The organism is Sphingomonas hengshuiensis (genome assembly GCF_000935025.1).
GTDB classification, from domain to species: domain Bacteria; phylum Pseudomonadota; class Alphaproteobacteria; order Sphingomonadales; family Sphingomonadaceae; genus Sphingomonas; species Sphingomonas hengshuiensis.
On sequence record NZ_CP010836.1, the window covers coordinates 4416610 to 4470782 of the forward strand.

Sequence of the window (54173 nt, forward strand, 5' to 3'; positions counted from 1 at the left end):
GCGCTTGGCATCGGGGACGTCGAGCCCGTCGAGGAAATGCGAATTCACCAGCGTACCCGGCCCGGTATAGGCCGCGTCGTCATGGAAATCGGGATCGGTCTTGTCGCCCTCGGAAACCACGCGGCGGATCGGCAGGCCGTATTTGGTCGCGAAGTCATAATCGCGCTGGTCGTGCGCGGGCACGCCGAACACCGCGCCGGTGCCATAGTCCATCAGCACGAAATTGGCGATATACACCGGCAATTGTCGTTCTGAATCAAATGAATGCGCGGCAGTGATGCCGGTATCCCAGCCCAATTTCTCCTGCGTCTCCAGCTCGGCGGCGGTCGTTCCGCCCAGCTTGCACTGGGCGATGAACGCGGCAACCTCGGGGCTGGTCTCGGCCAGCGCCTGCGCGATCGGATGGTCTGCCGCGACCGCGACGAAGCTGGCGCCGAACATCGTATCGGGCCGCGTGGTGAACACTTCCACGCTGCCGCCATCGGACAGCGAAAAGCGGAACTGCAGCCCCTCGGACTTGCCGATCCAGTTCTCCTGCATCAGCTTGACCTTGTCGGGCCAATGCTCAAGCGCGCGGACGCCCTCCAGCAATTCGTCGGCGAACTGGGTGATCTTGAGGAACCACTGGCTCAGCTTGCGCCGCTCGATCAGCGCGCCCGAACGCCATCCCCGCCCGTCGATCACCTGCTCGTTGGCGAGCACGGTCATGTCGACCGGGTCCCAATTGACCGCCGATTCCTTGCGATAGACCAGCCCGCTCGCGAAGAAATCGAGGAAGATCGCCTGTTCGTGGCCGTAATAATCGGGCTCGCAGGTCGCGACTTCGCGCGTCCAGTCGAGCGCGAAGCCCAGCCGCTTGAGCTGCGCCTTCATCGTCGCGATGTTGGCGCGGGTCCAGGTGCCGGGATGGACCTTCTTTTCCATCGCGGCATTTTCGGCGGGCATGCCGAATGCGTCCCATCCCATCGGATGGAGCACTTCCATGCCCTTCATCCGGCGGAATCGCGCGAGGACGTCGCCCATCGTGTAATTGCGGACATGCCCCATATGGATGCGCCCCGAGGGATAGGGGAACATCTCGAGCACATAGCTTTTGGGCTTGGGCGAATCGTCGCGCGCGGCGAAGGTGCGGCGGTCGTCCCACACCTTCTGCCACGCGGCGTCCGCCTTCAAGGGATTGAAGCGCGACGCCATCACTGCATTCCAGTCTTAGTTGACGAGCGCGGCGCGGCGGAGATCGCGGGCGCGGGTGAGGATGATGTCCTCGAGCTTCTGGACGGTCGCCGCCTGGACCGGCGCCGCGACCCACTGGCCGCCGCGGTTGATCTCGCGCAGCGCCGCGACGCGCAGCGCATCGGCGCGCAGGTCCTGGTCGAGCACGGTGACGGTGACCTTCATCCGCTCGGTCGGGGTGTTGGGGTTCACATACCAGTCGGTGACGATGACGCCGCCGTTCGAATCGGTCTGGAGCAGCGGCATGAAGCTGACCGTGTCGAGGCTGGCGCGCCACAGATAGGAATTGACACCGATCGTCGTGACCTTCGACGCCGCCAGATCGGCCTCGGGCCGCTTATGGCCGCCGCACGCGGTGATCGAAAGAGCAAGCGACCCCAGGATCGCGGTGCGCAACAGGCGGTTCATCGACACATTCCTAAAGGCAATAGCAGAGCGAACGCATCTATAGAGTCTGATGTGGCGCAAGCAAGGCGCCTGCGCGGCACCGATTCGTTGGCCGGCGCCGGGGGCGGCGGCGCGATTCGGCGCGCGACCGGCATTGACGCGTTGCGGCTGCGGATGGGCACCGATACGAAGCCATTCGCAGCGAATCTGTGGGTATGGTGCAACAGTCCGGCTAAATTTGTGCCGCAGGTGGAACCACGCTTCGAAATCATGGTAGAGCACTGGCAGCAGAGAGGAATGCTAATGCGGTTGTCGCGCTGGATGACGGGATTTGGACTGGGGGTGCTCTGCGCCGCCGGGACCATGCTCGCGCCGGCGCTCCAGGCGCAAGAAGGGGGCCGACTCGAACGCATCGCCGGCAAGCGTAACGCTGCCGAAAACGCGCTCGGAGCCTTCACCCCCGCCGCCGCCGACCCCAAGCTTGCCGCGATTCTCGCGCGCAGCGGGATGCCCGAGAGCGGTTTTCGCTTCACCCCGTCGGAAGCCAGCCGTGGCGCGAATCACGGTGTGACCGTCGCGGTCCGCGCGCGCTCGACGCGAACGGTTACGGGGACGGAGCGCGTCGATCTGACCGCACCGCGCGCCGTCAGCCTCGCGCCGATTGCCTATAATCTGGGCGTGGCAGTGGGCTGGAAGCGGTTTGCCGTGTCGGGCGACGTCACGCGCGTCGAACTGATCACCCAGCCCGGCAGCCGCGAGCGCGCCGATCTGGGGCTGAGCTATACGGGCAAGCGCGTGACCGGACGCGTCCAGGCGGCCACCGATCGTCCGCTTATCGACACCCCGATCCCGATCGGCGACGCGCCGAGCTATTCGGTCGATCTGGGTGGCTCCTATTCGCTGACGCGCAACCTCGATGTGACCGCGGGTATGCGCTACAAGAGCGAGCGGGATCGGCTGCCGCGCCTCGCCGACGAGCGTCGTGACAGCCAGGCAGTCTATGTGGGCACTGCCTTCCGCTTCTGATCCGTGCGGATTACGTCCAGGCGTCGATTGCAGCCCAGCCATATAGCTTAAGTCCGCGAATCTCCTGCGCGCGCCGGGCGTTCATCCCGCCCAGCGCGATCAACGGCACGCCCAGCCCGCGGATCATCAACCCCAGCCGCACCGGACCCAGAGCGGGCGCGCCCGGATGCGATCGCGTCGCGAACACCGGCGATACGAACAGCGCATCGGCGCCGTCGCGGATCGCCGCGACTGCCTCCCGCCGCGAATGCGCGGCGCGAGTGTAGAGCCCGTGGCCGGGCCGCACGCCATGCGCCCCAGCCTCGCCGCGCCCCAGCCGATCGCCGCCCGCCCGGATCAGCACCAGCCCGCGCCTATGGGCGATGTTCGCCACGTTCGCGAACAGCGCGCGCCGCTCGGCAAGCGGGAGGCCGTAATGGCGGAAGATCACCCCGCTGCCGCGCGGCAGCCGGGCAAGGGCGGTCCACAGTCCGTCGCCCATGCGCTCGTCGGTCATCAGCCAGAGCCGGGGGAGGATGGGGTGGCGGGGGCGCATCCGCCCGACTATAGCGCCGGCCATGCCCATAGACGATGCCCCCCGGCGCCTGGCCGAAGTGAACGCGGCGATCGCCCGCGCGGCCCGGCTCGCCAGCCGTTCGCCCGAATCGGTGACGCTGATCGCCGTGTCCAAGACGCACGACGCCGACGCGATCCGCCCGCTGATCGCCGCCGGCCAGCGCGTGTTCGGCGAGAATCGCGTCCAGGAAGCCGCGGCGAAATGGCCCGCGCTGCGCGACGAGACTCCGGGAATTTCGCTCCACCTGATCGGCCAGCTCCAATCGAACAAGGCCGATGAGGCCGTCGCGCTGTTCGACGCGATCCACGCGGTCGACCGCCTGTCGCTGGTGTCGGCGCTTGCCCGCGCGATGGACAAGGCCGGGCGGCGCCCCGATTGTTTCGTCCAGGTCAATATCGGCGACGAGCCGCAAAAGGGCGGATGCCCGGTAGCCGACCTGCCCGCGCTGCTGGCCGAGGCACGCGCCGCCGAGCTGCCGCTTGCCGGGTTGATGTGCGTGCCGCCGCAGGGCGTAGAGCCCGCGCCCTATTTCGCGCTGCTGGCAAAGCTCGCGCGCGACCACGGCCTCGCGGGGCTCAGCATGGGGATGTCGAGCGACTTCGAAACCGCCGTCACGATCGGCGCGACGCAGGTCCGCGTCGGCTCCGCTTTGTTCGGAGCGCGCGCATGAGGTTCGATGCGATCCTGTTCGATTTCGACGGCGTGCTGCTCGAGAGCGAATATGCGGGCAACAAGCAGATCGCCGAGTATCTGACCGCGATCGGCCATCCGACCAGTCCCGAGGATTCGATGGCCAATTTCATGGGGCTGGCGGGGCATGATTTTCTCGCCGCGATCGAGCGCTGGATCGGGCGCGCGGTGCCCGACGATTTCCACGCCGCGCGCGCGGTCGAGGATGCGCGCGCGTTGGAGGAGGGGCTGCCCGCAGTGGCGGGCGCGATCCGCTTCATCGAAAGCCTGCCGCCCACGCTGCCCCGCGCGATCGCCTCGTCGAGCCGCACGCATTGGATCGAGACGCACCTCACCCATCTCGGCGTGCGCGATGCATTCGGCGACAAGATCTTCAGCGGGCGCGAGCATGTGACGCGAGGGAAACCGGCGCCCGACCTCTATCTCCACGCCGCCGCCGCGCTGGGCGTGGCGATCGATCGATGCGTGATCCTCGAGGATTCGCCTGTCGGCGTTACCGGTGCGGTGGCCTCCGGCGCGACGGTGATCGGGCTGTGCGCGGGCGCACACTGCGCGGTCGACCATGGCGCGCGGCTGCGCGCGCTGGGGGTGCAGCACCTCGCACAGGATTTCGACGAAGTGGCGCGGCTGATCGCCTGACTCGCTATTGCGCCTCGCGCGCAAGGATGAAGGCGCGCAGCGCTGCGGCGTCGTGGAGCGGGTGGTGCGGCACTGCGCTCAACGCCGCACCGTCAAAGCCGATCGCGTCGCACAGTTCGAATCGGATGCGGTCGATCGGATAGCGCCGCCCGGGCCCGGCGACCAGCAAAGTGGCGGCGTGCGCAATATCCTCGGGCCAGTCGGCGAAGAGCAGCGGGGCGGGATCGTTGCGCAGATAGCGCGCGAACGCATGCCCCATCTCCGCGCGGCTGACCGGCGCGATGCCCAAAACCGGCAGCACATGCTCCGCAACCCAGGGCGTCGGCTCGGTACATTCGAGTGCGGCGTAGAAGGGCGGCAGCGACTCGTCCTCGGGCACCAGCGCCAACGCGATCAGCGGCCCGCAAAACCCGTTGAACTCGGTATCTAGGAAATAGCGCATCGCCCTAAAACTCGTGCCCGGTCCGGTCGCGCTTGGTCGCCAGATACTGGGCATTGTGCGGATTGGCGGGGAGGATGTGCGGCACGCGCTCGACCACGTCGACTCCCGCCGCGCGCAGCGTCGCGACCTTGTCCGGGTTATTGGTCAGCAACCGGATCTGGCGTTGCCCGAGAAGCGCCAGCATCCGCGCTGCCACGCGGAAATTGCGCGCATCGACGGCAAAGCCCAGCCGGGTATTCGCATCCACCGTATCGAACCCCTGGTCCTGCAGCGCATAGGCGCGCAGCTTGTTGATCAGCCCGATCCCGCGTCCTTCCTGCCGCAAATACAGCAATATGCCCCAACCCTCGGCCTCAATCGCGGCGACGGCGGCCTTCAGTTGTGGCCCGCAATCGCATTTGAGGCTGCCGAGCATGTCTCCGGTCAGGCATTCGCTGTGGAGCCGCACCAGCGGCGCCGCGCCGTTCGGCTGGCCGATCAGTAGCGCGATATGCTCGCCCGGCATCTCATCGGTGCGGAACGCGACGATCTCGCTGTCTTCGGCGCCTGCAACCGGCAGCCGCGCGCGCCCGACGATGCGCAGCCGATCGGCATCCTCGTGCGACTCGATGTCGGCAGGCGTGATCGCCCCGGCATCCTCGCCCGCCAGCGCGAAGAACGCCGGGAGCAGCCCCGCGATCCGCGCGAGCCGAAGCGCGGCGGCGGCGGCGTCGCTTGCCTCGACCGGCACCGCGCGGAACGGCCCCTTGAGCGGAGTCGCAAGGTCGAATTGCGGGTCCGACAGCGCCGTCGCGGTATCGAAATCGAGCCAGGGCACGCGCTCGATCAGCACCGGGGCGTCGGGCGCCGCCGCGTCGCGCTGGTTGGCGAGCTTCAGCGTCGCCGCGCGCCCGGCGGAGAGCAATACCGGTGCGCGCGCCTCGGGGTCGAACCCCGCCAGCCGCTCGGCGTCGGCGGTCTCGATCGCGAGCAGCCGCAGCGTGCCCGCGCCCCCGCGAATCGCAATCGGCCAGCCACGCCGCAGCGCGTCCACTGCCAGCGCCACCGAATGGGCATTGCCGCTCAAAAGGCGAACTCGGTGACGATGGGGACATGGTCCGACGGCTTGAGCCAGCTTCGGCATGGCTCGCACACCTTATGCGCGGTCGCCTGTTCGGCGACGGCGCGGCTGGCCCACATATGGTCGAGCCGCCGCCCGCGATCGCTCGCCTCCCAGTCCTTGGCGCGGTAGCTCCACCAGGTGAAGCAGCGCTCGGGCGCGGGGATGAAATGGCGCCCCAGGTCGACCCAGTCATGCGCCGCCTGCAGCCGGGCCAGCGCCTCGACTTCGATCGGCGTGTGGCTGACCACGTCGAGCAATTGCTTGTGGCTCCACACATCCGATTCGAGCGGGGCGATGTTGAAATCGCCGGTCAGGATCGTCGGCACCGCGAGTCCCGCGGCCCAATCGGTCATCCGTCCGATAAAATCGAGCTTCTGCCCGAATTTGGGATTCACCTCGCGATCGGGAACGTCGCCCCCGGCGGGGACATAGACATTTTCGAGCCGAACGCCGTTGGGCAGCCGCACGCCGACATGCCGCGCCTCCTGGTTCGCCTGCCAGTCGAAACGGTCATCCTCGACCACGGGCACGCGGCTGATGATCGCCACGCCGTGGTGCATGCGCTGCCCGTGCTTGATGACATGGGTATAGCCCAGCGACCGGAACGGCGATTCGGGGAAGTCGCCGTCGATCACCTTGGTTTCCTGGAGGCATAATATGTCGGGCGCCTCCTCGCGGAGAAACTGCTCGACGATCCCGATCCGGAAACGGACCGAATTGATGTTCCAGGAAGCGATCTTCATCGCGTGCGATGTAGCGTTTTTGTCGGCGCGCGCCACCACGCCGCCGCAAAAAGGAAAGGCCCCCGCTCCGGGGGCAATGGAGCGAGGGCCGACCTAGCGTTCGTCACGCAGGCGGGAAGAGGCATGGCCCGGGCAACAGGGGGAAAAAATCCCGGAAGCCAACCCCATCCGCCTGCTCGATCTAGCCCCGCCAACCTGTCGCCAGCATGAACAATGCGCAATAATCGTTCAGCGGCCGCGCGGCCCCTGCGGGCGCGGATCGTTCCAGCGGAACGCATTGTCCGCGACGGCGGCATTGAAGCGCTGGTTGCTCAGCCGGATCGTCGTCCGGTTGTTCTGCGAATCGAGCGCGACCCAGCCCTGGAGCATCAGCCCGCCCGGCGCAGTGCCGTTCTTCTGGAACACCATCGTGATCCGGCCATATTCGGGATGGCCGGGATCATGGACTTCGATCGACACCACGCCGGGATCGCCGGTCGGCTGGAGCTTGGCATATTTGGTGATGTCGCGCTTGGGGTTGAGCAGCACTGCCAGCGGCGAGTTGCCGATCGGCCAGCGGTCGACCTGGCGGACCTGGTAGTCGATAAAATACAGGCTGTTGCCGTCGGCGACGATCAGCTGCGGCACGCCCTTCTCATACTGGAAGCGGATCTTGCCGGGGCGTTTCAGCGTCATCGTACCGGTGACGACACGCCCGTTGCGGTCGGTCTGGCTGAACCCGGCGGTCATCGTGCTCACGCTCTGGAGGTGCTGCTGCACCTGGGCAAGGTCGCCAGCAGGCGCGGCAGCGACCAGCGCAGGCGTGGCAAGCGCGAGAGTCAAAGCGAGGGGACGTGCAAACACGTGGGGATTCTCCAATGATGGACGGCGCAGCTAACAGCCGCGGCTTGAATATCGCGTGAACCCGTCCGGCGCCGAAACGATCCCCCTTCTAGAGCCTGTTTGGAAATGCGCCTCAGCGAATCTCCAACGCTCTATCAGCCTTCGCGCAGGTCCGCCCATTCCGAGTGCTGCGCGATGTAGCGCGCGACGAAGCTGCATAGCGGGCGGACCTTGCGGCCGCTGGCGCGAACCTGGGCCAGTGCGCCTTCGACCAGGCGGCTGCCGACGCCGGTGCCGCGAAGCGCGGGCGGGACGATCGTGTGCGTGAAGACGACGACGTCGCCGTCGATCTCGTAATCGGCATGGGCGACATGGCCCTGCTCGACCAGTTCGAAGCGCTGTTCGCCCGCATTGTCCGTCACGTCCGCCATCGTCGATCCTCCTGCCTTGGCAACCGTCGCCAGCGCTATAAGGTTGCGCAGACAACGGGAAGAGGATGCGCACATGCTGATACCCTTCGGACTGGCGGGGCTGGTGGCAGGCGGGCTGGCGACATGGTCGGCGGTGCTCGCGCGCAAGGCCGAGACGCTGGCGCCCGCCGACGGCGTCATCGCCGAGGTGCCCGGGGGGCGGCTCCATTATGTCGACATGGGCCCGCGCGGGCTGGACGGGCCGCCGATCGTGATGCTCCACGGGCTGATGGGGCAGATGCGCAATTTCTCGCATTCGCTGACGGACGGGATTGCGGGCGACCACCGCGTGATCCTGATTGACCGGCCCGGATGGGGGCATTCGAGTGTCGACGGGCGCCAGCCGGGGATCGTCGCGCAGGCCGAGATGATCGCCGCGCTGCTCGATCAACTGGAGGTGCGCAAAGTGCTGCTCGTCGGGCATTCGATGGGGGGCGCAGTGGCGCTAGCGCTGGCGATCGCGCGGCCCGATCTGGTCGGCGCGCTGGCGCTGGTCGCGCCGCTGACCCAGCCGGTCGACAGCGTGCCGCCGGTGTTCGCCGGGCTGCTCGCGCCGCCGCCGCTGCGCCCGCTGGTCGCCTGGACGCTGGCGGTGCCGATGGGATCGATGAAGGCGCTCGCCACCGCGGCGGCGATCTTTGCGCCCGACCCGGTACCCGCCGATTTCGCGACGCGGGGCGGCGGCGCGCTGGCGCTGCGGCCCAAAAGCTATCTCGCCGGATCGGCCGAAATCCGCGAGACGCCCGCCGAGATTGCCGCGCTGGTGCCCCGCTATCCGGAGATCGCGATGCCGGTGGCGATCCTATATGGCCGGGGCGACGCGGTACTCGATCCCGCGGTGCAGGGTGAGCGGACCGCCGCGGCGATCCCCGGCGCGGTGCTGACGCTGATCGAGGGCGGGCACATGCTGCCGGTGACGCATGCCGGCGAGACCGAGGCGTGGCTGCGAGAAGTGCTTGCCCGGATGTGAGCTCAGCCGCTGGACTGCGAGGCGGCGAGGCGGCCGTTCATCGATTTGAGCGGGCCGACCGGATCGACCAGCGGCGCGAAGATGCCGAAGCCGATCGGCGTCCCGACATCGACATAGACCGCCTCCATCGCGCCCGAGCGGCAATAGGTTTCGTGCCAGAAACCGGCGCTATTATAGCGTTTGAGGAAGTCGCTCCACCATTTCGCGTGCGGCGCGCTGCGGGTAAAGGCCTGGAGGCTCTCGCGGTCGCGCCAATATTGCCGCATCCCGACATGGCGCCAGCCCCACATCACGCCTTCATGCGCGAGCAGCCCGTCGGGCGGAAAGTGGCGAACATTGCCCAGACCGGGGCCGATGCCGAACAGCGTGCGCAAGCCGCGCAGGCCCCGGACGCGGAGGCCGAGGACGATGACGCAAAGATCGGGATAGGCAGAGAGATCGACGGTGGTGCGCTGGACCGGTTGCATGGGCTCGACTCCGCTGTGTATGGTGTAAACATACTCGGATTGCGTACGGTGTAAACAGTGGAAATTTCGTCTCCCCGCAGCGCCCTGTCCGATCGGCTGATCGATGCGGCGCTCGACCTGCTCGATTCAGGCGCCGAGTTCAGCCTGCGATCGGTGGCGCGCGCGGCGGGGGTGTCGGCGATGGCACCCTATCGCCACTTCGTCGACAAGGAGGCGTTGCTCGCGGCAGTAGCGGGGCGCGGGTTCGACGATCTGCGTGCGGCACTGCTGGCGGCGGACGCCGTCGACGATCCGCGCGCAGCGCTGATGGGGCAAGGCATGGCCTATGTCCGCTTCGCGTTGGCGCGGCCTGCGCTGTTCCGGCTGATGTTCGCAGGCCCGGGATCGGGGCCGCCGCCCGGCGGCGACAGCGCCTTTGGCGTACTCGCGCGGCGGATGCGCGACGTGCTGCCGGAAGCGGCGGAGATCGGAGCCGTCACCTGCTGGGCGACCGTGCATGGGCTGGCGACGCTGGCACTGGACGGGCGGCTGGGGCCGGAGCCCGAAGTGCCCGCTACGGCGGCGCTGGGGCTGATGGTGGCGGGGTTTGGGTAGCGGGGGCCAGTGGCGATTGCTTCGGGGTGAGGGCTGCGCGGATGACTTTGGTGGGAGGCGGACATTCGCTCCTAGGCGAAATTGCCGTCAATGAGGAGGGCGAGGAGGGGGCCGTCGCCCACTTCCCGCCGTCGATAATTCACAAAGGCAGTGCAATCGATCAGTGCATCAAACTGCTCGGGACAGCGTCGCTTAAACTCTGCCGTATCTACGAGTGAGAGGGTGAGCAGGTCGCCGCGCGCAACCGGATTGGCAACCATCCCGCTCTCGGCGTCATCCGCATTGGTGAGGCAGTCGATCCACGCATTCATGTTGCGACCGTAGTATCCGGGAAACCCCAAAGCCTCATCGAACACGTCGTGGAAGGACTCCCAGTCAACAATTCTATCGGCAGGAATGATTACGATTTGGGTTTGCACCGCGCTCTCCATGCCTGCCGCTATAACTGACCCAACCTTCGTCCACTATTGGGCGGAATTTATCGTTTCGTGATCCTCCCCTTGGCGGGGGAGGATTGGAATGCTGCGTGTGCGCGTGCCGACACGCGGCTTTTATAGCTCTACAGCGAGTGTCTGGTGACGGCGCTTTGCTCCATCCAGCGGCGCAGCAGGTGGCGTCGAAGCGGGCAGTGCGCCTCACCGTGCTTCGACACGCTCAGCACGAACGGGTTATTATGGCCATCATGTCTCACCCAACCTCCGCCGGCTGGGTCGTCCAGCCCAGCCGGGGGATCGTGATCGAGCGTTTGCCCGACAGATCGGTGCGCGTCACGAACAGCTCGCGGCTTTCGATATAGGTCATCAGGCGGCGGACGCGGCCCAGCGAGCTGGTGCCATAGGTTGCCGCGATTTCGGTATCGCTGGGACAGGGCAGCCCCTCGCGCGCGGCCTTTGCGACCAGCAGGAACGGGCCGAGCATATCGTCGGGGAGCGCGCGCGCCGCCTCCAGCGCCTGTGCCCAATCGTCGTCGGGATCGCCATGGATGCCCGCGCGCGCCGCCGACAGCCGCCGGACGAAGCCCGACAAATCGAGCTGGGGCCGCGCCAGCCCGACCATGCGGCAGCGGACGAGGAAATCCTGATAGAGGACCGAGGGCGAGCGCAGCCCCGAATCGGGATCGGTGACGATGTCGCGCAGTACGTCGGCGATCCGCGCGGCGGCCTCTTCGGGCTCGACATCGGGGGTCGTCTCGGTCGGCGCGGGGGCCGAGCGGGCGAGCGCGTCGATCAGCCGCTCGGCGGGGACGGCGGCGGGCGCGGGGGTCGGCGCGGGTGGGGTCCAGCTCGGCTCGGCGGGGGCGAGGAGCAGGTCCTTCATGTCCTCGCTCGGCGCTTCGGGCAGCGGGGTGAGCTTGGGGCTGCCGCTGCGCGCGCTGGTCTGGACCGCGCCGATGCGGATCGCGACCGGGCGGCGCGACACGGCGGGGCCGAGTGCCAAGAAGCTGCCGCGTTCGAGGTCGCGGATCGCCTCGGCCTGGCGGCGCTCCATGCCGAGCAGGTCGGCGGCGCGCGCCATGTCGATGTCGAGAAAGGTGCGCCCCATCAGGAAGTTGGACGCCTCTGCCGCGACGTTTTTGGCGAGCTTCGCCAGCCGCTGCGTCGCGATCACGCCCGCCAGCCCGCGCTTGCGCCCCCGGCACATCAGGTTGGTCATCGCGCCCAGCGACGCGCGGCGGACGTCCTCGGCGACTTCGCCGCCGCCTGCGGGCGCGAAAAGCTGGGCCTCGTCGACCACGACCAGCGCCGGATACCAATGTTCGCGCGGGGCATCGAACAGCGCGGAGAGGAAGGCGGCGGCGCATTTCATCTGCCCCTCGGCCTCCAGCCCCTCCAGGCTGAGCACCACCGAGGCGCGATGTTCGCGGATGCGGCTGGCGAAGCGCGCGACGTCGCGCTCGCTATGGTCCGCCGCCTCGATCGCGATATGGCCGTAGCGATCGCCCAGGGTGACGAAATCGCCCTCGGGATCGATCACGACCTGTTGCACCTGCCCCGCCGATTGTTCGAGCAGGCGGCGCAGCAGGTGCGACTTTCCCGAGCCCGAATTGCCCTGGACGAGCAAGCGGGTGGCGAGCAGCTCTTCGAGATCCATCGACACCGGGCTGCCCCCGGCATCGTTCCCCATTTCCACGCGCACGGTCATGTAGGGTGCGCTTTGGCGGATCAGGGGGGCACGAGGCAAGGCCCGCGTGCCCCGGTCTGGCGCAAGGCTGTGGACAGGCCCTTGCCGCCAGCGCCCGTGCGGGGGATAGGGGCGCCGTGCAGGACCCCCGCGACATTCTCCGCAAGACCTTTGGCTTTCCCGACTTTCGCGGGGTCCAGCCGCAGGTGATCGCACGGGTGATGGCGGGGGCCAATACGCTGGCGGTGATGCCGACGGGTGCGGGCAAGTCGCTGTGCTATCAGGTGCCCAGCCTCGCGCTGGAGGGGACGTGCGTCGTCGTGTCGCCGCTGATCGCGCTGATGCACGACCAGCTCCGCGCGGCCGAGGCGGTGGGCATCCGCGCCGCGACGCTGACCAGCGCCGACGAGAATCGCGACGAGACGATCGCGCGGTTCCGGGCGGGGGAGCTGGACCTGCTCTATGTCGCGCCGGAGCGGGCGTCGAACGAGAGCTTCCGGCGGTTGCTGGAGCAGGCCAGGCTGAGCCTGTTCGCGATCGACGAGGCGCATTGCGTGTCCGAATGGGGGCATGATTTCCGCCCCGACTATCGCCTGCTGCGCCCGTTGCTCGATCGATTCGAAGGCGTTCCCCGGCTGGCGCTGACCGCGACCGCCGATGCGCATACCCGCGCCGACATCGCCGAACAGCTCGGCATCCCGCAGGACGGGATGATCGTCGCGGGGTTCGACCGGCCCAATATCCGCTATGCGATCGCCCCGCGCGAAAACACCACGCGCCAGATCCAGGACCTGCTCGCCGAGCAGCCGGGGCCGGGGATCGTCTATGCGCAGAGCCGCGCGGGGGTGGACAAGCTGGCGGCGACGCTGGCGGCGGGCGGGCGGCGGGTGCTGCCCTATCATGCCGGGCTCGACCCGCAGGTGCGCCGCCGCAACCAGGCGGCGTTCGTCGCCTCCGAGGACATGGTGATCGTCGCGACGATCGCGTTCGGGATGGGGATCGACAAGCCCGATGTCCGCTTCGTCGCGCATGCCGGGCTGCCCAAGTCGATCGAGGCCTATTATCAGGAAACCGGGCGCGCCGGGCGCGATGGCGATCCGGCGGTGGCGCATCTGTTCTGGGGCGCCGACGATTTCGCGCGCGCGCGCCAGCGGATCGGCGAAGTCGAGCCGGCGCGCCAGCCGGGCGAGCGGACGCGGTTGGCCGCCTTGGGCGCGCTGGTCGAGACCGCCGGATGCCGCCGCCGCATCCTGCTGCGCCATTTCGGCGAGGACGCGCCCGAGACCTGCGGCAATTGCGACAACTGCCTCTCGCCCCCCGCCGCCGTCGATGCCAGTGTCGTCGCGCAGAAATTCCTGTCGGCCGTGTTCCGCACCGGCATGAGCTTTGGCGCGGGCTATATCGAGAGCATATTGCTCGGCCAGTCGACCGAGCGCAGCATGACCAACGGGCATGAGGCGCTGTCGGTGTTCGGGATTGTGTCGGGTGAGGAAGCGGCGCTGATCAAGCCGGTCGCGCGCGCGCTGCTGCTGCGCGACGCGCTGCGCGCCAACGAGCATGGCGGGCTGGAATTCGGCCCCGGCGCCAAGCCGATCCTGAAGGGCGCCGCGGACGTCAAGCTGGTGCTGCCGCCCAAGCGCGAGCGGCGCGGGCGGAGGGGTGCTGCGGGTGCTGGCGGCGGCGGCGGGGCGAACCCGGTCGGGCATCCGCTGTTCGAGGCACTGCGCGCCAAACGCCGCGAGATCGCGCAGGAAACCGGGCTGCCGCCCTATGTGATCTTCCATGATTCGGTGCTGCGCGACATGGCGCTGGCGCGGCCCGACACCATGGCCGCGCTGGGCCAGATTTCGGGCGTTGGCGCGCGCAAGCTGGAAGCCTATGGTTCGGCGTTCCTGACCGTGATCCGCGAGGCGGAATGACCCGCCCCGCCCCTGGGAGAATGCCCGCAATGCGCCGTATCGACGAAACCATCAGCGTTGCCCCCCAGATCGCGCCCGAGGATGTGGCGGCGCTGGCAGCGGCGGGGTTTATAGCGATCGTCAACAACCGCCCCGATGACGAGGATATGGGCCAGCCGAGCGGCGCCGCAGTGCAGGCGGCGGCGGAGGCGGCGGGGCTGTCTTATGCGGCGATTCCGGTCACCCATGCGGGGTTTTCGTTGCAACAGGTCGAGGCGATGGCGGCGGTGCTGACCGGCGCGAGCGGCCCGGTGCTGGCCTTTTGCCGATCGGGGACGCGGTCGTGCAATTTGTGGGCGCTGGCACAGGCGAGCCAGGGCGGCGATCCCGATACGCTGACCGCCAAGGCGGCGGGCGCTGGCTATGATATTTCGGGACTCCGCCCGCTGCTCGACCAGCTTTCCGCCCGGGGATGAACCCGCTCGCCGTCCTCGGCGCGTCGCTGGCGGCGGTGCTGGGGCTGGCGTTGATCGCGCGGCTGTTGGGGCTGGGCGGCGGGGGAATCGCTGGCGAGGACGCGGCGATGACCGAGGCGGAGGCGATGCTGTCTGGGTTCGACGGCGTGCGCGCGGTGGTGGGCAGCGATGGGCGGGCTGCGCTGGTTTGGGGCGCGGATGGCAGTGTTGCGCTGCTCAAGCTGCACGGTGCGCAGGTCGCGGCGCGGCGGCTGCCCGGGGATTTCGCGCGGGAGGTGACGCCGAAAGGGCTGGTGGTCGACAGCGGCGAGCGCGGGTTTGGGCGGGTGCTGCTGGCGGGGGTTGCTGCGCTTTAGGGTCGGATGACATCAGCTCGATCCATCGCCACCGTTCGCCCTGAGCTTGTCGAAGGGCATTGGGTCTCACTGTGCTTCGACAAGCTCAGCACGAACGGTTTTTGTTCGGTATGACGCGACCCATTGGCCATGCTGCGGCGCGGCGTGACATGCTTACTGACATTGCGGTAAGCAAGCGATGCGATGCTGCCCGACCCCGTCACGCTTGCGATACCCGCCTTTGTCGCGCTGGTGCTGGCCGAGATGCTGGTCGCGCGTGCGAAGGACCGGCGGCGCTATTGCCCGCGCGATACGCTGACCTCGCTGATGCTCGGGCTGGGGAGCACCGTCGCGGGGCTGGTCGCGGGGGGCATGGTGTTCGCGATTGCCGGCTGGGTGTGGCAGTTTCGGCTCTTCGACATCGGCTGGGGCTGGGTTTGGTTCGTTATCGCCTTCGTGCTCGACGACCTCGCTTATTACGCTTTCCACCGGTCGGCGCATCGGGTGCGCTGGTTCTGGGCGAGCCATGTCATCCACCATTCGAGCCAGCATTATAATCTGTCGACTGCGCTGCGGCAGAGCTGGACGAGCTTTTTCAGCCTGAACTTCCTGTTCCGGCTGCCGCTGTTCCTGATCGGCTTTCCGCCGGCGATGGTGTTCTTCGTCGCGGGGGTGAACCTCGTCTATCAATTCTGGATCCATACCGAGACGATCGGGCGGATGCCGCGCTGGTTCGAGGCGGTGATGAACACGCCGTCGCACCACCGCGTCCACCATGCGACCAATCCGCGCTATCTCGACACCAACTATGCCGGGGTGTTCATCCTGTGGGACCGCTGGTTCGGGACCTTCACGCCCGAGCGCGACGACGAGCGGCCGCGCTATGGCATCGTCAAGGATCTGGGCAGCTTCAACATAGTGTGGGCCGCAACGCACGAATGGGTCGGCATCGCGCGCGACCTGCGCGGGGCGCCCGACTGGCGGGCGCGCCTGAACTATATGATCCGGCCGCCGGGGTGGAGCCATGACGGCAGCCGCGACACGTCCGAGACGATCAAGGCCCGCTGGAACGCGCGGCAGAGCGAGGGGGAGAGGCCATGGAAGAAGCCGACATCGTCGTCATCGGCGCAGGATCGGGCGGGAGCGCCGTCGCAGGCCGGCTGAGCGAAGGCGGGAAGTTCACCGTCGCGGTGCTGGAGGCCGGGGGGCGCAACACGGGCATCAAGACGATCATGCCGGGGATGATGCCGTTCCAGAGCGCCAAGACCAACTGGGCGTTCGAGACCGTGCCGCAGCCCGGGCTGAATGGGCGCCGCGGATACCAGCCGCGCGGGCGCGGGCTGGGCGGATCGAGCGCGATCAACGCGATGCTCTATATCCGGGGCAACCCGGCGGATTATGACGAGTGGCGCGATCTGGGCTGTGCCGGATGGGGCTGGGACGAGGTGCTGCCGGTGTTCCGGCGCGCCGAGCATAATGTGCGCGGTGCCGACGACTGGCATGGCGAGGACGGCCCGCTCTGGGTCAGCGACCAGCACGATGCCCATCCGGGCAGCCGCGCGTTCATCGCGGCGGGGGCGGCGCTGCAAATTCCCGAGAACCCCGATTTCAACGGCGCGCGGCAGGATGGCCTCGGGCTGTATCAGGTGACGCAGCGGCGCGGCGAGCGTTGGACCGCGGCGCGCGCCTATCTCGACCCGGCGCGGCGGCGCCCGAACGTGTCGATCCTGTGCGACGCGATGGTCGAGCGCATCCTGTTCGAAGGCGACCGGGCATGGGGCGTCGCCTATCGCCGGGGCGGGCAATCGCGCGAGATCCGCGCGCGCCGCGCGGTCGTGCTCGCGGCGGGTGCGTTCCAGACGCCGCAGATGCTGATGCTGTCGGGGATCGGGCCGGGCGCGCATCTGCGCGAGATGGGCGTGCCGGTGCGCGTGGCACGCGACGCCGTGGGCGCGGGGCTCCAGGACCATATCGACTATACCGCGGCGTTCGAGACGGCGGGCAGCTTCTTCCTCGGCAAGTCGCCTGCGGGCACGCTCAAGTCGCTGGGGTCGATCGCTAAATGGCTGGTGACGCGGCGCGGGGCGATGACCTCGCCCTATGCCGAGGCAGGCGGGTTCCTGCGCACGGCTTTGGCGGGGGACCGGCCCGACGTGCAGCTCCATTTCCTGATCGCGATCGTCGACGACCATGGCCGCGCCGATGTGAAGGGCCATGGCTATAGCTGCCATGCCTGTGTGCTGCGGCCCGAGAGCCGGGGCACGGTGCGGCTGCAATCGCGCGATCCGATGGTGGCGCCGTTGATCGACCCGCAATTCCTGTCGGCGCCGCGCGACATGGACGTGCTCAAGGCCGGGGTGCGTGCGATGTACCGCATCCTGGAGACGCCGCCGCTGGCGGACTATAAGGGCCGCGACCGCTATCCGATCGACCTGGCCGACGATGTCGCGCTCGAACGGCTGATCCGCGCGCGGGCGGACACGGTCTATCATCCGGTGGGAACGGCGCGGATGGGATCGGACGCGGAGGCGGTATGCGATCCCCGGCTGCGCGTGCGCGGGGTGGAGGGATTGTACGTGGCCGACGCCTCGGTCATGCCCCGGCTGGTGGGGGGCAATACCAATGCCCCGAGCATCATGATCGGCGAGCGTTGCGCCGATTTCCTGCGCGAGGGTCTCAAATGAACGCATCGTTCTGGGTGATGCTGGCTGGGATGCTGTATTGCGGCATCGCGTCCTGGCGCGAGTTTCGGCGCGGGAGCCGATGGTTCGCGCTGGCGGGAGCGGCGGTCACGCTCGCGATGCTGATGGTGCCGATCGAGACGCATGCGGTGAAGATCGACTTGCCGATGCGCTGACGGCCATAAAAAATGGGCCGATGGTCGAAACCACCGGCCCAAGTCGTCCGCAGGAGGAACGTCGGTGGGGCGCCGCTCAGCCGAGCCGGCGGCGCCCGATTTCGTCAATAGTTATAGGCACGCTCGCCATGCGCGTTGATGTCGAGCCCTTCGACTTCGACTTCGGCGCTGGGACGCAGGCCAATGGTGTATTTGAGGACCAGGAACAGGATCGCCGAAACACCGCCCGACCAGACCAGCGTGACGGCGACTGCCTTCAGCTGGGTGATGACCTGTGCGGCGATGTCATAGGCTTCCGGATGGAAGGCGGCGGGCATGACGGTATAGTCGAAATAGCCCTGGCCCCCCAGCGACGGCGCGGCGACGATGCCGGTGCCGATCGCGCCGATGATCCCGCCGACGCAGTGGACGCCGAACACATCGAGCGAGTCATCATATTTCAGCTTGTTCTTCACCGTGGTGACGAAGAAGAAGCAGACGAGCGAGGCGACTGCGCCAAGGACGATCGAGGTCATCGGTGCGGCGAAGCCCGCAGCCGGCGTGATCGCGACGAGGCCGGCGACGACACCCGAGGCTGCGCCCAGCAGCGACGGCTTGCCATGGACGATCTGCTCGATCACGGCCCAGGCAACGCCCGCCGCCGCAGTCGCGACGAAGGTGTTGATGAACGCGACGCCCGCAATGCCATTGGCTTCGAGGTTGGAGCCCGCGTTGAAGCCGAACCAGCCGACCCACAGCAGCGAGGCGCCGATCATCGTCATGGTCAGCGAGTGCGGCGCCATCGGCTCGGTCTTGTAGCCGATGCGCTTGCCGATCACGAGGCAGCCGACCAGACCGGCGATACCGGCGTTGATGTGAACCACGGTGCCACCCGCGAAGTCGAGCGCGCCCATGCCCCAGAGCAGGCCGAAATCACCCGGCGCCGACGGCAGGAAGTCCGGGCCCGCCCAGTACCACACCATGTGCGCCATCGGGAAATAGACGATGGTAAGCCAGGCGACGACGAACAGGATCAGCGGCGTGAACTTCACCCGCTCCGCGAACGCGCCGACGATCAGCGCGGGCGTGATGCACGCAAAGGTCATCTGGAAGATCACGAAGACATATTCGGGCAGATAGACGCCGTTGGAGAAGGTCGCGGCGAAGGTGCTGCCGTCGACGCCCTTCAGGAACAGCTTGGAGAAGCCGCCAACATAGGCGTTCATCGAACCGCCGCTGGTAAAGGCCATCGAATAGCCCCAGCAGACCCAGACGAGCGAGGCGACGCAGACGATCGTCAGCACCTGCATCAGCACCGACAGCATGTTCTTGGTACGGACCAGGCCGCCATAGAACAGCGCGAGGCCGGGGACCGACATCATCAGGACGAGCGCCGACGAGATCAGCATCCAGCTGACATCGCCCTTGTTGACCATGCTGGCGTCGGGCACGACTGCGGCGGCGGGTGCCGCGGCGTCCTGTGCCCAGGCGGGCAGCGCCGCAAAGGCAGCGAGCCCCGCGGCCGCCGCCAATTTCATTCCATGCTTCATCGATACCCCCTTCATCAGAGCGCCGTCTCGTCGGTTTCGCCGGTGCGGATGCGCACCGCCTGGCCCACGTCGAGAACGAAAATCTTGCCGTCACCGATTGCCCCGGTGCTGGCGGCTGCCTGGATCGCCTCGACGACCTTGTCCGAAATGTCGCTGCCGCAGGCGACCTCGATCTTGATCTTGGGCACCATGTTGGTGCTGTATTCGGCACCGCGATAGATTTCGGTCTGGCCCTTCTGGCGGCCGAACCCCTTGACCTCGGTAACGGTCATTCCGGTAACGCCCACGCCGGTGAGTGCTTCGCGCACTTCGTCCAGCTTGAACGGTTTGATGATGGCGATGATGAGCTTCATTTCGCCCCCTTTTGGCGGTTTTCCCAAGGAGCAATGCAGCAAGGGGCGTGCCAAAGAAGGAATCGCGCGATTTCAGCGCTGCGCGTCGCAATCAAATGTTACCGCGCGATAAATTTTTGTGCAGATGCGAAAGCGTGCTCAAAAATCAGGCACGATTCCCGACGCCGGATTATCGACGATCGCGCGGGCGGCGGCGAAATCCTCGTCGTCGACCATCACACGGACCGGGATGAGGAAATAACTGCCGTCGGCGATGCTCGTTCCCGCGTCGAACACGAAGGACAGGATTTCCTCCGCCTCCAGCCGCGCCTGGACGAAAAAAGCTTCCTGCCGGTCGAAACGGCCGAGTTCGACGAGTGCCATGGCCGGTCCCTTCGTTGACGCGCACGGAGCATGCGCATAGCGTGTGCGCATGAAGCATGACCCCCTCGCCTCGGGCAAGCGCAAAGCCGTCAACCTCTCGCTGGATACCGGCGTGGTCGCCGCTGCCCGCGAGGCGGGGCTTAACCTTTCGCAGATTTGCGAGGCCGCGCTACGCGAGGCCGCGAAGAAGGAACGTGACCGCCGCTGGGCGGAGGAGAATCGCGCGTGGGCGGAGGAACATAATCGGTGGGTGGAGGAGAACGACCTGCCGCTTGAGCACCATCGCCTTTTCTGATGCCGCAATTCGACGTGTACAGGCTCGCGAGCGGCGATCTGGTCGTGGATTGTCAGGACGACGGCTTCGCCACGATCGGCACCCGTTTCGTCATCCCGCTCGCCGCCCCCGGAGGTAGCGCTCCGACCACGCCCCGTCTGCATCCCGAATTCCGAGTCAACGGGATGCCGATGGTGCTGATGACCGAATTCGCCTCAGCCGTTCGTACCTCGGCGTTGGGGGCTCGCGTCGATTCGCTTGCGTCGGAGCGGTTCCGCATTCTGGGGGCAATCGACGTGCTTACCGGAAGCGGCTGACTACGCCGCCGTCCCGCCCACGGTCAGCCGGTCGACCAGCAAGGTCGGCTGACCAACCCCCGCCGGCACGCTCTGCCCGCCCTTGCCGCACATGCCGATGCCTTCGTCGAGCGCGAAGTCGTTGCCGATGCCCGTCACGCGGGTCAGCACCGAGGGGCCGTCGCCGATCAGCGTCGCGCCCTTGATCGGGCGGCCCAGCTTGCCATTCTCGATGCGATAGGCCTCGGTGCACGAAAACACGAACTTGCCCGAGACGATATCGACCTGACCGCCGCCGAAGCTCTTGGCGAAGATGCCCTTTTTGACGCGGCTCAGCAACTCGGCGGGATCGTCGCTGCCGCCCTTCATGAAGGTGTTGGTCATGCGCGGCATCGGCGCATGTTCGAACGATTCGCGGCGGCCATTGCCGGTGGGCTCGACCCCCATCAGCCGGGCATTGAGCCGGTCCTGCATATAGCCCTTGAGGATGCCGTCCTCGATCAGCACAGTTTCGCGCGTCGGCGTGCCCTCATCGTCGATCGACAGCGAGCCGCGGCGATCGTGGATCGATCCGTCGTCGACCACGGTGACGCCCGGCGCCGCGACGCGCTCGCCGATGCGGCCCGAAAAGGCACTGGTGCCCTTGCGGTTGAAATCGCCCTCGAGCCCATGGCCGATCGCCTCGTGGAGCAGCACGCCGGGCCAGCCGGGGCCACACAGCACCGTCATGTCGCCGGCGGGGGCGTCCTCGGCGTCGAGGTTGACCAAAGCCTGGGCCAGCGCCTCGTCGATCGCGCGGTTCCACGTCGCGGGTTCGAGCAGCCGGTCGTAGAGCGTGCGCCCGCCGGTGCCGAAGCTGCCCGTCTCGCGCCGCCCGTTCGCCTCGACCACCACCGACACGTTGAGCCGGACCAGCGGGCGGATATCGGTGGCGATGAAGCCATCGGCGCGGACGACTTCGATGACGCTCCACTGGCCGGTAAGCCCGACCGACACCTGGACGACGCGGGGATCGCGGGCGCGGGCGGCGGCGTCGATCGTCTGGCACAGATTCACCTTGTCGGCGAAGGGGACCAGGTCGAGCGGATCGGCATCGGTGTAGAGATGGCGGTTATTGCCCTGGGGCGGGGGCGCCTTGGCGGCGGTCGATGCGTCGATCAGCGCCATCGTCTCGCCCGCGCGGCGGATCGCCGGGGCGCTGATCTCGTTGGCATGCGCGAAGGCAGTGGTCTCGCCCGAGACGGCACGCAGGCCGAAGCCCGACTGGGTATCGAACGACGCGGTCTTGAGCCGGCCATCGTCGAAGCCGAATGCCTCGGTCTTGCGATATTGCAGGTACAGCTCGCCATCGTCGGCGCCGGCCAGCGCTTCGGCGGTCAGGCGAGTGGCGGTTTCAGGGTCGAAGCTGTCGCGATACAGGAACGCGCGCGGATCGGAAGGAAGGCTCATCCCTCCGATATAGGAGGCCGAGGCGCTTAGGCTAGCGGCTTCGTGATCGTCACATACTCGGACAACACAACAGCAGTAGCGAGATCTGTACCGTAAGACCGCGACAGGCCAGCGCGTTCAGCGACGTCATGCTTGCTTACGCCTCGTAGCGCGGAGGCATTGGCGAGGCCGAACATGTAAATGCTCGCCACCTTGCGTCCCTCGGGCGCCGCTGCGTGGGCCTCTTTAAGCTTCTGCGCCAAGGCTTCCACAGCGGAGCCGGGCATCAGACGCTGGCGCCAGCCGGATGGTCGGGCAACTGCGACTGGTCCGCGCCGTCGGCGGGGCCGCCGATCAGCACGAAGCGGCGGTCGCAATAGCCGCAGTCGACATAGCCATGCTCGTCGATCTGGAGGAACACGCGCGGATGGCCGAGCGCGGCGGGGACGCCGGGTCCGCTGCCGTCGCAGGACACGCGGGCATGGGACGTGCGGATGGTTTCGGGCGGGGCGATCATGCTTCCCCGGTAGCAAAGCCGGACGGGGCTCGCAATCAGCTGCGCACCGTCTTAATGCGGGCGGCATGACTCAGGCGGCAATTGCGATCCAGAATCTCTGCAAGACCTATCAGGGCGGCAAGCGCGCGCTGGACGGCGTGACGTTCGACGTGCCGCGCGGGCAGATTTTCGGGCTGCTCGGGCCGAACGGCGCTGGCAAGTCGACGCTGATCAACATCCTGGCGGGGCTGGTGAACAAGACCAGCGGCAGCGCGACGATCTGGGGCTTCGACATTGATGCGCACCCGCGCAACGCCAAGGCGAGCATCGGCATCGTCAACCAGGAGATTTTGTTCGACCCGTTTTTCTCGCCGCTCGAGGCGCTGGAGATCCAGGCCGGGCTGTACGGCATCCCCAAGGGCGAGCGGCGTTCGATGGAGCTGCTGCGCGCGGTGCATCTGGAGGACAAGGCCAATGCCTATGCCCGGACGCTGTCGGGCGGGATGAAACGGCGGCTGATGGTGGCCAAGGCGATGGTCCATGCCCCGCCGGTGCTGGTGCTCGACGAGCCGACCGCGGGCGTCGATGTCGAACTGCGCCAGCAGCTCTGGGCCTATGTCCAGCAGCTGAACGCGCGCGGCGTGACGGTGGTGCTGACGACGCATTACCTGGAGGAGGCCGAGGCGCTGTGCGACCGGATCGCGATCATCAACCACGGCACGCTGATCGCGAACAAGCCGACGCGCGAGCTGGTGGGGATGGCGCAGGAAAAGGTGGTCGAAGTGACCGTCGACTGCGACATCGCCGCGGTGCCCGACAATGCGTGCTTCCAGAAGATCGAGCTGAAGGGCGAGCGGACTTTGGTCATCACCTATCGCAAGGACCAGGCGAATGCCGGCGAAGTGCTGGGCGCGGTGCAGGCGGCGGGGCTGGGCATCGTCGATGTCAGCACGCGCGAGGCCGACCTGGAGGATGTGTTCCTGAATTTGACGCGGGCGGCGTAGGCGCGCGCGATCGATAGGCCCCGCGCTTTCTTATCCTCGTCACCCCGGGCTTGACCCGGGGCCCCGCTAACGACGCACGGTGCGGAAAAAAAAGCGGGGCCCCGGGTCGAGCCCGGGGTGACGGTAGGGGTGGGATGCGGCGTTAACGTCGATGCTGCGCTAAGAAGCTCCACATCGCTTCGTTGTCCGCCACCCAGACATGGCCCGCGCCCTTGGTCACGCGCCCGGCCACCTCGGCGCCGCCCCGGCATTTCGTGAAGCGGGTCTCCGCCACGCCCGGTGCGACTTCGCGCGCGATCGGGCCCTCACGACAGCCGTCGATATCCGCCCAGCGGGCCAGCGCGCTGTGCATCGTGTATTGCCAATAGCCAGCGCCGCCGCCCTGCACGGGGTTGGTGGTATCGGCGTCCCCTGCGAACGCCATCACCGGAACGGGGCGCGACGGCGTGCAGGTCGCCGGGTCGGGCAGCCGCACGTCCTTGAGCGGGTTGCCGGCGCGCAGGCCGACATTGGGCGCGATCGCGGCGAAACGGTCCGCCGCGACGCAGCCGAGCCAGGAGGTGAAGCGCCCGCCGCCCGAATGTCCGCTGGCATAGACGCGCGTGCGGTCGGCACAGCCCTGCGCGACCAGCCAGTCGATCGTGCGCTTCACGAACGCGACGTCATCGGCATCGCCCGGCCCCGGCACCTTGCCTGTCACCGTCGGCACGCCGGGGATGTTCCACACAAAGCCGCGCTCCGCCGGGATGCCGCCATCGGGGGCGACCACCAGGAAGCCGTGCGCGTCGGCGGTGGCGGTCATCCTGGTCTGGTCGATTATGCCCTGCCCGCGATCGGTGCTGCCGTGGAACAGGAACAGCGCGGGCACCGGGCGGCGCGCATCGAAGCGCGCCGGGAGATGGAGCAGCACGCTCCGACCGCTATCGCCTATCGCTATCCGCTGCGTCGCGCCCGGCGTGCCGATCGTGCAGCGCGGTGCCGCGGCAACCGCCGGGCTCCACGCCAATAGCGCCGCGAGCCCGAGCAGCGCCGCCACCGCGCGCCTCCATGCAAATACCATTTCATCGCCTCCGTTGCAGCGCATTCCCTAGCCGCGACGGCCGCCACACGCAAAAAAAGCGCGGCGAACCCGCAGCATGGCGGCAAAATAGCCGCGCGGGATTGCGCGGGGGCGCCGCAACGCCTTTATACCCGCTCCATGGATAGGGGCATTACCGACGCACCGCATAGCAGCGACGTGCTTGTCATCGGATCGGGCGCGGCGGGGCTGACCGCAGCGCTAAACCTTGCGGCGCGGTTCAAGGTGACGGTGATCGCGAAGGGCGCGCTCAACGAAGGATCGACGGCATGGGCACAGGGCGGGATCGCCGCGGTGCTCGAGCCCGGCGACACGTTCGAGAGCCATATCGAGGATACGATGATCGCGGGCGCGGGGCTCAACGACCGCGCCACCGTCGAGATGGTGGTGGAGAACGCCCCCGTCGCCATTCAGCGCCTCACCAAGCTGGGGGTGCCGTTCAACACCGACGGCAATGCGCTCCACCTGACGCGCGAAGGCGGGCACAGCCATCGCCGGATCGTCCATGTCGACGATGCGACGGGCATGGCGGTGCAGGAGGCGCTGCTCAAGGCCGCGCGCGCCAATCCCAATATCACGCTCGTCCCCGACATGGTGGTGATCGACCTTGCCACGAGCCGCCACGAGATGCGCTATTCGGGCGCGGGGCATGTGTGGGGCGTCTATGCGTTCAACCGCGCGACCAACCGCGTCGAACTGTTCACCGCCAACGCCACCGTGCTGGCGACCGGCGGGGCGGGGCGGACCTATCTCTTCTCCACGGCGCCCAAGGGGGCGACCGGCGACGGCATCGCGATGGCGTGGCGGGCGGGATGCCGCATCTCGAACATGGAGATGATGCAGTTCCACCCGACCTGCCTCTACAATCTCGAGGTCAAGAATTTCCTGATCACCGAGGCGGTGCGGGGCGAGGGCGGGCATCTGAAGATTCCGAGGGCCGGCCACCGCTTCATGCCCGATGTCGACCCGCGCGCCGAACTGGCGCCGCGCGACGTGGTCGCGCGCGCGATCGACCATGAGATCAAGCGGCTGGGGCTCGACTATGTCCATCTCGACATCAGCCATATGCCGCCCGAATTCGTGCGCGAGCATTTCCCGACGATCCATGCCCGGCTGCTCGACCTCGACATCGACATGACCCGCGAGCCGATCCCGGTGGTGCCGGCGCAACATTATACCTGTGGCGGGATCGTGATCGACCGCGACGGGCGCACCGACCTGCCCGCGCTCTATGCGGCGGGCGAATGCACCCAGTCGGGGCTGCACGGCGCCAATCGCCTCGCGTCGAACTCGCTGCTCGAATGCTTCGTGTTCGGCGAAGCGGTGGCTGACCATATCGCCGCGCATTGGGACACCCTGCCCCCTCCCCCGCCGATCCGCGCATGGGACGAAAGCCGCGTCACCGATTCGGACGAGGAAGTCGTGATCAAGCAGAACTGGACCGAGATCCGCCGGTTCATGTGGAATTATGTCGGGATCGTCCGCTCGACCAAGCGGCTCGAGCGCGCGGCGCACCGCATCGCGATGCTGCGCGACGAAGTGAACGATTATTACGGGCATTTCCGCGTCACCCCCGATTTGATCGAGCTGCGCAACCTGCTGGAGAGCGCCGATTTGATCGTGCGATCTGCGCTGCACCGGAAGGAAAGCCGGGGGCTGCACTACACGCTCGATTATCCCGAGACGCTGGCCGAGCCGGTGGACACCATCCTGGTCCCCTGAAACGGGGCCGATGGATCGGTTTTGGCGGTTTTGTTTCCAGTTCCTTCACGTTTCGTCGCTATGCATGCCATGTTCGTCGCATTGCGTGCGCGACAGGCTGTCGCTGCGCGTGCGAACACCGCATTATGGCGTGTGGGCAAAGGGTTGCGTTGGTGAAGCATTTCGAGGGTTTCTCGAACGTCGAAAGGGCATTGACCCTCGCGGGGCTTGGCCCGGCGATGCTGATGGGCTGTGCGGTGCATGAGGATGCAGCGCTCGCCGCTTATCTGCCCGCGCCCAGCTATAGCGTCACCATGCCCTTCCCCAGCGCGCCGGTGCCCGCGCCCCGCCCAGTGCCCCCCGCCCCGCGCTCGCTGGTCAACCAGCTCGACGGGCTGATCCGCAATTTCGACGGCGTCGCCGGGATCGCGGTGACCAGCGTCGAGAGCGGCTGGATCGCAACCGCCAATGCCCAGCGCCGGATGCCGCAGCAGAGCGTGAGCAAGCTGTGGGTGTCGATGACCGTGCTCGACGCCGTCGATCGCGGCAAGATCCGGCTCGACGATCCGCTGACCATCACCAAGTCCGATTTCACGCTGTTCCACCAACCGGTCGCGTCGCTGGTCAAAGGCGATACGGGCTATACCGCCACGGTCGGCGAGATCGTGCGCCGGGCGATGCAGATGAGCGACAATACCTGCAACGACAAGCTGCTCCGGCTGGTCGGTGGCCCGCAGGCGGTGCGCGATTTCATCGCGCGCAAGGGATTGGGCGCGATCCGCTTCGGCCCGGGCGAGAAGCTGCTCCAGGCGGGCACCGCCGGGCTGGAATGGAAGCCCGAATATTCGATGGGCAACGCCTTTGCCCAGGCACGCGCGCGGCTGTCGCCCGCGGTGCGCCAGGCGGCGTACCAATCCTATGTCAAGGACCCGCCCGACGGCGCCGCGCCCGAGGCGATCGCCAGCGCGCTGGGGCGGCTCAAGCGCGGCGAATTGCTGTCGCCGACCTCGACCGACTGGCTGCTGCGCACGATGGCGGGCGCGAAGACCGGCAAGGCGCGGGTGCGCGGTGCCGTGCCCGCAGGCTGGGATTATGCCCACAAGACCGGGACCGGGCAGGATCTGGGCCGCCGCACCGCTGGGTTCAACGATGTCGGCATCCTGACCGCGCCCGATGGCCGGTCCTATGCACTGGCCGTGATGATCGGCGACACCCCGCGCCCGGTGCGCGAGCGGCAATTGCTGATGCAGGCCGTGGCCAGCGCGATCGTGGCGAACCACCAGCCCTGACTCCGTCCCGCGCGAAACCGCGTCGGCGTCGCACGCGCGGGGTGACGGGCCGAACCGGCGCTGCTAAGCCCGTCACACCATGGCCAATCATCTCTATCTGGTCGACGGCTCGGGCTATATTTTCCGTGCGTATCACCGCCTCCCGCCGCTCACCAACAAGCATGGCGAGCCCGTGGGCGCCGTCTATGGCTATACCACCATGCTGTGGAAGCTGGCGGACGAGGTGCACAAGGCGGATGGCCCGACGCATATGGCCGTCATCCTCGACAAGTCGAGCCAGACCTTCCGCAACGACCTGTACGATCAGTACAAGGCGAATCGCCCACCCCCGCCCGAGGATCTGGTCCCGCAATTCCCGATGATCCGCGACGCCACGCGCGCCTTTTCGCTGCCGTGCATCGAGGAAGCGGGATGGGAGGCCGACGATCTGATCGCCAGCTATGCCAAGGCCGCGCTGGCGCAGGGCTGGACGGTGACGATCGTCAGTTCGGACAAGGATCTCATGCAGCTGATCGAGCCGGGGCTCGACCTGTACGACACGATGAACAACCGGCGGCTGGGCGCCGAGGCGGTGATCGAGAAGTTCGGCGTCGAGCCCAAGCAGCTCGGCGAAGTGCTCGCGCTGATGGGCGACAGCGTCGACAATGTGCCGGGGGTGCCCGGGATCGGGCCGAAGACGGCGGCGAAGCTGATCCAGGAGCACGGCACGGTCGAGGCGGTGCTTGCCGCCGCGCCGGCGATGAAACCGTCGAAGATGCGCGACAACCTCATCGAGCATGCCGAGATGGCGCGGCTATCGCGCAAACTGGTCGAATTGTCGTGCGACGTGCCGCTGCCCGATCCGCTCGAGGACCTCGCGCTCCAGGGGATTCCCGATGCGCCGCTGCGCGCGTTCCTTGACCATCACGGCTTCAAGTCGCTGATCGCGCGGCTGTCCGTCGTCGCCGATGCGCCGGTGGAAGTGCACGAGGCGCCGGGGCTGGAGCCCGATCCGCCGTGCGACCATGACGCCTATGAAACCGTCGTGACCGTGGAGGCGCTCGACCGCTGGATCGCCGATGCCATGCACCAGGGATGGGTGGCGATCGATACCGAGACCACCGGGCTCGACGCGACGCGCGCCGGGCTGGTGGGGATCAGCCTGGCGCTGGCGCCCAACCGCGCCTGCTATATCCCGCTGGCGCATGGCGGCAGCGACATGTTCGCGGAGAAGCCGGCCCAGCTCGACACCGCGCTGGCGATCGAGCGGCTCAAGCCGCTGCTCGCCGACCCGGCGGTGCTCAAGATCGGGCATAATCTGAAATATGACGCGATCATTTTGGCGCGTCTCGGCGTCACCATTGCGCCCTATGACGATACGATCGTGATGAGCTTCGACCTCGACGCAGGCTTGCACGGGCATGGCATGGACGAGCTGGCCGCAACGCACCTCTCGCATAGCTGCATCGCGTATAAGGACGTGGTGGGCACCGGCAAGAAGCAGTTCGGCTTCCACGAAGTCGATCTGAAGGCAGCGACGCGCTATGCCGCCGAGGATGCCGATGTCACGCTGCGGCTGTGGAAGCGGTTCAAGCCGCGGCTCGCCTATGAGGGCGCGACGCGGGTGTACGAGATGGTCGATCGCCCGCTGGTCGCGGTGATCGCGGACATGGAGCAGGCGGGGGTCAAGGTCGACGCCGCGGTGCTCGCGCGGCTTTCGGACGAATTCTCGAAGCAGATGGCGGTGCTGGAGGAGGAAATCCACGGCATCGCCGGGTTCAAGTTCACGATCGGCAGCCCCAAGCAATTGGGCGACGTGCTGTTCGAGCAGATGGGGATCAAGGGCGGGCGCAAGGGCAAGTCGGGGGTGTACTCCACCGACGTGACCGAGCTGGAGCGGATCGCCGCCGACAAGGATTCGCCGGGCCGGGTGATGGCGGCGAAGGTGCTCGACTGGCGCCAGCTGTCGAAGCTCAAATCCACCTATACCGACGCTTTGCAGGCACAGATCAACCCGGCGACGGGGCGCGTCCATACCAGCTATAGCCTGACCGGCGCGCAGACCGGGCGGCTGTCGTCGACCGATCCGAACCTCCAGAACATCCCGATCCGCACCGAAGTGGGCCGCCAGATCCGCGACGCCTTTGTCGCGGAGCCGGGCAATGTCATCCTGGCGGCGGATTATTCGCAGATCGAGCTGCGGCTGGCGGCGCATATCGCCGATGTGCCCGCGCTGCGCGACGCCTTTGCGCGCGGCGACGACATCCACAGCATGACCGCGATGGAGCTGTTCGGCGAAGTGAACCGCGACACGCGCGGGCGGGCCAAGACGATCAACTTCGCGATCCTGTACGGCATTTCGCGCTGGGGGCTTGCCGGGCGGCTCGACGTGACGCCCGACGAGGCGCAGGCGATGATCAGCCGCTATTTCGAGCGGTTTCCGGGGATCAACCGCTATATCGCCGACACGCTGGCCGAGGCGAAGGAGCGCGGCTACACCAGCACCTTGTTCGGGCGGAAGACGCATTTCCCGCGGCTCAAATCGCCCAATGTCAACGAGCGCGCCGGTAGCGAACGCGCCGCGATCAACGCGCCGATCCAGGGCACCAGCGCCGATATCATCAAGCGCGCGATGGCACGGATGGGGCCTGCGCTGGCCGAGGCTGGGCTGCCCAATGTCCGCATGCTGATGCAGGTGCATGACGAACTCGTGTTCGAACTGCCCGAGGGCGATGTGGATGCGGCGCGCCCGATCATCGAGCGGGTGATGGCGACCGCCGCCGAGCCTGCGATTCGGCTGAGCGTGCCGTTGGGCGTGGAGATCGGCGTGGGTCCGAGCTGGGGCGCCGCGCATTGACCGAAACCAGCGGGTCGCAGGACATCGCCGCGCTGGCCAAGGGCGGGCGCACCAACATGCTGGGCTTCATCCTGCGGCTGGTCGCGCGGCTGCCCTTCCTGTTCATTGCGGGGCGCGTCTATGGCCCGGACATCGTCGGGCGCTATGCGATCGTCGTGCTGGTGATCGAAGTCGCCGCGCTGTTCGCGACGTTGGGGCTGAAGCGCGGGCTGGCACAGGCGCTGTCGTCCACCGACCGGCCGCATGCGCATGTTGTGTGGGATGCGATGGTGGTGGCGCTGCTTGCCTCGGCAGTCGCGTGCGGCGTGCTGATGCTGTTTCCGCAGGCGATGTACCCCAACAGCGAGATCATCGGGCTGGAACGGCTGTTGCCGCTGGTGGTGTTCGCGGTCGCGGCGTCGGACGTGTCGCTGTCGGCGCTCGCCTATCGCCACAATATCCGCGCATCGGTGACGGCGCGCGCGATCATCGAGCCCTGGGTGATCAGCATCGCCGCCTGGGGCTTTTCGTTCGTATCGGCGCGCGACGGGCTGATCCTGGCCTATGTCGTGTCGATGGTCGCGGCGCTGGTCGCATCGATCGTGCCGTTCGTGCGCGAATATGGAATGCCGCGCGGATGGCGGCCCCGGCCTGCCGACATCTGGGCGCTTGCACGCCGCAATGCGCCGCTGGCGGGGGCCGACACGATCGAATGGGCGACGCGCAACGTCGATCGCTTCATCCTGGGGCTGTTGTTCGCGCCCAGCGTGGTCGGCATCTATTACATGGCGCAGCAGGTGGTGTCGGTGCCGCAGCGGCTGAAGTCCAGCTTCGACCCGATCCTGGGGCCGGTCATCACCCAGAGCCTGGCGGCGAACGACCGTGCGGCGGTGGCGAACCAGGTGCGCCAGGTCGGATTCTGGATCACCGGCGCACAGGCCGCGCTGCTGGTGGTGTTCGCCATCCCTGCCGAGGGCGTGATGGGGCTGATCGGCCCCGAATTCGTCGCGGGCGCAGGCGCGCTGTGCATCCTGCTGGTGGCCGAGGTGTTCGCCTCCACGGGAGCGGTGTGCGAGACGGCGCTGATCTATATCGCGCGGCATCGCAACCTGATGATCTCGCTATGCGTGCTGCTGCTCCAGATCGCGTTGAGCTTCGCCTTCGTGGTGATCGCGCGCACCCAGGGCTGGCCCGAGGCGTGGCAGGCGGTCGGGCCCGCCGTGGCGCTGGCGATCTCGGTGACGATCGGGTCGGCGGTGAAGGCGATCCTGCTGCGGCGGCTGCTCGGCGCGTCGGTGCTGCGCGTGCGCCCTAGCCTGTTCGGCGCGATGGCCGTCTCCGCGCTGGTCGGCGCCGCATTCACCTCGCTCCCCGCCCGCTATGAATGGGCCGAGCTGAGCCTGGGGATCCCGGCGATCGTCGCGACCTATTTGTTCGTCATCATCCGCTTCGGCTTCGGCCCCGAGGACCGATCGCTGTTCCGCAAGATGCCGGGGGTAGACGAGGCGACGCTGCCGGTGATGGAGAAACTGTAGCCGAGCGGTCCGTCGCTGTCCTATGGTGGCATTCGCTGCGGTTGCCGCAGCTATGGTGGAGCGTATGCGAATGAAGCGCCTGCTGCCTCTGGCATTGCTGTTGATCGGTGCCGCACCCAGCGACCACCCGCGCAGCTATCTCCTCTCCGTTGGGAACATACCGCTCAGCGATACGGAGAGCATCGAGGCATTTTCGGTCAAGACCTGGGGCGTGGAGTTTGAGGCCGTCTGCCGCATACCCCCCGGATGGCGCATCAGGGCGGGGAGCAGCGCGACGCCAGACGGAGAGATAGCGGGGATTGGAAGTCAGGGCGTGACCTGGTTCAATACCGCCAGCCCAAAGGCGCTCCAGTCCTTCATACTCGTGACTCTCCACGGCGCCGTGCAGAAGGAAGACATTGGCGTGCCCGGCAATGGCGTGCCCGCCACCTTCAAGGGGACTGTCACGATCAGCACGGACGATGGCGACGTGGACCGCCCCCTGACGCACAGGAATATACGCCTCACGCCGGCACGTCGCTGCCCGGTCCGGTAGCACCCCACCGATGCTGCCTCGCCGGGTGCGACCCGCTCAGTGGCGGAAGTGGCGCATGCCCGTGAACACCATCGCGAGGCCCGCTTCGTCGGCCGCCGCGATCACGTCTTCGTCGCGGATCGATCCGCCCGGCTGGATCACGGCGGTCGCGCCGGCTTCGACTGCGGCGAGCAGCCCGTCGGCGAAGGGGAAAAAGGCGTCCGAGGCGACCGCGGAGCCGATCGTGCGCGGCTGTGCCCAGCCGGCCTTTTCGGCGGCGTCGCGCGCCTTCCATGCGGCGATGCGCGCGCTTTCGAGGCGGTTCATCTGGCCCGCGCCGATGCCCGCGGTGCTGCCGCCGCTGGCATAGACGATCGCGTTCGACTTGACGTGCTTGGCCACCGTCCAGGCGAACAGGCAGTCGGCGAGTTCCTGTTCGGTCGGCTGGCGCTTGGTCACGACCTTCAGCGCGTCGCGGGTCAGGATGCCGTTGTCGCGACCCTGAACCAGCCAGCCGCCGGTGATCGACTTGGCGGTCATGCCGGGGCGCGCCGGATTGGGCAGGTCGCCGGTGAGGAGCAGGCGGAGATTCTTCTTCGCGGCGAACAGCGCGCGGGCGTCCGCGTCCGCATCCGGCGCCACCACGACTTCGGTGAAGATGCCGGTGATCGCCTCTGCCGTCGCGCGATCCAGCGGGCGGTTGACCGCGATGATCCCGCCGAACGCCGATACCGTGTCGCACGCGAACGCCGCCGCATAAGCCTCGGCCAGCGTGTCCGCGCTGGCGACGCCGCAGGGATTGGCGTGCTTGACGATCACCACCGTCGGCGGGCCGTCGCGGAACTCGGAGATCAGCTCCAGCGCGGCGTCGGCGTCGTTATAATTATTGTAGCTCAGCGCCTTGCCCTGGAGCTGTTCGGCCTGGCCGATGCCGCGCGCGGTGGGGCCGGCATGGGCATAGAAGGCCGCGCTCTGGTGCGGGTTCTCGCCATAGCGCAGCGGCTCGCCGCCCCGGCGGAGCGCGAGGTGCAGCGTCTCGGGAAACGCCTCGCCCTGATCGGCCATCGCGAACCAGCTGGCGATCATCGAATCATAGGTGGCAGTGGCGGCATAGGCCTTGGCCGCGAACTTGCGGCGCTGCGCCAGCGTCGTCGTGCCGCCCGACACGAGCGGATAATCGGCGGGATCGGTGACAATCGCGACCGATTCATGGTTCTTCGCCGCCGAGCGCACCATCGACGGGCCGCCAATGTCGATATTCTCGATGATCGTGTCGCGATCCGCGCCGCGCGCCACCGTCTCGGCAAAGGGATAGAGGTTCACGACGACCAGGTCGATCGGGGCGATCGCATGCTCGGCCATCGATGCTTCGTGATCGGCATTGCCGCGGATCGCGAGCAGCCCGCCATGGACATTGGGGTGCAGCGTCTTGACCCGGCCGTCCATCATCTCCGGGAAGCCGGTCAGGTCGGAGATGTCGCGCACCTCCAGCCCGGCGGCGCGCAATGCCTGGGCGGTGCCGCCGGTGGAGACGAGTTCGACGCCCTGCGCCGCGAGCGCCTGGGCGAGTTCGACGATCCCGGTCTTGTCGGAGACCGAGAGGAGTGCGCGCTTGATGCTGACCTGATCCATGCGCGGCCCTCTTCCGGATCATGCGCGTCGGGGCAACCCCTAATTTGCCCTATTTGGCGCGGTGGAACAGCCAGCTGACATTGGCGCCGCCGGGCGGAGTCGCGCCGGTCATCACCAGCTGCTGTCCCGGCAGCGGGCGCCCGTGCGAGTCGATCCACAAACTGTCCTCGATCGCGAGCGCCGCGCCCTTGCACCGGAACTGCCAGAGATGCCCATCGGGCGTGCGCAGGATCGCGGCGAGCCCGTCGGCGGTGGGCATGATCTCGACCTGCGGGTGGAGGTGGAAGCGCACGGTGAACGGCGTCGCCGCCTTCTGCCTGCGGCGAGCGGCGGGGAGCAGCAGGTCCTCGCCGCGCAGGTCGCGCCCGTCATGCGACAGCGCGAGCACGCGGCGATGGACGAAGCCGAAGCGCCGGGCAAAGCCGTCATGGCTCGCCTCGACGCGGCTGCCATTGTCGGTCTCCTGCCGGGCAAGCTCGACTTCGATCACGCCGCGGCCCAGCGTGCCATCGGGATGAATCGCAGTCGAATTGCTGTCGGCCAGCGTCAGCGTCGAATGCGCGGCGGTGGTGCGCAGCCCCTCGGCCAGCGCGGCGCGGGCCGGAGCGAGGACCATGCCCGCGCCGCCGCAATTGACGACGATGCGGTGCGATCCGTCGGACAGCTCGAACGCCAGCGTCGATGCGCAGCCACCCTCCACCAGCCGCGCCAGCGGCGGCGGCGCGGCGTCGAAGATCGCGACGGTCTGCCCCGCGGCCAGCCGCTGATACCCCCATTCGCGCGCCTGTTTGAGCGGGCGGGTGCGGACCCCCGTCGCCTCGATCGTCTGCGCGATGACATCGCCCGCAATCGGCCCCGCGCCCTGCCAGCTCGCCAGCCCGCGATCGCCGTGGCACACCCCGAGCAGCGCGGTGACCATCCGCGCGATCGTCGCGGTGAGGAACTCGGGCGGCTCGAGCCGGCGTGCGCCATAGGCCTCGGCGAGCATCGTCAGCAGCTGGATCGCCTCCAGATGGACCGCGGGCGACCGCGCCACCGTGCCGCCATCCTCGAACACCGACTGGTCGAGCGTACGGCGCAGCCCCGCCTCCGCCACGCCGCGGCGCGGATCGCCGCCGGGCATCACCAGCCCGGCCGCGAGCACCCCGCACCAGGCGGCGATCCGTGGCACTCCGATCTGGGCGCGATCGGCGGCACGCTCCAGATGGCGCGCGCCACGGGCCAGCGCATGGAGCATGGTCGAGCGATAGACGAGGTCGACCGACGACAGGATCAGCGGGGCGTGCGCCGTCCAGAACAGGATGCGGCGGCCCCATAGATCGGCGCGCCACCCCGCATCGCTGATCTTTTCAGCATGGACCGTCAGCCAGCGCCGAGTCAGCGCCTCGGCGATCGGGGCGCCGACGGCGCGGGTGGTGACGCTCGACAGATCGCGGAGCCAGGCGAAACTCTGGAGATACAAGTCGAAACCGGGCGACCAGTCGGGCTGCGCAAAGTCGATCGCATCGATCGCCCGCGCCTCGCCGCGGAGGCGGACGACGCCGTCGAGCAGCGCGTTGCCGCATTCGACATCGCCGAAGAACGGATCGTCGGGGACCGCGATCAGCTTGAGCGGGTGCCGCCCTTTCAGCCGCATCGCGTGGAGCGGGGTGCCCCAGCTGAGGCGATGGAAGCGTTCGGCGATGCGATCGGCGAGGCTGAGCCCGCGCTCGCCGCCCAGCCGGACCAGCCGCTTGCCGGGCTCGACGCCATCGGCGCCGGGATCGGGCGCCGCCTCGCTCACCCGCGGAGCGCGGCGATATTCGCCGCATAGTGATCCGGCCCGCCCTGGAAGGTCGCGGTCCCGGCGACCAGCGCATCGGCGCCCGCCGCGATCACCCGCGGCGCGGTCTCGCGATCGACGCCGCCATCGACCTCGAGGTCGATCGCCCGGCCCGAGGCATCGATCCGGGCGCGCAGCGTCGCGATCTTGGCGAGCTGGCTCTCGATGAACTTCTGCCCGCCGAAACCGGGGTTGACGCTCATCACCAGGACGAGGTCGAGCAGGTCCATCACATGATCGATCGCATCGACCGGCGTCGCGGGATTGAGCACCACCCCGGCGCGCTTGCCCAGCGCCTTGATCGTCTGGAGCGTGCGGTGAAGGTGCGGCCCCGATTCGGGATGGACCGAGATCGTGTCGGCGCCCGCATCGGCAAAGGCGGCGAGCAGCGGATCGACCGGCGCGATCATCAGATGGACGTCGAACGGCTTGGTCGTGTGGGGGCGCAGCGCCTTGATCACCGCCGGGCCGATCGTGATGTTGGGGACGAAATGTCCATCCATTACATCGACATGGATCCAGTCGGCGCCTGCCGCGTCGATCGCGCGTATTTCCTCGCCCAGGCGGGCGAAGTCGGCGGAGAGGATGGACGGAGCGATGCGGACGGGGGACATGCGCGAATCCTTACGCATGCACCGACTCGCAGGCAACTATGCCCGGCGCAATCGCGCGATGAAGAATCCGTCGACGCCGCCCTGGTCGATCAACATGCCAGGCAGGATGCGCAGGCTGCCATCGGCGCGTGGCGCCACCCCTTCGGGAAGCTCGTCGGCGCGGACCGAGTCGATCGCGAAGTCGGGGCGGGCGGCGAGGAAGGCTTCCAGCTGCCCCTCGCCCTCGCGCGGCTCGAGCGAGCAGGTCGAGAAGACGAGCACGCCGCCGGGCTTTACCCAGTCCGCGGCGCGCGCCAGCAATTGCGCCTGGAGCGCGGCCATCTCGGCGATCTGCGACGGGCGCACGCGGTGGAGCACGTCAGGGTGGCGGCGGAAAATGCCGGTGGCGCTGCACGGGGCGTCGAGCAGCACGGCATCGGCGGGCGCGTCGGGCTGCCAGCTCAGCAGATCGGCGGCGACGACTTTGGCCGACAGCCCGGTGCGCTCGAGATTCTCGTGCAGCCGCGCGAGCCGGTTGTCGGACACGTCCACGGCGGTCACGTCCCATCCGGCGGCGGCGAGCTGGAGCGTCTTGCCGCCCGGCGCGGCGCAGAGGTCGAGCGCAGTCCCCGCTCCCGCGCCGATCAGCCGCGCGGGAATCGAGGCGGCGAGATCCTGCACCCACCAGCCGCCCTCGGCATAGCCGTCCAGCGTCGGAATCGCCGCCTTGTCCTCCAGCCGCAAATGGCCGGGGAGCAGCGACGCACCGGGCAGGTCGGGCGCCTGTGCGGGATCGCGCAGCGTCAGGTCGATCGGCGGCGGCACCGCGATGGCGCGCTCGGCATCCTCGATCATCTGGTCGCCCCAGGCGGCGTGCCAGCGCAGCGCGACGGCGTCGGGCAGCGCGGGCGGCTCGGGCAAGGTCGCGCCCGAGCGGACGAGCGTGCCGAACACGCCATGGACCAGCTTGCGCGGGCCGCCATCGACCAGCGGCAGCACGGTGGAGATCGCGGCATGGCCGGGCGTGCCGAGCGCGAGCGCCTGGACCAGCGCGATGCGCAGCGCGAACCGCGCCTTGGCATCGTCGGGAAGCCGCTGGCGGGTCGCCGAATCGATCAGCGCGTCGAGATCGGGGAGCCGGCGCAGCGTCTCTGCCGCGATCGCATGGGCGAGCCCGCGATCGTTCGGGGCAAGCCCCTGCGCGGCGCTGTCGAGCACCTGTTCGAGCGCAAGGCCGCGCCGCAGCACGGCGTCGAGCAGCTTGAGGGCGGCACGGCGCGCGGGGACACCGGGCGCATCGGATTGGGGAGCAGGATGGGACAAATCAGCGGCGACCTAGCGGATTGGCGGCCATTGCGGAACCCGTGCGTGCCATTCGCTTGAACCCCGCTGCGTTGGCGCCCAATGTGGGGACGACCAGCCAAGGAGGCAATGCCATGGGCCAGCGCCCCGACCATGTGAAACCACCCGAATATCTGTCCAAAAGCCCGCCGGTGCCGCAGCCCGCACCCGCCGAGGCGACCGACGATCCGCTGGGCACGGACCCCACGCGCTATGGCGACTGGGAGCTGAAGGGCATTGCCGTCGACTTCTGAGCGCGGGGTAAAAAACGGGCCTAAAGTTTACGAAGTTTAGGCCATTTCGAGGATATTCGGGTCAGATTTACCCATATTGGGTAATTACTCGGCCTTCATCGGCCGGCTGAGCAACGCCTCCACCACGTCGCGGACATCGGCGCCCTCGAGCAGCGCGCACACCGCCGCGGTCACCGGCATGTCGACGCCCGCATCGGCCGCCGCCTCGCGCAGCACCGGGGCGGTGAACGCGCCCTCCGCCACCGTCCGGCGATCGCCCAGCAATTCCGCGGCGGGACGGCCCTGGCCCAGCCCGACTCCGAGCGAGAAGTTGCGCGAATTGGTCGACGAACAGGTCAGCACCAGGTCGCCCAGCCCCGACAGCCCGGTCAGCGTCTCCGCCTGCCCGCCGCGCGCGAGGCCGAAGCGCGTCATCTCGGCAAAGCCGCGCGCGATCAGCGCGGCGCGGGCGTTGAGCCCCAGCCCCGCGCCTTCGACCACGCCGCACGCGATCGCCAGCACGTTCTTCACTGCGCCGCCAATCTCCGCGCCGGTCACGTCGCCCGAGGCATAGAGGCGAAACGCCGGCCCCGCGAGCCGCTCGGCCAGCCGGGTGCGCAGGTCTTCGTCCTCGCACGCGAGCGTGACCGCAGTGGGTTTGCCCGCAGCGACTTCGTGCGCGAAGGTCGGGCCCGACAGCACGGCGATCGGCGCGCGCGGCGCGACCTGGTGCGCGACTTCGCCGACGAGCAGCTTGGTCCCCGCCTCGATCCCCTTGGCGCAGAGCACCAGCGGGGTGGCGCCGACTGCGGTTTCGGCGAGGACGGCGCGGACATGCTGGGCGGGTGCCACCACCAACAGCGCGTCGCAGCCCGAAAGCGCACCCAGGCTGCCCGTCGCGCGGATCGACGGCGACAGCGCGACGCCGGGGAGGAAGGCGGCGTTTTGGTTCGCGCCGTTGATGCTCGCGACCACGTCGGGCTCGCGCGCCCAGAGCAGCACGGGGGCGCCGCCGCGCGCCGCGACCTGCGCCAATGCCGTGCCCCAGGCTCCGCCGCCGATGACGCCGATCTTCATGCCTTCACTCCTGCGCCGCGCACCTTTTCGGCATCCGGGTCAAGCGGCCAGCGGGGGCGCGCGGGAAAATCGAGCGGGTCGGTGAGCCCGGCGGCGAAGCGTTCGGCGCCGGCCCAGGCGATCATCGCGGCATTGTCGGTGCAGAGCCAGAGCGGCGGCGCGACGAAGCGCAGGCCGTGTTCGGTCGCGAGCGATTCGAGCGCGGTGCGGACAGCGCTGTTCGCGGCGACGCCGCCCGCCACCACCAGTGCGGTGGGACGGACCCCCTGCAATGCCAGCCGAGTGCGGTCGACGAGGCAGTCGACCACGGCCTGCTGGAACGACGCCGCCAGATCCTCGGCGCTGTGCTGGCCGACGGCGCGGGCGACGGCGCTCTTGAGGCCTGCGAACGAGAAATGCGGTTCGCCCGATCCGACCAGCGGGCGCGGCAACGGCACTGCGCGGGGATTGCCGCGCCTGGCCGCTTCCTCGACAGCGGGGCCGCCGGGAAAGCCCAGTCCGAGCAGCTTGGCGGTCTTGTCAAACGCTTCGCCCGCCGCATCGTCGATCGTCGTCGCGAGCCGGCGATAGGCGCCGACGCCCTCGACCAGCAGCAGCTGGCAATGCCCGCCCGAGACGAGCAGCAGCAGATAGGGGAATTCGAGGCTGCGGTCGCCCAGCCGGGGCGACAGGCCATGCCCCTCGAGATGGTTGACCGCGATCAGCGGCTTGCCCGCCGCCAGCGCCAGCGCCTTGCCGGTGACGAGCCCGACCATCACGCCGCCGATCAGCCCCGGCCCCGCCGTGGCCGCGATCGCGTCGACATCGTCGAGCGTCACCCCCGCTTCGGCCAAGGCCGCCTCGATCAGCGGGCCCAGCGCCTCGACATGCGCGCGCGCGGCGATTTCGGGGACGACGCCGCCATAGGGGCGGTGCGCGTCCTCCTGCCGCGCGAGCTGGTGCGCGCGGATCGTGCCGTCGCTTTCGACCAGCGCCGCCGCGGTTTCGTCGCAGCTCGATTCGATGCCGAGGATCAATGCCATGCTTCCCATCTAGGCGCGCTGGCGGCTGGGTCCAGTGGTGGGGCGATTTTGGGGGGTGGTCGGGAGCAAGAAGAAGGGAGGGGTTCGCGCAGAGGCGCTGAGGCGCAGAGGAGGAAGAAGGGGTTTCACGCGAAGGCGCGAAGCCGCGAAGATTTTGGGGTGGCTTTTGGCCCGGACGCGCGCTCCAAGCCGGTTTTTGCTGCGCTTCGCGCCTTCGCGTGCGCCGCGGGAGTCGGCACCCGGCCATTGCCGTTTGGCGCGGGCGATCCTAGCACTGCGCTATGACTGGATTCCGGATCGGCACGCGCGGCTCGCCGCTGGCTCTTACCCAGGCGCATATGGTGCGCGACGCGCTCATCGCCACGCACGGCCTGGCGCCCGACAGCGTCGCAATCCAGGTGATCCGCACCACCGGCGACAAGGTCCAGGACCGCGCGCTCGCCGAGATTGGCGGCAAGGCATTGTGGACCAAGGAACTCGATCGCGCGCTGCTCGACGGCGAGATCGACTGCGCGGTGCATTCGATGAAGGATGTCGAGACGGTGCGCCCCGAGGCGATCCGGATCGTCGCGATGCTGCCGCGCGCCGATATTCGCGACCGGATCGTGGGCGCCGACTCGATCGAGGCGTTGCGCCAGGGGGCGGTGATCGGGACCAGCTCGCCGCGCCGCGCCGCGCAATTGCAGCGGCTGCGCCCCGACCTTCGGATCATCCTGTTCCGCGGCAATGTCGATACGCGGCTCGCCAAGCTGGCGGCGGGCGAGGCCGATGCGACCTTGCTCGCCGCCGCCGGGCTGGAGCGGCTGGGGCGGCACGATGTCGGCGCGGCGATTCCGGTCGACACGATGCTCCCCGCCCCCGCGCAGGGCGCAGTGGGGATCGAGTGCCGTGCCGACGGCAGCCATGCCCAAACGCTGCTGACGGCGATCGACGACCCCATCACGCATCGCTGTGTGCTGGCCGAGCGCGGACTGCTCGCGGCGCTCAAGGCCGATTGCCATTCGCCGGTGGCGGCGCTGGCGGTGATCGAAGGGGCGATCCTGACGATCCGCGCCGAATTGCTGTGCGAGGACGGCAGCGAACATGTCGCGGGGCAGATCGAGGGCGCGCCGCTCGACGCGGGCGTCCCCGCCGCACTCGCCGCCGATTTGCTCGCGCGCGCGCCCGAAGCAGTGCGGCGGCTGTTCGACGGGTGAGCCGCACGATCGCCGTGCTGCGGCCCGAGCCGGGCAATGCCGCGACGGCGGCGGCGATCGAGGCGCGGGGCGCGCGCGCGCTGCGGCTGCCGCTGTTCGCGGTGCAGGCGGTGGCGTGGGATGCGCCCCGCGCCGGGGATTTCGACGCGCTGATCCTGACCAGCGCCAATGCGGTGCGCCATGCCGGGCCGGGGCTGGCGGGGCTGGCCGCGCTGCCGGTGCATGCCGTGGGGGCCGCGACGGCGCGGGCCGCGCGCGATGCCGGGCTAACGGTCGTCGCGACCGGCGAGGCCGGGGCGGAGGCGCTGCTGGAACAGGCTGAAGCGGCGGGTGTCCGCCGGGCACTGCATCTGGCGGGGCGCGAGCGCAGCGTGGCCGTGGGGGGAATCGTGGCGGCGATGCGGACCGTCTATGCCAGCGACGCGATTCCGATCGACGCCGCCGGGGCGTGGGCGCTTGCCGGCACGGTGGCGCTGGTCCAGTCGGCGCGGGCGGGCGCGCGGCTGGGCGAATGGGTCGATGCCGGGGGAGTCGCGCGCGGCGACATCGCGATCGTCGCGGTCGGCGCGCGCGCTGCCGAGGCGGCGGGCGCGGGATGGGCGCGCGTCGCGATCGCCGCCAGCCCGGCGCTGCCCGACCTGATCGACGCCGCAATTGCGCTGGCCGATTGACCGCAGCGGCGCGCACGCGAATAAGGGGGCGATGAGCGACGAGACCTTCTCGCCCGAACCACCGGCTGCGCCGATCCGTTCGCGCACGCCGATGATCGTCGGCGGCATCGCCTTTCTGGGCGGGATCGCCGTGACCGCCGGGGCAATCCAGCTGGGCGCACGGCTTCCCTATGGCGCGGCGCCGACGCCGGCGCCGGTCGTGGTGACGCCGCAAACCCTGCCCGCCGCGCAACAGGCCGCGCTGGGCGGCGCCGATCTGGCAACGTTGAATGCCCGCGAGGCCGAGCTCGCCGCCAAGCTCGACCAGCTCTCGCTGCGCGTCCGCGACGTCGATGGCAGCGCGCGCGTCGCGTCGAGCTATGCCACGCGCGCCGAGCGGATGATGATCGCGTTTGCGGCGCGCCGGGCGATCGAGCGCGGCCAGCCGCTGGGGCCACTGGCGGCGCAACTGCGCGAGCGATTCGGCGAACGCCATGCCGAGGCCGTCGACACGCTGGTCCGCACCGCCGCCGAGCCGGTGACGATCGAGGATCTGCGCGTGGCGCTCGACACGATCGGGCCGCGGCTGCTGAGCGCCGCCGACGACAGCCTGTGGAACCATGCCCGGCGGATGCTGGGCGACCTGGTGGTGCTCCGCCAGGCCGATTCGCCGAGCCCGCGCCCCGCCGACCGCCTGCGCCGCGCGCGCCGATCGCTCGAGGCCGGGCAAGTCGAGGCGGCGCTGGCGGAAGTCGCGCACCTGCCCGGAGTCGACGCCGGCGGGAGCTGGGTCGCAGCCGCCCGGCGCTATGTCGCCGCGCGCCAGGCACTCGCCGAAGTCGAGCAGGCGGCGATCGAATCGCCCGCAGTCGCGGCGACGCCCGCGGGGCCCGCCGCGGCAGCGCCGGCGGACAGCACGGGCGCGTGACGTGACGGCCGTCGCCCGCATCAGGGCGCTCTGATGGCACCCGATCGGCAGCCGGTGCTGGAGGGCGATCGCACGATTCTGCGCCCGATGACCGAGGACGACCGCGAATCGCTGTTCGCCGTGGCCAGCGACAGGCTGATCTGGGAAGTTCATCCCGCGCATGACCGCTGGCAACGCCCGGTGTTCGACGCCTTTTTCGATGCAGGGCTGGCGAGCGGCGGGGCGCTGACGATCCTCGACCGCGCGAGCGGCGCGGTGATCGGGTCGTCGCGTTACGATTGCTGGGAGCCCGAGGCCGACGAGATCGAGATCGGCTGGACCTATATCGCCCGCGCCTATTGGGGCGGCGCGTATAATCGCGAGATCAAGGCGCTGATGCTCGCGCATATCCACCGCTTCGTCGGGACTGCGACCTTCATGGTCGGCGCGGACAATATCCGCTCGCGCCGGGCGATGGAGAAGATCGGCGGCGTGCTCCGCCCCGACGTGCATGTCCGCGTGATGGCGGGCGTCGAGCGGCCGCATGTCGTGTACGAAATCCGCCGGTGAAGCCGCTCGCCGGGCTCCGGGTCGTCGAACTCGCGCGCATCCTGGCGGGGCCGTGGTGCGGGCAGCTGCTCGCCGATCTGGGCGCCGAGGTGGTCAAGATCGAGCGCCCCGGCGAGGGCGACGATACCCGCCATTGGGGGCCGCCCTTCCTGCAGGACGCGGAGGGCGCGAATCGCGACGCCGCCTATTTCCACGCCTGCAACCGCGGCAAGACCGGGCGCGCGATCGACATCGCGACTCCAGAGGGCCAGGCCGAGGTCCGCGCGCTGATCGCCGATGCCGATGTCGTGGTGGAGAATTACAAGGTCGGCGGGCTGGTCAAATACGGGCTCGATCCGGCGACGTTGCGCGCGGCGCACCCGCGGCTGATCGTCTGCTCGATCACCGGCTTCGGCCAGACCGGCCCCTATGCGAGCCGCGCCGGATATGACTTCATCATCCAGGGCATGGGCGGCGCGATGAGCCTGACCGGCGAGCCCGATGGACCCCCGCAGAAATCGGGCGTCGCCTATGCAGATATCTTTACCGGGGTCTATTCGGCGGTCGCCATCCTCGCGGCATTGCGGCGGCGCGACCAGGAGGGCGTGGGCGCGCATATCGACATGGCGCTGCTCGACACGCAGGTTTCGGTGCTCGCGAACCAGGCGCTCAACTGGATGGCGAGCGGGCGCGTGCCGCACCGGATGGGCAATGGCCACGCCAATCTGGTGCCCTACCAGGCCTTTGCGACGCGCGACGGCGAGCTGATCGTCGCGGTCGGCAATGACGGGCAATTCCGCAAGCTGTGCGGCGTACTGGGGCTGGCGCTGGCGGACGATGCGCGGTTCGCGACCAATCCGGGGCGCGTCGGGCATCGCGACGCGCTGATCCCGCTGCTCGCGCGTGCGATCCTCGATCGCGGCAAGGCCGAGCTGTACGAGGCGCTCGAAAAGGCCGGGGTGCCCGCGGGGCCGATCAACACCGTCGCCGACGTCTTCGCCGACCCCCAGGTGATCGCGCGCGGCATGGCGATCGAGCGCGACGGGCTGCCGGGGCTGGCGAGCCCGATCGTGATCGACGGCGAGCGGATGGTGGCGGACCGGGCCAGTCCGGGGCGGGCGGGCTAGGCCGATCCTGTCAGAGCCTCGACGAGTTGTGGACGCACCACCCACTCGAACTGACCGCCATTCTCGTAAGTGGCCAGGAGCCCGGCCATGTCGATTTCCGCACCCCCCTCGATGTCATGAGGGCCCGTTGCAATAGCCATCGTCCATATTTCCGTGCCGTCGGGCCGGAGAGGCGGCGTCCACCGCATAGCTTCGGCAATCTTTCGCCCGAGCAGGCCATAATGGAGATTGGCGGAACTCCAGCTATCCCAACCCGCCGCTTCGGCAAGCTGAGTGGCCGTTAAAGTGTGGCGAGGCGCCGCAATATGCGCATCGAGCATTGCGGTTTCGGCGGCGTTGATCTCGATTACGGACAGCGCCTCGCGGTAAGCCTCGACAGAGGGAATATGGGTGGTCGCCCGAACGCGGGCTTCGACCTCCGCCCGCCTGTCCAGCCAGATTTTCGCGGCCTCAAGAGCCTCATCGGGCGCAGCCCCGTGATGACGCGGCCCAATCGTGACCCGTCCCCGAAAAATCTGGGCCTGATGCGCGCCGGCAATTCGCATTACCCGAATCGCATAAGGACCGTAAAACACGCTGTCCGTTCTCGCCATATATCCCCCTACCCCAACCGCCGGATCAGCTCCTGCGCCGCGGCGGGCGCGCGGACCTTGCCGCCGTGGATGAAGAAGACGAAGGTTTCGCGCGGCGTCTTTGGCGGCGCGTCTTCGGTCACATAGGGCAGCCCATCGGGGCGCCCGCCCTCGGCCCAGAGCCGGGCAGCATCCACCCAGCGCGGCAGTTCGGCTTCGGGATAGCAAAGCGGGTTCTCGTCCTCGCCTGCCTCGAGCCGGGCATAGACGAAGTCGCCGGTGATGTCGGCGATCGCGGGATATTGGGGCGAATCGGCATAGACGATCGCGACCCCCGCCGCCCGGCACATCGCGACGAATTCGGGCACCGCGAAGCTTTCGTGGCGGACCTGGATCGCATGGCGCAGCGCGACGCCGTCCTGGCTACGCGGCAACAGGTCGAGAAACGCCTGGAAATCGGGCGCGTCGAACTTCTTGGTCGCCATGAACTGCCAGAAGATCGGCCCCAGCCGGTCGCCGAGCGCCGTCAGTCCCTGCCCCACGAAGCGCTGCACCGATTCGCCCGCCTCGGCCAGAACCTTGCGGTTGGTGACGAAGCGGCTGCCCTTGACGGTGAAGATGAAACCATCGGGCACCGTCTTTGCCCAGCCTTCGAAGGTCGCGGGCTTGAAGCTCGAATAATAGGTGCCGTTGACTTCGATCGCGGTCAGCGCGCGCGACGCGAATTCGAGCTCGCGCTTCTGCGTCAGACCTTCGGGGTAAAAGGTCCCGCGCCAGGGCTCGAACGTCCAGCCGCCGATACCGATGCGAATCATGCCGTGTTTCATCGGGCCAGCGTAGCGGCGCTTTGCGTCGGGCCAAAGCGCCGCCGCGCTCAGCGCCGCGAAATGCGCCACGGCGCATCTCCAAACGGTGCCCTACTTCACTCGCGACCAGGTCTGCGCCTTGCACACCAGCCCGAACAGCACGCAGCCCTTGCCGAGCATCTTGTCGCCGTCCTTGAACTCGATCGTGCCGGCGAAGGTCTTGCGGATGTCGGGGACGAACACCTTGCCCTTCCACGCGCCGTCGCCCGCGGGCTGGAGGTTGCGGAACAGTCGCGTGCCGACCAGCTGATCGGTCCCGCCGCGCTTGGCATCCGCAATCGCCTTGGGGCTCGCCCAGGTCACCGTGCCGCACAGCGCGCCGTCGCAGCGATCGAGCCGGATATGGACGCTGTCGCTGGGATTGCGCCATTCGCTCGCGATCGGCGCGGCGACCGGCTCGCCCGAAAATGCCTGGCTGCTGAACAGCGGAACCACGAACAGCATTGCGGCGAACACGCTCGAAATCACGGTCTTCATACCATCTACCCTTTGCCGAATGCCGCAATCGCGTGCGCGCAGGGCAGGCACGTGGCAGCAATCTGTCCAAATGAGGCCGGGCCCCCTGCCGGGTCTCGGTGTGGATGGGATCTGGAAACCGAGCGCTTCGGGTACAAGGGTTGCAATTGGAAACGCACCGTCGCGCAAAAGTCGCTATTGGCGGATTCGCGTCCAGATCTGTTCCTTGCAGACCGTGCCGAACAGCGTGCAGCCCTTGCCGAGCAGATGGTCGTCGTCGATCGGAGTCACGGTGCCGCCGAACGTGTGGTTGAGATCGGGGACGAAGACTTCGCCCTTCCACTGGTTGCGGCCGGTCGCCTTGAAGTTGCGAAAGAGCTGGGTGCCAATGAGCGTCTCGGTGCCGCCGCGCCGCGCGTCGGCCTTTGCCTTGTCATTGGCCCAGATCACGGTGGCGCACATCACCCCGGCGCCACAGGGCGCGGCGCGGATATGGACGCTGTTGCTGGGATTGCGCCACACCGACACCGGCGGTGGCGTGCCGCCGGCCTGCGACAGGAACAGAACCGCACTCGTCAGAAAGGCAACGCAGGCATGCATCATCGCACCATCGCTCCAGACCGGGACTCGGGCTGATATACCGATTTGCGAATCGTGCGAAGACCGTAACGAAACGGAGCCGCATCAATGCGACGGTGCAGTAGCAACCTGTACTGTGGGTAGCACCGGCAGGGCGCGCACACGGCGCCGCCCTGAAAGTCGCTGGAGCGGGCGAAGGGATTCGAACCCTCGACCCCGACCTTGGCAAGGTCGTGCTCTACCCCTGAGCTACGCCCGCTCTGGCGTCTTGCCCGGCGGACCGGGCGGGTGAGGCGCGGCCACTAGCACCGGCTTTGGGGGTTCGCAACCCCCCAATGCACGATTGGGAAAAGGCTTGGCGCCAGCCGCGCCAGCCCCCACATAGCGGCGGACCCCCAGATCGAATCCCCGAAGGAGCCGCACCTTGGCCACGCTTGGAATGTCCCCAGCCGAGAAGGAAGCCGTCGACGCCTTCCGTCGCGACGTCGTCGAACCGTCGATGACCAGCCTGGTGATGATCGATTTCTGGGCCGAATGGTGCGGTCCGTGCAAGGCGCTGACGCCGGTGCTCGAAAAGGTCGCCGCCGATTATGCGACCAAGGGCGTCAAGCTGGCCAAGGTCGATGTCGACGCCAACCAGTTCATCGCCGCGCAGTTCCAGGTGCGCTCGATCCCCACGGTCTATGCGATGTTCCAGGGCCAGCTGGTCGCCGACCTGTCGACCGCACGCACCGAGACCCAGCTGCGCACGATGCTCGACCAGATCCTGCGCCAATTGCCGGTGGCGGGCGAGGAAGCCTCTGCCGAAGCCGAGCTCGAGCCGCTGATCGCGATGGGCGAGCAGGTGCTCCACGACGGCGACCCCGCGCGGGCGCTGTCGGTGTTCGAACAGCTTGCCGAAATGGCGCCCGAGCATGCGGCGGTGATCGCCGGGCGCGCGCGCGCGCTGATCGCGCTGGGCCGGATCGAAGAGGCGGAGGCCGCGTTGGCGACGCTGCCCGACGACGCCAAGGGGCCCGAAATTGCGAGCGCCCGCGCCGCAATCGCGCTGGCGAAGGAAGCGCAGCCGGTCGAGGACCTGTCAGGGCTCGCCGCCGAGGCCGCCGCGACGGGGGCGATGGAGGCGCGCTACGAGCTGGCGGGCGGGCAGATGGCCGCGGGCGACCGCGATGCCGCCGCCGCGACGTTGCTCGCGATGATCGCCGAGGATCGCGCCTGGAACGAAGGCGCCGCGCGCCAGCGGCTGCTGACCTTGTTCGAGGCGGTCGGGCTCGAGGACCCCTGGGTATCGGCGCAGCGGCGCAAGCTCTCGGCGATCCTGTTCGGATGACGATCACGCGGCTGTCGGTCTTCCCGCTCGGCGGGGCGCTGCTCTTTCCACGGATGCACCTGCCGCTGCATATCTTCGAGCCGCGCTATCGGGCGCTGGTATCCGACGCGCTGGCCCGCGACCGGCGAATCGGGATGGTCCAGCCGCGCGATGCCGCCAATCCGCCCGCGCTGTTCGAAGTCGGCTGTGTCGGGCGGATCGCCGATGTCGAGGCGCTGCCCGATGGGCGGTTCAACGTCGTGCTCGAGGGGCTGGCGCGCTTCACGATCCTGCGCGAGCTCGACGTCGCGACGCCGTTCCGCCAGGTCGAGGCCGAGCTGGAGCCCGCAGACGAGGCCGCGCCGCTCGCGCTGGGCGAGCGCGCGTCGCTGGAGATGGAGGCGCGGCGCTTTGCCGATGTGCAGGGCTATGCCGTCGATTGGGAAGCAGTGACGCAGCTCGACGACGAATCGCTGGTCAACGGCATCGCCCAGATCGCGCCGTTCGACGTGGCATCCAAACAGGCGCTGCTGGAGGCGCCGACACTGGCCGACCGCGCCGGGCTGATCGTCCAGCTCATGCAGTTTTTCGGCCGCCACGACGGCGATGACGCGGCGACGCTGCAATGATCGAGCCGTGGCTGCTGGAGAAGCTGGTGTGCCCGGTGACGCGGACGCCGTTGCGCTATGACGCGCCGGCGGACGAGCTGGTGTCGGACGAAGCGGGGATTGCGTACCCGGTGCGCGACGGCGTGCCGGTGCTGCTGGTGGAGGCGGGGCGGCGGGTGGACGTTAATTGAGGGCCGTCACCCTGAACTCGTTTCAGGGTCCAAGGCGCCACAGGGGAGTGCAGGGCGTGTTGCGCGATGGATGCTGAACCAAGTTCAGCATGACGGAATAGGGGTGGTAGCCCCCCTTACGCCCGCTCCCCCTGCAGCAATTTCGGCACGTCGCCGCTCTCGCCGCGCGCCTCGGCCATGAACATGCGCTTGAGCGGGGGCAGCTTGTCGACCGCCGACAGCCCGAATCGCCGCACCGCTGCGGCGGTCTTGCCGGGGATGCCGAACAGCCGGGTCAGCCCGTCGGTGGCCAGCGCGACCGAGAAGGTGTCCAGCCCGCGCCAGCGCTGATAGCGCGCCAGCAATTGCGGATCGCCCAGGTCCAGCCCCAGCCTTTTGCCCTCCACCAGCACCTCGACCAGCGTCGCGACGTCGCGGAAGCCGACATTGACCCCCTGCCCCGCGATCGGATGGATGCCATGCGCGGCATCGCCGACCAGCGCGAGTCGGTGCGCAGTGATCCAGGCGGCATGGTGGAAGCCGAGCGGATAGCTCATCCGGTGCGAGAGGTTGCCGAGCCGCCCCAGGAACCCGCCCATCCTTTTGTCGACTTCGGCGAGATAGGCGCGCTCCGAGATGCGCAGCATCGGCGCGGCTTCCTCGCCCTTTACCGTCCACACGATCGCCGAGCGATGGCCATTCTCGTCGTCGAGCAGCGGCAGAATCGCGAACGGCCCCTGCGGGTAGAAAATCTCGAACGCGGTGTTCTCATGGCTATGTTCGTGGCCGATCGTCGCGATCATCGCGGCATGGTCATAGCTCCAGCGCGCGACCTTGAGCCCCGCCGCCTCGCGCGTCGGCGAGGCGCGGCCCTCGGCAGCGATCAGCAGCGGCGCGCGGACGGTGGCGCCCGAATCGAGCAAAGCCGTCACCCCGAACTCTCCGCGCTCGACCGAGACCGCGCGCGTCTGCATCCGCACATCGGCGCGCGGCGCGGCCAGCGCGGCCTCGAGCAGCGCGGTCCGAAGCACGCGATTCTCGAACATATGCCCAAGCGCCGTCTCGCCCTCAGCCGGCAGGAAATCGAGCTTGCCGGGTTCCAGCCCGTCGGAGACGCGAATCCCCTCGATCGGGCAACCCTTTCCCGCCAGCCGTTCGCCGACGCCGATCGCGTCGAACATCCGCATCGGCGCGCTGGCGATCGCCGAGGCGCGGCCGTCATGCGCTGCGGCCAGGATGGTTTCGGGATCGGCGGGATCGATGACGATCGAAGTCAGGCCATGGGCGTCGAGCGCGACCGCAAGCGCGCTCCCCACCAATCCGCCGCCGAGGATGAGGACATCTGCGCTTTCCATCGCCGGTCCTTAGCAGGAAGCGGGGGGCTTGCCAGCCCGCCGCCGGGGCGGCACGCGAAAACAAAAGGGGCACAGCCTTGACGCGGGACTGCGCACAGGCGATGCTTTGGCCGCACCCCTGAAAAATCTGGAGGCTGGGCCGATGGCGTCCCGGGCACAACCGTCGCAGTTTCGCGACACGATGAAAGCCGGCGCGCGCCGCAGCGGCGCAGTGATCGGCGGCACCCTGCTGTTTCTGGCGACGGTCGCGGTCGTGCTGGCGCTGCTCACCTATCATTCGCAGGACCCGTCGTGGAACACCGCGTCGGGCGCGCCGGTGCGCAACCTGCTGGGGCCGGTGGGGGCGTGGACCGCCGATCTGCTGCTCGCCACGCTGGGGCTGCCGGTGGTGCTGATCGCCCCGGTCGGGCTGATCGTGGCGCACCGCCTGTGGCTCGATCGCCCGATCGGCGACTGGGGCCGGATGCTGCGCGGGGTGAGTATCGCCGCGGTGCTGATCGCGGCGGCGCTGGCGTTTTTCTCCAGCGATGCCGTGCTGTGGCTGGTCGGGGGCTGGGGCGGCGTGATCGGGCTGACGATCGCGGGCGCGATCAACTGGGCGATCGGGCTGGCGGGCGATCCGGTAGTGGCGTTCTGGGCCGGGCGCGGACTGGGCGGCCTCTTCGCGATCGCGGGGCTGTGGCTGTGGTGGCGCAGCCTCGACTTCAGCCTGCCCGAACGCGGTATCCGCCTGCCGAGCCTGCGGCCCGCCGGCAAGGCGTCGCTGCTCGCGGCGCCCCCCGCCCCCGAGCTGCGCGCCGAGCTTCGCGAGTCGCTGGGCACGCGCGAGGTGACCGGCCCGCGCGAGCCGCGCAAGGTCGTCGTGCCCGACAATCGTCCCGGCCCGGTGATTTCCGATCGCGGCATTTCCCCCGCCCCGGCCAAGCCGAAGCCGCCGACCCAGACCAGCCTGGATTTCAAGGACAGCTACAAGCTGCCCCCGCTCGACCTGCTCAAGGCCGCGCCCGCCAATTCCAACGCCGCGATCGACAAGGCCGCGCTGGAGCGCAACGCCCGGCTGCTCGAAAGCGTGCTCGACGATTTCAACGTCAAGGGCCAGATCGTCGAAGTGCGCCCCGGCCCGGTCGTGACGATGTACGAGCTGGAGCCCGCCAGCGGGATCAAGGCCAGCCGCGTCATCCAGCTCGCCGACGACATTGCGCGCAACATGAGCGCGATCTCCGCGCGCGTCGCGACGATCCCCGGGCGCAGCGTGATCGGGATCGAGCTGCCCAACGCCCGGCGCGAATCGGTCAACCTCCACGAACTGGTCGGCAGCCAGAGCTTCGAGGACCAGGGCGCGAGCCTGCCTTTGGTGCTGGGCAAGAATATCGCGGGCGAGCCGGTGATCGCCGACCTCGCGCCGATGCCGCATCTGCTCGTCGCCGGCACCACCGGCTCCGGCAAGTCGGTGGGGCTCAACTGCATGATCCTGTCGCTGCTCTACCGGCTGACCCCCGAACAGTGCCGGATGATCATGATCGATCCCAAGATGCTCGAGCTCAGCATGTACAAGGGCATCCCGCATCTGCTCGCCGACGTCGTCACCGATCCGCCCAAGGCGGTGCGCGCGCTCAAATGGGCCGTCGAGCAGATGGAGGACCGCTATCGCATGATGGCGAGCGTCAACGTCCGCAGCCTGGCGAGCTTCAACGACAAGGTCCGCGCCGCCAAGGCCAAGGGGCAGAAGCTGGGGCGCAAGGTCCAGACCGGCTATGACCAGGACACTGGCAAGCCGATCTATGAGGAGGAGACGCTCGACCTCCAGGTGCTGCCGCAGATTGTGGTGATCGTCGACGAGCTCGCCGACCTGATGATGACCGCGGGCAAGGAAGTAGAATTCCTGATCCAGCGGCTCGCGCAAAAGGCGCGCGCGGCGGGCATCCACCTGATCATGGCGACGCAGCGCCCGTCGGTCGACGTCATCACCGGCGTGATCAAGGCGAATCTGCCGACGCGAATCAGCTTCCACGTCACGTCAAAGATCGATTCGCGCACGATCCTGGGCGAACAGGGCGCCGAACAGCTGCTGGGCCGCGGCGACATGCTGTACATGCCCGGCGGCAAGCAGGTGGTCCGCGTCCATGGGCCGTTCGTCAGCGATGACGAAGTCCAGGCGGTGTCCGATTTCTGGCGCTCGCAGGGGGAGCCCGATTATATCACCGCCGTCACCGAGGAGCCCGAGGATGGCGGCTTCACGCTCGACGGTGCGCCCGATGGCGACGATTCGCCCGAGGACCAATTGTACCGCCGCGCGACTCAGCTCGTCGCGGAGAGCCAGAAGGCGTCAACCTCGTGGCTCCAGCGCCAGCTCCGCGTCGGCTATAATTCGGCGGCGCGGCTGATCGAGCGGATGGAGAAGGACGGGCTGGTCTCGCGCCCCGACCATGTCGGTCGGCGCGAAGTGCTGATGGACACCGACGGGCGACCGCTTTGAAGCGTCGCGGTCCCGCCTGAACTGCGCGCTCTCGCGCATTTTCAAGCGGGCTAGGTCTCCAAATACCCCTTGCGGACCTTTTCCGCGATCAGCTTGGCCGCTTCCCGCTTTGCGCGTTCGGGTGTTTCGAAGACCTTGACCACCGTGCTGCCCTTGGTGCCGGTGCGGCCAAAGATCACGGTCATCTCGCCGCCCGAAACCGCGATCTTCCAGAATTTGTCGGAACTCGCTTGCTGGAAGCGGAATTCGCTGAAGACCAGCGCGCTCGATGGCTCGTCGGGCCCGGGGGCGGGCGTTTCGTCACTCGCTTTGGTCTTCGGCACGCTGACGACCGGCGGCGCCATCGTCGATCCTTCGAACGGATCATCGTCGTCCTCCCCGGCCTCGCGGCGCAGCGCCGCTTCGATCTGGGCGACCACCGCGTCGGGATCGCGCAGCCAGCTGTGCGACGGCACATCGATCACCTTCCAGCCGAACGCGCGCAGGATCGCAGGCTGGAAGACATAGCGATCCTCGACCGAACCGTGGCCGTTGCCGTCGATCAGGATACCAAGCTGGTAGCGATCTCCGCCGGGCGCGAGGATGCCGAGATCGCAGCGGAAGCTGGCGCTGCCGATATGGGCGCGGACGTCATGCCCGCGCGCGGTCAGCGCCTGGGCCAGGGCATCGCGCAACGCGTCGGTCGGCGCGCTGCGGGCAAATACGCGCTGCGCCTCGGGGTTGAGCGTCGCGAGCACGGTCTGGCCATGCGCCGCGTCGCCGCGCGACTGCGCCTCGGCAAAGGCGAGAAAGGTGCGCAGCGCCCGCGCGCCGTCATTATGGGTGTTGGTGATCGCCTCGGCGCGGATCGTCGAGACGACGGCCATGTGATGGCGCGCGCGGCTGAAGATCACGTTCAGCCGCTTCTCGCCGCCACGCTGGTTGATCGGGCCGAAGTTCATCGCCATCCGGCCGTTGGCATCGGGCGCGTAGCAGATGCTGAGCAGGATCACGTCGCGCTCGTCGCCCTGCACATTTTCGAGGTTCTTGATGAACAGGCCGTTGATCTGGCCATCGTCCTCGCGCGCATATTCGGCTTCGAGCCGGGCCGCGAACGCCTTGTCCTCGCCCGCCAGCGTCTCGAGCGCGTC

Annotated in this window: 59 protein-coding genes and 1 tRNA gene (2 of these 60 only partly in view); 29 read left to right on the forward strand and 31 right to left on the reverse strand. The window is 68.4% G+C overall.

Annotated elements, in window-relative coordinates:
• Both leuS and TS85_RS20135 read right to left on the reverse strand, forming a co-directional pair.
• On the reverse strand, positions 1-1194 hold the 5' portion of the coding sequence (gene leuS, locus TS85_RS20130) for a leucine--tRNA ligase (RefSeq protein ID WP_044334614.1). The gene continues 1323 nt to the left of window position 1, outside the view; only the first 1194 of its 2517 coding nucleotides appear in the window; it begins with the start codon at positions 1192-1194; its stop codon lies off the left edge, out of view.
• Positions 1195-1209: 15 nt separating this feature from the next.
• Entirely contained in the window at positions 1210-1641 is a 432-nt protein-coding gene (locus tag TS85_RS20135) for a DUF3576 domain-containing protein (RefSeq protein ID WP_044334616.1), read from the reverse strand.
• Between the two features lie 300 nt (positions 1642-1941).
• Here TS85_RS20135 and TS85_RS20140 point away from each other — a divergent pair, with 300 nt between their 5' ends.
• On the forward strand, positions 1942-2646 hold the full coding sequence (locus TS85_RS20140; RefSeq protein ID WP_044336692.1) for a hypothetical protein: 705 nt from the start codon (positions 1942-1944) through the stop codon (positions 2644-2646).
• Between the two features lie 10 nt (positions 2647-2656).
• On the opposite strand, the gene TS85_RS20145 is transcribed toward TS85_RS20140, so the two are convergent.
• Positions 2657-3205 (reverse strand): thiamine phosphate synthase, encoded by a 549-nt coding sequence (locus tag TS85_RS20145; RefSeq protein WP_227698553.1) that lies wholly within the window; start codon positions 3203-3205, stop codon positions 2657-2659.
• Here TS85_RS20145 and TS85_RS20150 point away from each other — a divergent pair.
• On the forward strand, positions 3204-3872 hold the full coding sequence (locus TS85_RS20150; RefSeq protein ID WP_044334620.1) for a YggS family pyridoxal phosphate-dependent enzyme: 669 nt from the start codon (positions 3204-3206) through the stop codon (positions 3870-3872). The genes TS85_RS20145 and TS85_RS20150 overlap by 2 nt on opposite strands.
• Positions 3869-4531: an HAD family hydrolase gene (locus tag TS85_RS20155; RefSeq protein WP_044334622.1), complete on the forward strand. Its 663-nt coding sequence runs from the start codon at positions 3869-3871 to the stop codon at positions 4529-4531. The genes TS85_RS20150 and TS85_RS20155 overlap by 4 nt, the downstream gene beginning before the upstream one ends.
• Positions 4532-4535: 4 nt before the next feature.
• Here TS85_RS20155 and TS85_RS20160 read toward each other — a convergent pair whose 3' ends face one another.
• From TS85_RS20160 to TS85_RS20180, 5 genes are all read right to left on the reverse strand, one after another.
• Entirely contained in the window at positions 4536-4973 is a 438-nt protein-coding gene (locus tag TS85_RS20160; protein ID WP_044334625.1) for a hypothetical protein, read from the reverse strand.
• A 4-nt stretch (positions 4974-4977) separates the two neighbouring features.
• The gene (gene ribA, locus TS85_RS20165; protein WP_077228717.1) at positions 4978-6096 is read right to left on the reverse strand and encodes a GTP cyclohydrolase II; all 1119 of its coding nucleotides are present in this window, start codon (positions 6094-6096) and stop codon (positions 4978-4980) included.
• Positions 6036-6818: an exodeoxyribonuclease III gene (locus TS85_RS20170; protein ID WP_044336693.1), complete on the reverse strand. Its 783-nt coding sequence runs from the start codon at positions 6816-6818 to the stop codon at positions 6036-6038. Before TS85_RS20170 ends, ribA begins: the two co-directional genes overlap by 61 nt.
• 228 nt (positions 6819-7046) lie before the next feature.
• Positions 7047-7661, reverse strand: a complete 615-nt coding sequence (locus TS85_RS20175; RefSeq protein WP_044334627.1) for a LolA family protein — start codon at positions 7659-7661, stop codon at positions 7047-7049.
• A 134-nt stretch (positions 7662-7795) separates the two neighbouring features.
• A complete protein-coding gene (locus TS85_RS20180) occupies positions 7796-8071 on the reverse strand; it encodes a GNAT family N-acetyltransferase (protein ID WP_044334628.1) in 276 nt (91 codons plus the stop codon).
• Positions 8072-8144: 73 nt separating this feature from the next.
• Here TS85_RS20180 and TS85_RS20185 point away from each other — a divergent pair, with 73 nt between their 5' ends.
• Positions 8145-9080: an alpha/beta fold hydrolase gene (locus tag TS85_RS20185; protein WP_044334629.1), complete on the forward strand. Its 936-nt coding sequence runs from the start codon at positions 8145-8147 to the stop codon at positions 9078-9080.
• A gap of 2 nt (positions 9081-9082) precedes the next feature.
• Here the strand turns inward: TS85_RS20185 and TS85_RS20190 are convergent, their stop codons facing one another.
• Entirely contained in the window at positions 9083-9547 is a 465-nt protein-coding gene (locus TS85_RS20190) for a monooxygenase family protein (protein WP_044334630.1), read from the reverse strand.
• Between the two features lie 57 nt (positions 9548-9604).
• On the opposite strand from TS85_RS20190, the gene TS85_RS20195 reads away from it, so the two are divergent.
• Entirely contained in the window at positions 9605-10141 is a 537-nt protein-coding gene (locus TS85_RS20195) for a TetR/AcrR family transcriptional regulator (protein ID WP_052508033.1), read from the forward strand.
• Positions 10142-10212: 71 nt separating this feature from the next.
• Here TS85_RS20195 and TS85_RS20200 read toward each other — a convergent pair whose 3' ends face one another.
• Positions 10213-10572: a barstar family protein gene (locus TS85_RS20200; protein ID WP_044334632.1), complete on the reverse strand. Its 360-nt coding sequence runs from the start codon at positions 10570-10572 to the stop codon at positions 10213-10215.
• Between the two features lie 256 nt (positions 10573-10828).
• Positions 10829-12283: an ATP-binding protein gene (locus TS85_RS20205; RefSeq protein ID WP_044334634.1), complete on the reverse strand. Its 1455-nt coding sequence runs from the start codon at positions 12281-12283 to the stop codon at positions 10829-10831.
• A 116-nt stretch (positions 12284-12399) separates the two neighbouring features.
• Here TS85_RS20205 and recQ point away from each other — a divergent pair, with 116 nt between their 5' ends.
• The 6 genes from recQ to TS85_RS25610 all read left to right on the forward strand — a co-directional run bounded on the left by recQ (position 12400) and on the right by TS85_RS25610 (position 17828).
• Entirely contained in the window at positions 12400-14181 is a 1782-nt protein-coding gene (gene recQ / locus TS85_RS20210; protein ID WP_044334636.1) for a DNA helicase RecQ, read from the forward strand.
• 20 nt (positions 14182-14201) lie between these two features.
• Entirely contained in the window at positions 14202-14636 is a 435-nt protein-coding gene (locus TS85_RS20215; RefSeq protein WP_044334638.1) for a TIGR01244 family sulfur transferase, read from the forward strand.
• Positions 14633-14992: a hypothetical protein gene (locus TS85_RS20220; protein ID WP_044334639.1), complete on the forward strand. Its 360-nt coding sequence runs from the start codon at positions 14633-14635 to the stop codon at positions 14990-14992. Before TS85_RS20215 ends, TS85_RS20220 begins: the two co-directional genes overlap by 4 nt.
• 183 nt (positions 14993-15175) lie before the next feature.
• Positions 15176-16135, forward strand: a complete 960-nt coding sequence (locus TS85_RS20225; RefSeq protein WP_044334640.1) for a sterol desaturase family protein — start codon at positions 15176-15178, stop codon at positions 16133-16135.
• Positions 16069-17655, forward strand: a complete 1587-nt coding sequence (locus TS85_RS20230) for a GMC family oxidoreductase (RefSeq protein WP_044334641.1) — start codon at positions 16069-16071, stop codon at positions 17653-17655. Before TS85_RS20225 ends, TS85_RS20230 begins: the two co-directional genes overlap by 67 nt.
• Entirely contained in the window at positions 17652-17828 is a 177-nt protein-coding gene (locus TS85_RS25610; protein ID WP_155006501.1) for a hypothetical protein, read from the forward strand. Before TS85_RS20230 ends, TS85_RS25610 begins: the two co-directional genes overlap by 4 nt.
• 104 nt (positions 17829-17932) lie before the next feature.
• On the opposite strand, the gene TS85_RS20235 is transcribed toward TS85_RS25610, so the two are convergent.
• The 3 genes from TS85_RS20235 to TS85_RS20245 all read right to left on the reverse strand — a co-directional run bounded on the left by TS85_RS20235 (position 17933) and on the right by TS85_RS20245 (position 20073).
• Positions 17933-19357 (reverse strand): ammonium transporter, encoded by a 1425-nt coding sequence (locus tag TS85_RS20235; protein WP_044336695.1) that lies wholly within the window; start codon positions 19355-19357, stop codon positions 17933-17935.
• 14 nt (positions 19358-19371) lie between these two features.
• Positions 19372-19710 (reverse strand): P-II family nitrogen regulator, encoded by a 339-nt coding sequence (locus TS85_RS20240; protein ID WP_044334642.1) that lies wholly within the window; start codon positions 19708-19710, stop codon positions 19372-19374.
• A gap of 138 nt (positions 19711-19848) precedes the next feature.
• On the reverse strand, positions 19849-20073 hold the full coding sequence (locus TS85_RS20245) for a putative signal transducing protein (protein ID WP_044334643.1): 225 nt from the start codon (positions 20071-20073) through the stop codon (positions 19849-19851).
• Between the two features lie 49 nt (positions 20074-20122).
• On the opposite strand from TS85_RS20245, the gene TS85_RS20250 reads away from it, so the two are divergent.
• Positions 20123-20368 (forward strand): type II toxin-antitoxin system CcdA family antitoxin, encoded by a 246-nt coding sequence (locus tag TS85_RS20250; protein WP_044334644.1) that lies wholly within the window; start codon positions 20123-20125, stop codon positions 20366-20368.
• Positions 20368-20664 (forward strand): CcdB family protein, encoded by a 297-nt coding sequence (locus TS85_RS20255; protein WP_044334645.1) that lies wholly within the window; start codon positions 20368-20370, stop codon positions 20662-20664. The genes TS85_RS20250 and TS85_RS20255 overlap by 1 nt, the downstream gene beginning before the upstream one ends.
• Here the strand turns inward: TS85_RS20255 and tldD are convergent, their stop codons facing one another.
• Genes tldD through TS85_RS20270 form a run of 3 tightly spaced genes read right to left on the reverse strand, consistent with a single transcriptional unit; the run spans position 20665 to position 22588 of the window.
• Entirely contained in the window at positions 20665-22092 is a 1428-nt protein-coding gene (gene tldD / locus TS85_RS20260; RefSeq protein ID WP_044334647.1) for a metalloprotease TldD, read from the reverse strand.
• Between the two features lie 26 nt (positions 22093-22118).
• On the reverse strand, positions 22119-22358 hold the full coding sequence (locus TS85_RS26470) for an HTH-like domain-containing protein (RefSeq protein ID WP_044334649.1): 240 nt from the start codon (positions 22356-22358) through the stop codon (positions 22119-22121).
• Complete coding sequence (locus TS85_RS20270) at positions 22358-22588, reverse strand: zinc-finger domain-containing protein (protein ID WP_044334650.1); 231 nt, start codon at positions 22586-22588, stop codon at positions 22358-22360. Before TS85_RS20270 ends, TS85_RS26470 begins: the two co-directional genes overlap by 1 nt.
• Before the next feature lie 65 nt (positions 22589-22653).
• Here TS85_RS20270 and TS85_RS20275 point away from each other — a divergent pair, with 65 nt between their 5' ends.
• A complete protein-coding gene (locus TS85_RS20275) occupies positions 22654-23571 on the forward strand; it encodes an ABC transporter ATP-binding protein (RefSeq protein WP_044334651.1) in 918 nt (305 codons plus the stop codon).
• Positions 23572-23713: 142 nt separating this feature from the next.
• Here TS85_RS20275 and TS85_RS20280 read toward each other — a convergent pair whose 3' ends face one another.
• Entirely contained in the window at positions 23714-24631 is a 918-nt protein-coding gene (locus tag TS85_RS20280) for an alpha/beta hydrolase family esterase (protein ID WP_044336696.1), read from the reverse strand.
• Between the two features lie 138 nt (positions 24632-24769).
• On the opposite strand from TS85_RS20280, the gene nadB reads away from it, so the two are divergent.
• The 5 genes from nadB to TS85_RS20305 all read left to right on the forward strand — a co-directional run bounded on the left by nadB (position 24770) and on the right by TS85_RS20305 (position 32524).
• Positions 24770-26371, forward strand: coding sequence for an L-aspartate oxidase (gene nadB, locus TS85_RS20285; protein ID WP_173426249.1), 1602 nt, complete (start codon positions 24770-24772; stop codon positions 26369-26371).
• 218 nt (positions 26372-26589) lie between these two features.
• Positions 26590-27639, forward strand: a complete 1050-nt coding sequence (locus TS85_RS20290; RefSeq protein ID WP_044336698.1) for a serine hydrolase — start codon at positions 26590-26592, stop codon at positions 27637-27639.
• Positions 27640-27718: 79 nt separating this feature from the next.
• The gene (polA, locus tag TS85_RS20295) at positions 27719-30475 is read left to right on the forward strand and encodes a DNA polymerase I (protein WP_044334652.1); all 2757 of its coding nucleotides are present in this window, start codon (positions 27719-27721) and stop codon (positions 30473-30475) included.
• A 56-nt stretch (positions 30476-30531) separates the two neighbouring features.
• Positions 30532-31989: a lipopolysaccharide biosynthesis protein gene (locus TS85_RS20300; protein ID WP_173426288.1), complete on the forward strand. Its 1458-nt coding sequence runs from the start codon at positions 30532-30534 to the stop codon at positions 31987-31989.
• A 70-nt stretch (positions 31990-32059) separates the two neighbouring features.
• Positions 32060-32524 (forward strand): hypothetical protein, encoded by a 465-nt coding sequence (locus TS85_RS20305; protein WP_155006502.1) that lies wholly within the window; start codon positions 32060-32062, stop codon positions 32522-32524.
• 36 nt (positions 32525-32560) lie between these two features.
• Here the strand turns inward: TS85_RS20305 and purH are convergent, their stop codons facing one another.
• Genes purH through TS85_RS20325 form a run of 4 tightly spaced genes read right to left on the reverse strand, consistent with a single transcriptional unit; the run spans position 32561 to position 37873 of the window.
• Positions 32561-34135 (reverse strand): bifunctional phosphoribosylaminoimidazolecarboxamide formyltransferase/IMP cyclohydrolase, encoded by a 1575-nt coding sequence (purH, locus tag TS85_RS20310; protein WP_044334658.1) that lies wholly within the window; start codon positions 34133-34135, stop codon positions 32561-32563.
• A gap of 49 nt (positions 34136-34184) precedes the next feature.
• Positions 34185-35918, reverse strand: coding sequence for a heparinase II/III family protein (locus tag TS85_RS20315; RefSeq protein ID WP_044334659.1), 1734 nt, complete (start codon positions 35916-35918; stop codon positions 34185-34187).
• The gene (gene rpe, locus TS85_RS20320) at positions 35915-36571 is read right to left on the reverse strand and encodes a ribulose-phosphate 3-epimerase (protein WP_044336699.1); all 657 of its coding nucleotides are present in this window, start codon (positions 36569-36571) and stop codon (positions 35915-35917) included. Before rpe ends, TS85_RS20315 begins: the two co-directional genes overlap by 4 nt.
• Positions 36572-36607: 36 nt before the next feature.
• Entirely contained in the window at positions 36608-37873 is a 1266-nt protein-coding gene (locus TS85_RS20325) for an RsmB/NOP family class I SAM-dependent RNA methyltransferase (RefSeq protein ID WP_044334660.1), read from the reverse strand.
• A 113-nt stretch (positions 37874-37986) separates the two neighbouring features.
• On the opposite strand from TS85_RS20325, the gene TS85_RS20330 reads away from it, so the two are divergent.
• Complete coding sequence (locus TS85_RS20330; protein WP_077228879.1) at positions 37987-38145, forward strand: DUF1674 domain-containing protein; 159 nt, start codon at positions 37987-37989, stop codon at positions 38143-38145.
• An 84-nt stretch (positions 38146-38229) separates the two neighbouring features.
• On the opposite strand, the gene TS85_RS20335 is transcribed toward TS85_RS20330, so the two are convergent.
• A complete protein-coding gene (locus TS85_RS20335; RefSeq protein WP_044334662.1) occupies positions 38230-39201 on the reverse strand; it encodes an NAD(P)H-dependent glycerol-3-phosphate dehydrogenase in 972 nt (323 codons plus the stop codon).
• Positions 39198-40223, reverse strand: a complete 1026-nt coding sequence (gene tsaD, locus TS85_RS20340; RefSeq protein WP_044336700.1) for a tRNA (adenosine(37)-N6)-threonylcarbamoyltransferase complex transferase subunit TsaD — start codon at positions 40221-40223, stop codon at positions 39198-39200. The genes TS85_RS20335 and tsaD overlap by 4 nt, the downstream gene beginning before the upstream one ends.
• Before the next feature lie 281 nt (positions 40224-40504).
• On the opposite strand from tsaD, the gene hemC reads away from it, so the two are divergent.
• The 5 genes from hemC to TS85_RS20365 are packed head-to-tail and all read left to right on the forward strand — an operon-like array spanning position 40505 to position 44652.
• Positions 40505-41419, forward strand: coding sequence for a hydroxymethylbilane synthase (hemC, locus tag TS85_RS20345; RefSeq protein WP_044334664.1), 915 nt, complete (start codon positions 40505-40507; stop codon positions 41417-41419).
• Entirely contained in the window at positions 41416-42090 is a 675-nt protein-coding gene (locus TS85_RS20350) for a uroporphyrinogen-III synthase (protein ID WP_044334666.1), read from the forward strand. Before hemC ends, TS85_RS20350 begins: the two co-directional genes overlap by 4 nt.
• A gap of 31 nt (positions 42091-42121) precedes the next feature.
• Positions 42122-42997 carry a hypothetical protein gene (locus TS85_RS20355; RefSeq protein ID WP_044334667.1) on the forward strand — a complete coding sequence of 292 codons (876 nt, stop codon included), beginning with the start codon at positions 42122-42124 and terminating at the stop codon, positions 42995-42997.
• 33 nt (positions 42998-43030) lie between these two features.
• Positions 43031-43546 (forward strand): GNAT family N-acetyltransferase, encoded by a 516-nt coding sequence (locus tag TS85_RS20360; protein ID WP_044334669.1) that lies wholly within the window; start codon positions 43031-43033, stop codon positions 43544-43546.
• Complete coding sequence (locus TS85_RS20365) at positions 43543-44652, forward strand: CaiB/BaiF CoA transferase family protein (RefSeq protein ID WP_044334671.1); 1110 nt, start codon at positions 43543-43545, stop codon at positions 44650-44652. The genes TS85_RS20360 and TS85_RS20365 overlap by 4 nt, the downstream gene beginning before the upstream one ends.
• Here the strand turns inward: TS85_RS20365 and TS85_RS20370 are convergent.
• The 5 genes from TS85_RS20370 to TS85_RS20390 form a co-directional block, all read right to left on the reverse strand.
• Positions 44649-45245, reverse strand: a complete 597-nt coding sequence (locus tag TS85_RS20370) for a hypothetical protein (RefSeq protein WP_155006503.1) — start codon at positions 45243-45245, stop codon at positions 44649-44651. The two genes, TS85_RS20365 and TS85_RS20370, sit on opposite strands and share 4 nt — an antisense overlap.
• A gap of 8 nt (positions 45246-45253) precedes the next feature.
• A complete protein-coding gene (locus TS85_RS20375) occupies positions 45254-46051 on the reverse strand; it encodes a DUF72 domain-containing protein (protein WP_044336702.1) in 798 nt (265 codons plus the stop codon).
• Between the two features lie 90 nt (positions 46052-46141).
• Positions 46142-46567, reverse strand: a complete 426-nt coding sequence (locus TS85_RS20380) for a DUF2147 domain-containing protein (RefSeq protein ID WP_227698554.1) — start codon at positions 46565-46567, stop codon at positions 46142-46144.
• Between the two features lie 174 nt (positions 46568-46741).
• On the reverse strand, positions 46742-47149 hold the full coding sequence (locus tag TS85_RS20385; RefSeq protein ID WP_173426250.1) for a DUF2147 domain-containing protein: 408 nt from the start codon (positions 47147-47149) through the stop codon (positions 46742-46744).
• A gap of 160 nt (positions 47150-47309) precedes the next feature.
• Positions 47310-47384: transfer RNA gene (locus tag TS85_RS20390), tRNA-Gly, on the reverse strand.
• Between the two features lie 180 nt (positions 47385-47564).
• On the opposite strand from TS85_RS20390, the gene TS85_RS20395 reads away from it, so the two are divergent.
• The 3 genes from TS85_RS20395 to TS85_RS24880 are packed head-to-tail and all read left to right on the forward strand — an operon-like array spanning position 47565 to position 49233.
• Positions 47565-48455 (forward strand): tetratricopeptide repeat protein, encoded by an 891-nt coding sequence (locus TS85_RS20395; RefSeq protein ID WP_044334672.1) that lies wholly within the window; start codon positions 47565-47567, stop codon positions 48453-48455.
• A complete protein-coding gene (locus TS85_RS20400; protein ID WP_044334674.1) occupies positions 48452-49063 on the forward strand; it encodes an LON peptidase substrate-binding domain-containing protein in 612 nt (203 codons plus the stop codon). The genes TS85_RS20395 and TS85_RS20400 overlap by 4 nt, the downstream gene beginning before the upstream one ends.
• Positions 49060-49233, forward strand: coding sequence for a Trm112 family protein (locus tag TS85_RS24880; protein WP_077228719.1), 174 nt, complete (start codon positions 49060-49062; stop codon positions 49231-49233). The genes TS85_RS20400 and TS85_RS24880 overlap by 4 nt, the downstream gene beginning before the upstream one ends.
• Before the next feature lie 116 nt (positions 49234-49349).
• Here TS85_RS24880 and TS85_RS20405 read toward each other — a convergent pair whose 3' ends face one another.
• Positions 49350-50567, reverse strand: coding sequence for an FAD-dependent monooxygenase (locus tag TS85_RS20405; protein WP_044334676.1), 1218 nt, complete (start codon positions 50565-50567; stop codon positions 49350-49352).
• A gap of 142 nt (positions 50568-50709) precedes the next feature.
• On the opposite strand from TS85_RS20405, the gene TS85_RS20410 reads away from it, so the two are divergent.
• Positions 50710-53043, forward strand: coding sequence for a DNA translocase FtsK (locus TS85_RS20410; protein ID WP_044334678.1), 2334 nt, complete (start codon positions 50710-50712; stop codon positions 53041-53043).
• Positions 53044-53093: 50 nt separating this feature from the next.
• Here TS85_RS20410 and TS85_RS20415 read toward each other — a convergent pair whose 3' ends face one another.
• Positions 53094-54173 carry the 3' end of an AAA domain-containing protein gene (locus tag TS85_RS20415; protein ID WP_044334681.1) on the reverse strand. It continues 4359 nt past the right edge of the window, so the window shows 1080 of its 5439 coding nt (coding positions 4360-5439); the start codon falls outside the window, past its right edge; its stop codon occupies positions 53094-53096.

Excerpts from the sequence above, each read along its gene's own strand:
- TS85_RS20135 (WP_044334616.1), bottom strand. The coding sequence starts at position 1,641 with ATGAACCGCCTGTTGCGCACCGCGATCCTGGGGTCGCTTGCTCTTTCG.
- TS85_RS20140 (WP_044336692.1), top strand. The coding sequence starts at position 1,942 with ATGACGGGATTTGGACTGGGGGTGCTCTGCGCCGCCGGGACCATGCTC.
- TS85_RS20150 (WP_044334620.1), top strand. The coding sequence starts at position 3,204 with ATGCCCATAGACGATGCCCCCCGGCGCCTGGCCGAAGTGAACGCGGCG.
- TS85_RS20145 (WP_227698553.1), bottom strand. The coding sequence starts at position 3,205 with ATGGCCGGCGCTATAGTCGGGCGGATGCGCCCCCGCCACCCCATCCTC.
- TS85_RS20155 (WP_044334622.1), top strand. The coding sequence starts at position 3,869 with ATGAGGTTCGATGCGATCCTGTTCGATTTCGACGGCGTGCTGCTCGAG.
- TS85_RS20160 (WP_044334625.1), bottom strand. The coding sequence starts at position 4,973 with ATGCGCTATTTCCTAGATACCGAGTTCAACGGGTTTTGCGGGCCGCTG.
- ribA (WP_077228717.1), bottom strand. The coding sequence starts at position 6,096 with ATGCCGAAGCTGGCTCAAGCCGTCGGACCATGTCCCCATCGTCACCGA.
- TS85_RS20170 (WP_044336693.1), bottom strand. The coding sequence starts at position 6,818 with ATGAAGATCGCTTCCTGGAACATCAATTCGGTCCGTTTCCGGATCGGG.
- TS85_RS20180 (WP_044334628.1), bottom strand. The coding sequence starts at position 8,071 with ATGGCGGACGTGACGGACAATGCGGGCGAACAGCGCTTCGAACTGGTC.
- TS85_RS20185 (WP_044334629.1), top strand. The coding sequence starts at position 8,145 with ATGCTGATACCCTTCGGACTGGCGGGGCTGGTGGCAGGCGGGCTGGCG.
- TS85_RS20190 (WP_044334630.1), bottom strand. The coding sequence starts at position 9,547 with ATGCAACCGGTCCAGCGCACCACCGTCGATCTCTCTGCCTATCCCGAT.
- TS85_RS20200 (WP_044334632.1), bottom strand. The coding sequence starts at position 10,572 with ATGGAGAGCGCGGTGCAAACCCAAATCGTAATCATTCCTGCCGATAGA.
- TS85_RS20205 (WP_044334634.1), bottom strand. The coding sequence starts at position 12,283 with ATGACCGTGCGCGTGGAAATGGGGAACGATGCCGGGGGCAGCCCGGTG.
- TS85_RS20215 (WP_044334638.1), top strand. The coding sequence starts at position 14,202 with ATGCCCGCAATGCGCCGTATCGACGAAACCATCAGCGTTGCCCCCCAG.
- TS85_RS20220 (WP_044334639.1), top strand. The coding sequence starts at position 14,633 with ATGAACCCGCTCGCCGTCCTCGGCGCGTCGCTGGCGGCGGTGCTGGGG.
- TS85_RS20225 (WP_044334640.1), top strand. The coding sequence starts at position 15,176 with ATGCTGCCCGACCCCGTCACGCTTGCGATACCCGCCTTTGTCGCGCTG.
- TS85_RS20230 (WP_044334641.1), top strand. The coding sequence starts at position 16,069 with ATGGAAGAAGCCGACATCGTCGTCATCGGCGCAGGATCGGGCGGGAGC.
- TS85_RS25610 (WP_155006501.1), top strand. The coding sequence starts at position 17,652 with ATGAACGCATCGTTCTGGGTGATGCTGGCTGGGATGCTGTATTGCGGC.
- TS85_RS20235 (WP_044336695.1), bottom strand. The coding sequence starts at position 19,357 with ATGAAGCATGGAATGAAATTGGCGGCGGCCGCGGGGCTCGCTGCCTTT.
- TS85_RS20240 (WP_044334642.1), bottom strand. The coding sequence starts at position 19,710 with ATGAAGCTCATCATCGCCATCATCAAACCGTTCAAGCTGGACGAAGTG.
- TS85_RS20245 (WP_044334643.1), bottom strand. The coding sequence starts at position 20,073 with ATGGCACTCGTCGAACTCGGCCGTTTCGACCGGCAGGAAGCTTTTTTC.
- TS85_RS20250 (WP_044334644.1), top strand. The coding sequence starts at position 20,123 with ATGAAGCATGACCCCCTCGCCTCGGGCAAGCGCAAAGCCGTCAACCTC.
- TS85_RS20255 (WP_044334645.1), top strand. The coding sequence starts at position 20,368 with ATGCCGCAATTCGACGTGTACAGGCTCGCGAGCGGCGATCTGGTCGTG.
- tldD (WP_044334647.1), bottom strand. The coding sequence starts at position 22,092 with ATGAGCCTTCCTTCCGATCCGCGCGCGTTCCTGTATCGCGACAGCTTC.
- TS85_RS26470 (WP_044334649.1), bottom strand. The coding sequence starts at position 22,358 with ATGCCCGGCTCCGCTGTGGAAGCCTTGGCGCAGAAGCTTAAAGAGGCC.
- TS85_RS20270 (WP_044334650.1), bottom strand. The coding sequence starts at position 22,588 with ATGATCGCCCCGCCCGAAACCATCCGCACGTCCCATGCCCGCGTGTCC.
- TS85_RS20275 (WP_044334651.1), top strand. The coding sequence starts at position 22,654 with ATGACTCAGGCGGCAATTGCGATCCAGAATCTCTGCAAGACCTATCAG.
- TS85_RS20280 (WP_044336696.1), bottom strand. The coding sequence starts at position 24,631 with ATGGTATTTGCATGGAGGCGCGCGGTGGCGGCGCTGCTCGGGCTCGCG.
- nadB (WP_173426249.1), top strand. The coding sequence starts at position 24,770 with ATGGATAGGGGCATTACCGACGCACCGCATAGCAGCGACGTGCTTGTC.
- TS85_RS20290 (WP_044336698.1), top strand. The coding sequence starts at position 26,590 with ATGCTGATGGGCTGTGCGGTGCATGAGGATGCAGCGCTCGCCGCTTAT.
- polA (WP_044334652.1), top strand. The coding sequence starts at position 27,719 with ATGGCCAATCATCTCTATCTGGTCGACGGCTCGGGCTATATTTTCCGT.
- TS85_RS20300 (WP_173426288.1), top strand. The coding sequence starts at position 30,532 with ATGCTGGGCTTCATCCTGCGGCTGGTCGCGCGGCTGCCCTTCCTGTTC.
- TS85_RS20305 (WP_155006502.1), top strand. The coding sequence starts at position 32,060 with ATGAAGCGCCTGCTGCCTCTGGCATTGCTGTTGATCGGTGCCGCACCC.
- purH (WP_044334658.1), bottom strand. The coding sequence starts at position 34,135 with ATGGATCAGGTCAGCATCAAGCGCGCACTCCTCTCGGTCTCCGACAAG.
- rpe (WP_044336699.1), bottom strand. The coding sequence starts at position 36,571 with ATGTCCCCCGTCCGCATCGCTCCGTCCATCCTCTCCGCCGACTTCGCC.
- TS85_RS20330 (WP_077228879.1), top strand. The coding sequence starts at position 37,987 with ATGGGCCAGCGCCCCGACCATGTGAAACCACCCGAATATCTGTCCAAA.
- TS85_RS20335 (WP_044334662.1), bottom strand. The coding sequence starts at position 39,201 with ATGAAGATCGGCGTCATCGGCGGCGGAGCCTGGGGCACGGCATTGGCG.
- tsaD (WP_044336700.1), bottom strand. The coding sequence starts at position 40,223 with ATGGCATTGATCCTCGGCATCGAATCGAGCTGCGACGAAACCGCGGCG.
- hemC (WP_044334664.1), top strand. The coding sequence starts at position 40,505 with ATGACTGGATTCCGGATCGGCACGCGCGGCTCGCCGCTGGCTCTTACC.
- TS85_RS20355 (WP_044334667.1), top strand. The coding sequence starts at position 42,122 with ATGAGCGACGAGACCTTCTCGCCCGAACCACCGGCTGCGCCGATCCGT.
- TS85_RS20360 (WP_044334669.1), top strand. The coding sequence starts at position 43,031 with ATGGCACCCGATCGGCAGCCGGTGCTGGAGGGCGATCGCACGATTCTG.
- TS85_RS20370 (WP_155006503.1), bottom strand. The coding sequence starts at position 45,245 with ATGGCGAGAACGGACAGCGTGTTTTACGGTCCTTATGCGATTCGGGTA.
- TS85_RS20375 (WP_044336702.1), bottom strand. The coding sequence starts at position 46,051 with ATGAAACACGGCATGATTCGCATCGGTATCGGCGGCTGGACGTTCGAG.
- TS85_RS20380 (WP_227698554.1), bottom strand. The coding sequence starts at position 46,567 with ATGAAGACCGTGATTTCGAGCGTGTTCGCCGCAATGCTGTTCGTGGTT.
- TS85_RS20385 (WP_173426250.1), bottom strand. The coding sequence starts at position 47,149 with ATGATGCATGCCTGCGTTGCCTTTCTGACGAGTGCGGTTCTGTTCCTG.
- TS85_RS20395 (WP_044334672.1), top strand. The coding sequence starts at position 47,565 with ATGTCCCCAGCCGAGAAGGAAGCCGTCGACGCCTTCCGTCGCGACGTC.
- TS85_RS20400 (WP_044334674.1), top strand. The coding sequence starts at position 48,452 with ATGACGATCACGCGGCTGTCGGTCTTCCCGCTCGGCGGGGCGCTGCTC.
- TS85_RS24880 (WP_077228719.1), top strand. The coding sequence starts at position 49,060 with ATGATCGAGCCGTGGCTGCTGGAGAAGCTGGTGTGCCCGGTGACGCGG.
- TS85_RS20405 (WP_044334676.1), bottom strand. The coding sequence starts at position 50,567 with ATGGAAAGCGCAGATGTCCTCATCCTCGGCGGCGGATTGGTGGGGAGC.
- TS85_RS20410 (WP_044334678.1), top strand. The coding sequence starts at position 50,710 with ATGGCGTCCCGGGCACAACCGTCGCAGTTTCGCGACACGATGAAAGCC.